Source organism: Bradyrhizobium sp. DOA9 (assembly GCF_000617845.2).
Classification (GTDB): domain Bacteria; phylum Pseudomonadota; class Alphaproteobacteria; order Rhizobiales; family Xanthobacteraceae; genus Bradyrhizobium.
This window is the reverse complement of record NZ_DF820425.1, coordinates 1,639,625-1,697,295: the sequence shown is the minus strand read 5'-3', so window position 1 is coordinate 1,697,295 and position 57,671 is coordinate 1,639,625. Positions and strand designations below refer to the sequence as shown.

The following is a 57,671-nucleotide window of genomic DNA, read 5'->3' as shown; positions in this document are numbered from 1 at the left end:
ATCGCCGACGGCAACCGGACGGCCATGCACATCCTGTACTGCCGGCACAATGTGCGGGTGTACCGCTTCATCCTGCGCATCGTGCGCGATGCCACCACGGCGGAAGATCTGGTCAGCCAGGTGTTTCTGGACGTGTGGCGGACCGCAGGCCAGTTCCAGGGCCGCTCGCAAGTGTCCACCTGGCTGCTCTCGATCGCCCGCTTCAAGGCGCTGACCGCGATGCGCCAGCGCCGCTTCGAGGACATCGATCAGGAGGACGTGCGTCAGATTCCGGACGATTGCGACACGCCGGAGACCTCGCTCGACCGCAGCGACACCAGCGCCATCCTGCGGGCCTGCGTGCAGAAGCTGTCGCCGGCGCACCGCGAGATCATCAACCTCGTCTACTACCACGAGAAGTCGGTGGAGGAGGTCGGCAAGATCATCGGCATCCCCCAGAGCACGGTGAAGACGCGGATGTTCTATGCCCGCAAGCAACTCGCCGATTTGCTTAAGGGCGCCGGCGTCGACCGTTTCGCAGCGTAAGGACAGTGATTTCAACGGGATAGGCCCTCAGCATTGGCTCTGTCCCAAGACACGGAAGCGTTACCGCCGATGAAACAATTGAAACAAACGACAACATCAGGCGGAAAAACTTCCCCTCTATAAAGCTCTCATACGGTTTCGTTAAACCTCCCAAGACCTCTAGCGACCCGGACGATGCCCCGTCCGGGTCGCTTTGTATTTGGGGGACCATGAGGCCTCCGTACCGTCATGGCCGGGCTTGTCCAGGCTTGTCCCGGCCATCCACGCCTTGCGTCGCGGCGCTAAGAACGTGGATGCCCGGGACAAGCCCGGGCATGACGACTTTGAAGGAATTGCCCCCGTCACGAAGCCGTGACGCGTCGTAACGAACGCCGCATCTATTCCGAACAGCCCTCGTGACCGCCCTCACGAGTGCCACGATGCTCGACCTGCTCTTCGCTCTCCTCGCCGGCATCCTCACCATCGCCGCGCCCTGTACGCTGCCGATGCTGCCGATTCTGCTCGGCGCCTCGATCGGGCGCGAGGGGCATCTGCGCCCCGCGATGATCGCGCTCGGTTTCGTCGTCTCGTTCTCTGCGGTCGCGCTGGCGCTCGGCGCGATCACGAAGGCCTTCGATTTCGATCCGAACGTGCTGCGCGAGGCGGCTGCGGTCCTGCTGCTCGGCTTCGGCCTGCTGATGCTGTGGCCGGCGCCGTTCGAATGGCTGTCGATCCGGCTCAACTTCTGGCTCGGTCTCGGCAACACCGGCGCCGCGCAGCGCGAGGGCGCAATCGGTGGGCTGATCCTCGGCACCACCTTGGGCCTGGTCTGGACGCCCTGCGCAGGGCCGGTGCTCGGCTCGATCCTGACGCTGGTGGCGACCTCGAAGAGTCTTGGTTGGGCCGGCACGCTGCTGGTCGCCTATGCCATTGGCGCGGCGATCCCGATGCTGGGAATAGCCTATGGCGGACAGGCCGCGACCACGCGCGTGCGCAGTCTCGCGCGCATCTCGCCACGCCTCCAGCAGGGCTTCGGCTTGGTCGTGATCGGCTTCGCGGCCGCCGCCTATTTCCAATACGACACGCTGATCGTGGCGTGGCTCACCGGCTTCTACCCCACCGGCCAGATCGGCCTGTGATCACCCTCATCTTTACTGGAGGACTCGCCCATGACTCTCAAGCTGCTCGCAATGTCTGCTGCACTGATCGGCATCACAGTGACCGGCGCCGTCATCCCCGGCATCTGCGACGAGGCCGCACGCGCCGCGCCTGTCGTCACCGCCGCCGCGAACCAGCAGGCCGCGCCCGACTTCACCGGCATCACCAACTGGTTCAACTCGAAGCCGCTTCAGATCGCCGATCTCCGCGGCAAGGTCGTGCTGGTCAATTTCTGGACCTATGGCTGCGTCAACTGCGTCAACACGCTGCCGCACGTCACCGGCCTCTACGCCAAGTACCGGGATCGGGGCCTCGTCGTGGTCGGCGTGCACACGCCGGAATTCCCGTTCGAGCGCTCGGCCGCCAACGTGCAGGCCGCGCTGAAGCGCCATGGCATCACCTATCCGGTGGCGCAGGACAATGAGTCCAAGACCTGGAGCGCCTATCGCAATCAATATTGGCCGGCGCAATACATCGTCAACCAGAGCGGCAAGATCGTATTCCAGCACGCCGGCGAAGGCCGCTATGACGAGATCGATCGCACGGTGGCCAGGCTGCTGAACGCGAGCAGCTGACGCCGCACGGCCATCGCGCGACGGGCTGCAATTGCCGCCCTTGTTGCTTGACTCCACGGCGCCGTCCGTGGAGTTTCGCAACCGACGCAATCAGCCGCCCGCGATGGACGCGACCACCAGCACCGACATCCGCCTTCGTGAAGGTTCCTCGATCGCGCAGCGGCTGGTCGTGGCCGGCTCTGCGGCTGCCGTCGCGCTCTGCTTCACGCCGGGACTGTTCACGCAGGACGTCCTGGAAATCGCGATTTCGACGGTGGCGCTGCTGGTGGGAGCCGGATTCGTCGTCGGCATCATGATGGCGCCGGCGGTGGTGTGGATCATCACGCCGGACCAGATCCTGATCGGCCGGCAGCGGCCGTTCGGAAAACTCAAGACGCGCCTCGTCGGCAAGGACGAGATCACGGCGCTGCAGGTCCCCGGCAGCAAGAGGGTGAAGGCCCGCTTCCAGCTCGTCTTCACGCTGGCCTCGGGCGAGCGCCTGACCTCGCCGCCGATACCCGACGTCACCCATGTCCGTGACACCGTGGCGTGGATCGCGGCGCATTTCGACGTTCCCAACGTGGAGGCACCGAGCAACCCGCTCGATGCCAGCAATCCCGAGATGCATCTCGGCGAGCCGCTCGAGGCATTTGCTGCACGCGAGATCCGCATCGTCGCACTGATCGCGGTGGCTCTGTCCGCGGCCCCCTATGCCTACAGACTGTGGCGCGGCCTCTCACCGAGCCATGTCGATATCCTGCTGCTGCCGCTGGGCGCGATCGCCGCGTTCGCGGTCTATCGCTATGCGAACCTCTTGACCGGCGCGTTCTGGCTGATCGGGCCGAACGATATTCGCGTCGAGCGTCTATGGGGCGACGGCAGCCTGCGGGCCGACCATATCGCCGGGCCCGACGTGAAAACGATCACGGTCGAGCGCCGCGGCCGTTCCGAGGACGAGCATTGCATCGTGGTGATCCGGCTGCATTCGGGGCGACGGTTTCGCAGCCCCCGCATCGGCTCGCGGGTCGAGGCCCGCGCCGTGGGAGCCGAGATCGTGCGGCGGCTCGGGATCGCGGCGGAGAGCAACAAGATTTAGCCGGCGCAAATTGTCGGCCTCGATCTCACCGCACATTCGGTCTGCGCCTCTTCCGCTTGCGGGAGAGGTCGCCGCGTAGCGGCGGGTGAGGGTTCTCTCCTCTGGGGGAATCCCATCGCGGAGACACCCTCTCCCCAGCCCTCCCCCGCAAGCGGGGGAGGGAGCAGACCGCCAGTTCGGCGGCACCTATGCTTTTCGCGCCAACCCACCCTGTTCATGGTGTTGATCCACGTCAAAAAACCAAAGCATTCTCGTGACATGCCAGGACGGCACGCCATCAACTTGCCATGAACTTGCCCCTCAGGTTTGATGGTTCCGAATGATTTGCGCTGTGGCAGCGGGGAGAGCTTGAAATGACGGATTTTCGTCGCCTGACCGGGATTTTCGTGGCTGCGATGGGACTGGTCCTGTCGACGCCGCACGCCTTCGCCCAGCAGCCGGACCGCGGCGACGAGCCGGGCCTGATCGCCGATGATGGATACCAGCTCGAGCCGGAATGGCAGAAGCAGGTGGTCTACTTCCGCACCACCGAGCCGCCGGGCACGATCATCGTATCGACCGCCGAACGTCACCTCTATTTGGTCCAGCCCGGCGGGCGCGCCATCCGCTACGGCATCGGCGTCGGCCGCGACGGATTCCAGTGGCAGGGGCTGGTGACCATCACCAACAAGAAGGAGTGGCCCGACTGGACGCCGCCGCCGGAGATGATCCAGCGCCAGCCCTATCTGCCGCGCTTCATGGCCGGCGGCCCGGGCAATCCGCTCGGCGCCCGCGCCATGTATCTCGGCACCACGGTCTACCGCATCCACGGCACCAACCGACCCGACACGATCGGCACCAAGGTGTCGTCGGGCTGCTTCCGCCTGGTCAACGCCGACGTCGCCGACCTCTACGATCGCGTCCCTCTCGGCACCAAGGTCGTCATTCGGCAGAAGCCCGAGCTGTAACGGCCATAGCTTCGAGCATGATCCCTCGGGATCATGCTCCGTCCCCTCCTCCCATTCCCTTTCCGATACTTTCGAGAGAGCAACATGATGCGCACTTTTCGTGGCGGCCTGCTGATCGGGCTCGCGGTCGCCGTGCTGGTCGCCGTCCTGGCCATCATCTATGAATTCTACGACACCCGCACCTTGAAGCGCACGGTTCGCCGCGGCGAGGTGCTGTGCGGCGTCAACAAGGGCCTGCCGGGCTTCTCGTATTCGGAAGACAACAAGAACTGGACCGGCTTCGACGTCGATTTCTGCCGCGCGGTGGCTGCTGCGATCTTCAACGACCCGAGCAAGGCGAAGTTCATTCCGCTCGACGCCAACGAGCGTTTCAAGGAGCTGCAGAGCCGCAAGGTGGACATCCTCTCGCGCAACACGACGTGGAGCATGGCGCGCGAGCTCGACTACGATTTGTATTTTCCGGCCGTGGCCTATTACGACGGCGTCGGCTTCATGGTGCCGCGCACCCGCAACAAGGAGACATCGCTGGACCTGACAGGCAGCAAGGTCTGCGTGCAGAGCGGAACCACGACGACACTCAACGTCGCCGATTACTTCCGCGTCAACAACATGAAGTATGAAGAGATGAAGTTCGACAACCTCGCCGAGGTGGTGAAGGCCTACGACACCGGCAAGTGCGACACGTTCTCCGCGGACGTTTCCCAGCTCTATGCCCTGCGGCTGAATCTGACGAAGCCCGGCGACCACATGATCCTGCCGGACATGATCTCCAAGGAGCCGCTCGCCCCCGTGGTGCGCCAGCGCGACGACGACTGGATGATGATCGTGAAGTGGACGCTCTATGCCATGATCAACGCCGAGGAGCTCGGCGTGACCTCGGAGAACATCGACGAGGCCCTGAAATCGAAGAAGCCGGACGTGATGCGCCTCGTCGGCACCGAAGGCCGCTACGGCGAGCAGCTCGGCCTCACCAAGGACTGGGCCGCGCGCATCATCCGCCACGTCGGCAATTACGGCGAGATGTACGATCGCAACATCGGCGAGAAGTCGAAGCTGAAGATCCCGCGCGGCATGAACCAGCTGTGGAACGCGGGGGGCGTGCAATACGCACCGCCGATGCGGTAAGGGGTGTCTCCTCGCGGTAGCTCGCCACCCTCTCAATCGTCATGCCCGGGCTTGTCCCGGGCATCCACGTTTCCGAGGCACCAACGAACGTGGATGGCCGGGACAAGCCCGGCCATGACGGTTCGCGTGATTGCCCCCGCCCTCAATACCCCCGTGCCCTGGCCAGCTGCTCGGTGTGGTAGTTGGCATCGCCGAACAGCTCCTCGCAGACACGCGCGCGCTTCATGAAGAAGCCGATGTCGAACTGGTCGGTCATGCCCATGCCGCCGTGCATCTGCACGCCTTCCTGCACCGCGCGCGTGGCGGTGGTGCCGGCGCGGGCTTTTGCGACAGCGACGGCTGAAGCGGCCTTGGCAACGTCGGCGTCCAGTGCCTGCAGCGCCTTCATGGTGGCGGCGCGGGTGATCTCGATGTCGATATAGAGCTCGGCGGCGCGATGCTGCAGCGCCTGGAATTCGCCGATCAGCTTGCCGAATTGCTTGCGGCTCTTCAGATATTCGACGGTGCGGCCAAACACCTCGTCGCTGAGGCCGACCATTTCGGCGGCGACCGCGCCGCGGCCGATATCGAGCACGCCGTCGAGCAGACCGGCCGCCTGGTCGACCTCGCCGAGCACGCTGTCGGCGGTGACCTCGACATTGGCGAATTCGATCCGCGCCGCATTGTGCGCATCGACCATGATGGTGCGCTCGATCGCAACGCCCTTGGCCTTGGGGTCGACCAGGAACAGCGTCAGGCCGTCGCGCTCGCCGGCGGCGCCCGCGGTGCGTGCAGCGACGATCAGGAGATCGGCGACATGGCCGTCGACCACCAGCGCCTTGGCGCCCGAGAGCTTGAAGCCGTTGCCGGCGCGCACGGCCCTTAAGCCGGTCTGCAGCGGACGATGCTTGGCGCCCTCGTCGATCGCGAGCGTCGCCAGCAGCGAGCCGTTCGCGATCTTCGACAGATACTCCGGTTTCTGCGCGGCAGTGCCGCCGCGGCTCAGCACTGATGCCGCCATCACTGAGGTCGCGAGGAAGGGCGACGGCATCAAGGTGCGGCCGATCTCCTCCATGATAATTCCGGCTTCGACGTAGCCGAGTCCGCTGCCGCCGAACTCTTCCGGCACCAGCAAGCCGGCAAACCCCATCTCGGCGAAGGCATGCCAGAGCTCCCTGGAGAATCCGGTCGGGTCCTTGCTGTCGCGCAGGTGCCGCAGGTGCGACACCGGCGCCTTGTCGCTGATCAGCCCGCGCGCGGAGTCGCGGAGCATGGATTGTTCTTCGGTGAGGACGAGGGCCATGTGCAAAGTCTCTGGTATCGCGTGAAATGCAGATTGTTGCTGTCATTCCGGGGCCACGCGAAGCGTGAATCCGGAATCTCGAGGTTCCGGGTTCGCGCTACCGCGTGCCCCGGAGCGACGGCGAGTTACGCCCCCGGCAGGTCCAGGATGCGCTTGGCGACGATGCCCAGCATGACCTCGCTGGTGCCGCCCTCGATCGAGTTGGCCTTGGTGCGCAGCCAGGCGCGCGCGCGGGCGCCCTGCCTGGAGCGTTCGCTCTCCCATTCCAGCGCATCGACGCCGCCGGCCGACATCAGGATCTCGTGGCGGCGCTTGTTGAGCTCGGTGCCGTAATATTTCATGGCCGATGAGAACGCCGGATGCGCCTGCCCGGCCTTGGCGAGATCGATCGCGCGCTCGGCGCAGGCAGCCAGCGCGGCTTCATCGACGTCGAACGTCGCGATCTTGCCGCGCAGCATCGCATCGTCGAGCCTGCCTTGCCCGTCGGTGCCGACGGAATCGGCCGCGATCTGGCCGAGCGGCCGGCCGACGCCGCGCTCGCCCATCCCCGAGATCATCGCGCGCTCGTGCTGGAGCAGATATTTCGCGACGTCCCAGCCGCGATTGATGGTGCCGACGACGTGCGACTTCGGCACCCGGACATTGTCGAAGAAGGTCTCGCAGAACGGCGAGTAGCCGGAGATCAGAAGGATCGGCTTGGTCGAGACGCCCTTCGAGGTCATGTCGAACAGGATGAAGCTGATGCCGTCATGCTTCTTCGCGGCGGGATCGGTCCGCACCAGGCAGAAGATCCAGTCGGCGTAATTGGCGTAACTCGTCCAGATCTTCTGTCCGTTGATGATGAAGTCGTCGCCATCGGTCTCGGCGCGGGTCTGCAGCGAAGCGAGGTCGGAGCCCGCATTCGGCTCGGAATAACCCTGGCACCAGCGGATCTCGCCCGCGGCGATTTTTGGTAGATGCTCTTTTTTCTGCGCCTCATTGCCGTACTTCAAGAGCGCCGGCCCGAGCATCCAGATGCCGAAGCTCGACAGCGGCGGCCGCGCGCCGATCCGCGCCATCTCCGCGCGCAGCACCTTGTGCTCGGCAGCGCTGAGGCCGCCGCCGCCATATTCCTTCGGCCAATCCGGCACGGTCCAGCCCTTGTCGCGCATGCGCTCGAACCAGATGCGCTGCGGCTCGGACGAGAATTTCGCGTTGCGTCCGCCCCAGAACACGTCGGCATCCGACGTTGCGGGCTTGCGCATCTCCGGCGGGCAATTGGCTTCCAGCCAGGCGCGGGTCTCGTCGCGGAATGTCGAGAGGTCGGCGGATTCAGAATCGCTCATGATCGTTTCCATCACCCAGAATTCGAATTGTTGTCGCCGAGTCTGGGCCAAGCCCCCGCGGAATTCAACCACTTATCGGTTATAGTGCTCGCCACGGCGAGCCTTGAAAACAAAGAGGAAACGACAATGCGCCTAAAGCTTCTTTCGCCTGGCGAAATGAACGAGAGCCAGCGGCAGACCTATGACGAGTCGATCGCCGGCAAGCGCGGCAAGCCGCCGGCGCCGATGATGGCCTGGCTGGACAGCCCCGAGATGGCGCGCCATGCGACGCGGCTCGGCGAGGTGCTGCGCTTCGACACCATCTTCCCGGCCAAGCTCTCGGAGATCGCGATCCTGGTGACGGCGCGGCACTGGACCGCGCATTACGAATGGTATGCGCACAAGCGCCTGGCGCTCGCCGGCGGCATGAGACCTGAGATCATCGCGGCGATCCGCGACCGCCGCACGCCCGATTTCGACGATCCCAAGGGCAAGATGATCTACGATCTCGCCAAATCGCTGCACGAGGGCCACGGCGTCGAGAAGGGCCTCTACGACGAGGCCGTGAAGCTGCTCGGCGAACGCGGCGTCGTCGAGGTGATCGGGCTGTGCGGCTATTACACGCTGGTGTCGATGACGCTGAACACGTTCGCGTTCGAGCTGCCTGAGGGTGAAGTGTCGGAGCTTAGCTAGAGCGAGTGCAGTCGGTGTTCACCTCTCCCCAGCGGGGAGAGGTGGACCTCCGCCCGGCGCTGACACCGAAACCATTGATTGATCCCAGTTGGTTTCCCGTTCGGAAACGATGGGTTTCGCGTTTGGCCGTAGCACTGGCTCGAAGCCGGCCTTACGTGCATGTTTCCAACGGAGCATTCACATGTCGCAAAGCCCCGCCATTCCTGCCGGCACCCGGATCGGCCATGTCCATCTCAAGGTCGCCGATCTCGATCGCGCGCTCGGTTTCTATTGCGGCGTGCTCGGCTTCGAGCTGATGCAGCGGATGGGCTCCGGCGCAGCCTTCATCTCGGCCGGCAGCTATCATCACCACATCGGGCTCAACACCTGGGAGAGCAAGGGCGGCTCGCCGCCGCCGCCAGGCACGACCGGGCTCTATCACACCGCGATCCTGTTTCCGACGCGCCAGGCGCTCGCGGATGCGCTGCATCGGGTGCTCACGGCCGGCATTGCGCTCGATGGCGCCAGCGACCACGGCGTCAGCGAGGCGCTCTACCTGCACGATCCCGACCAGAACGGCGTGGAGCTGTATTGGGACAAGCCGCGGGAGCAATGGCCGTTCGGACCCGATGGGAAGCTCGCGATGTTCACCAAGCGGCTGGATGTCGAAGCGCTGTTGAGCCAGCGGCAGGAGTGAGATGGGCACCGCGCGAGGAGCGCCGCTGCCCAACCCGCATGCGCCGGGCGATCAGCGCCCGGCGTCCATGTCGCCCGCCTCGCGCTGGCCGCTGAGCCAGAGCGCGAGCAGGGTCCAGAACGCGCCCGACAGCAGATACGCACCCGAGGCGATGACGCCGAGATTGGTGGCGAGCAGCAGCGCGACCAGCGGAGCGAAGCCGGCGCCGAACAGCCAGGCCATGTCGGAGGTCAGCGCCGAGGCCGTGTAACGGTAGGCCTGCCGGAAGTTCGAGGCGATCGCACCCGAGGACTGGCCGAACGACAGGCCGAGCAGGATGAAGCCGATCACCATGTAGATGGTCTCGCCGAACGCGCCGGCGTCGAGCAGCTGCGGTGCGAAGCCGCTATAGACCGCGATCGCGATGGCCGATCCCATCAGGAGCGATTTGCGGCCGACGCGGTCGGCGATGATGCCGGAGGCCACGATCGCGGCGACGCCGAACACCGCGGCGACGATCTCGATGATCAGGAAGCGCACCGGGCTCTCGCGGGTGAACAGGAACACCCAGGACAGCGGAAACACCGTGACCATGTGGAACAGCGCAAAGCTCGCCAGCGGCGCGAATGCGCCGAGCATGATGTTCTGGCCTTCGCGCGCGACGGTCTCGGAAATCCGCGCCGGCTGGAGTTCGCGGGTCTCGAACAGCGTCGCGTATTCTTCCGTGGTGACCATGCGCAGGCGCGCGAACAGCGCGACGACGTTGATGGCAAAGGCGACGAAGAACGGATAGCGCCAGCCCCAATCGAAGAAATCATCGGCCGAGAGCAGGCCGGCGAAATAGGCGAACAGCGCGCTCGCCACGATCAGACCGAGCGGGGCGCCGAGCTGCGGCACCATCGCGTACCAGCCGCGCTGGGAGGCCGGCGCATTCAGCGCCAGCAGCGAAGCCATGCCGTCCCACGCGCCGCCCCAGGCCAGGCCTTGCGCGATGCGCGCCAGCGCCAGCAGCCAGATCGCCGCGACGCCGATCTCCTGATAGCCGGGCAGGAACGCGAGCGCCACGGTGGCGGTGCCGAGCAGGAACAGCGCCGAGATCAGCTTGGCCGTCTTGCCGTATTCGCGGTCGATCGTCATGAAAATGACGGTGCCGATCGGACGGGCCATGAAGGCCAGCGCGAAGATCATGAAGGAATAGAGGGTGCCGGTCAGCTCGCTTGCGAACGGGAAGACCAGGCGAGGGAACACGATCACCGAGGCGATCGCGAAGACGAAGAAGTCGAAGAATTCCGAGGTGCGGCCGATGATGACGCCGATGGCGATCTCGCCGGGACTGGCCTGGTCGTGGCCGTGTTCGCCCGAGTGGAGGTCTGCCATTGCGGGGGTCTGTGCCGTCGCCATGCGTGCGCCCTTAACGTCCTGAAAACCAAAGCCGACCGCCCGGCGGGGCGCCAGGCAATCCGGCCCTGTCTGACCCAAACTCCCGCACTGCAACATTGGACAAATTGTCCAATGTCCGGATTGTTGCGCCGCAGCTACCCGTTGGCCGGCATAAGGAAACTCATTCTCATAAGGCTCGGCCCGTGTCTCGTCTCAAGATCCTGGCGCTACTACCTCTGGCTGCCGCGCTCAGCGGCTGCGACTACGTCGTGCTGGCGCCAGCCGGCGATATCGCTGCCCAACAGCGCGACCTCGTCATCATCTCCACCGTCCTGATGCTCCTGATCGTCCTCCCCGTGATGGCGCTGACGGTGCTGTTCGCCTGGCGCTACCGCCAGTCCAACACCTCAGCCCGCTACGAGCCGGAATGGGATCACTCGACCAAGCTCGAGCTGGTGATCTGGTCGGCGCCGCTTCTGATCATCGTTTGCCTGGGCGCGCTGACCTGGATGGGCACGCATCTGCTCGACCCCTACCGCACCCTCGGCCGCATTCATGCCGAGCGCGCGGTGGACAAGTCCAAGGCCCCGCTCGAGATCGACGTCGTCGCGCTCGACTGGAAATGGCTCTTCATCTACCCGGATTACGGCATCGCCACCGTCAACGAGCTCGCAGCTCCGGTCGATCGCCCGATCACCTTCCGCATCACCGCGTCCTCGGTGATGAACTCGTTCTACATCCCCGCGCTCGCCGGCCAGATCTACGCGATGCCCGGCATGGAGACCAAGCTCCACGCCGTCGTCAACCACGCCGGGACCTACAAGGGCTTCTCGGCGAACTACAGCGGCGCCGGCTTCTCGGGCATGCACTTCAATTTCCAAGGCCTCGACGACAAGGGCTTTGACGCCTGGATCGCGCAGGCAAAATCCGCCAGCGGCTCGCTCGGCCGCACTGAGTATCTCCAGCTGGAGAAGCCCAGCCAGAACGAGCCGGTGCGGCGCTGGGGCACCGTCGATGCCGATCTCTACCGCCTGATCCTCAACATGTGCGTCGAGACCGGCAAGATGTGCCAGAGCGAGATGATGGCGATCGACGCCAAGGGCGGCGCCGGCCATCAGGGTCTCAACAACACGCTGCCGCTCACCTACGACAAGTATGCCCGCCGCGGCACGGTGCTCGGACCCGAGCCGAGCTTCGTCGCCGGCACCTGCACGCCGGATGCGCCGCAGGGCAAGACCACCGCGTCCATCACAGCCCCCGTCGACACCGCGCCGCTCCTGGGTGCCGGCCTGAAGCGGCCGTCGTTCACGCCGCTGAAGTCCTCGTCCTTCTTCCTCGGACAGCGTCCGAAGTCTGACTCCTAAAGAGAGTTCGCATGTCTCCTGATCTTCTCAAGCTCATCTTCGGCCGGCTCGGCCTCGAATCGCTGCCGCTGCACGAGCCGATCGTGGTCGGCACTTTCGTGGTGGTCGCGCTCGGCGGCGCCGCGCTGCTCGGCGGCCTCACCTATTTCCGTCTCTGGGGCTATCTCTGGCGCGAATGGTTCACCACGGTGGACCACAAGCGTATCGGCATCATGTACATGATCCTCGGCATCGTGATGCTGCTGCGGGGCTTTGCCGACGCGCTGATGATGCGCGGCCAGCAGATGCTCGCCTTTGGCGGCTCCGAAGGCTATCTCAACGCACATCATTACGACCAGGTCTTCACCGCCCACGGCGTGATCATGATCTTCTTCGTGGCGATGCCGCTGGTCACCGGCCTGATGAACTATGTCGTGCCGCTGCAGATCGGCGCGCGCGACGTCTCGTTCCCGTTCCTGAACAATTTCAGCTTCTGGATGACGGTCGGCGGCGCGGTGTTGGTGATGGCTTCGCTGTTCATCGGCGAATTCGCCCGCACCGGCTGGCTGGCCTATCCGCCGCTGTCGAACATCGGCTACAGTCCCGACGTCGGTGTCGATTACTACATCTGGGCGCTGCAGGTCGCCGGCGTCGGCACGACGTTGTCGGGCATCAACCTGATCTGCACCATCGTCAAGCTGCGCTGCCCCGGCATGACCATGATGAAGATGCCGGTGTTCACCTGGACCTCGCTCTGCACCAACGTGCTGATCGTCGCCTCCTTCCCCGTTCTCACCGTGGTGCTCGCGCTGCTGTCGCTCGACCGCTATGTCGGCACCAACTTCTTCACCAACGATTTCGGCGGCAGCCCGATGATGTACGTGAACCTGATCTGGATCTGGGGCCACCCCGAGGTCTACATCCTGGTTCTCCCGGCGTTCGGCATCTTCTCCGAGGTGACCTCGACCTTCTCGGGCAAGCGGCTGTTCGGCTACACCTCGATGGTCTACGCCACCGTCGTCATCACCATCCTGTCCTACCTGGTGTGGCTGCACCACTTCTTCACGATGGGCTCGGGCGCCAGCGTCAACTCGTTCTTCGGCATCACCACGATGATCATCTCGATCCCGACGGGCGCGAAGATGTTCAACTGGCTGTTCACGATGTATCGCGGCCGCATCCGCTACGAGCTGCCGATGATGTGGACCATCGCCTTCATGCTGACTTTCGTGATCGGCGGCATGACCGGCGTGCTGCTGGCGGTGCCGCCGGCCGACTTCGTGCTGCACAACAGCCTGTTCCTGATCGCCCACTTCCACAACGTGATCATCGGCGGCGTGGTGTTCGGCGCGTTCGCGGGCATCAACTACTGGTTCCCGAAGGCGTTCGGCTTCAAGCTCGATCCGTTCTGGGGCAAGATGTCGTTCTGGTTCTGGGTCACCGGCTTCTACCTGGCCTTCATGCCGCTCTACGTGCTCGGCCTGATGGGCGTGACCCGCCGCCTGCGCGTGTTCGAGGATCTCTCGCTTCAGATCTGGTTCGTCATCGCCGCGATCGGTGCCGTGTTCGTCTTCATCGGCATCCTCTCGATGCTGATGCAGTTCGCGGTCTCTTTGCTCAAGCGCGAGCAGCTCAAGGACGTCACCGGCGATCCCTGGGACGCGCGCACGCTGGAATGGGCGACCTCCTCGCCGCCGCCGGACTACAACTTCGCCTTCACCCCGGTCGTTCACGACAACGACGCGTGGTGGGACATGAAGCGGCGCGGCTACCAGCGTCCGCTCACCGGGTTCAGGCCGATCCACATGCCCAGCAGCACCGGCACCGGAATCATCCTCGCCGGCCTCGCCACCGCGATGGGATTCGGCCTGATCTGGTACATGTGGTGGCTCGCGGCGTTGAGCTTCATCGCGATGCTCGCCGTCGGGATCGGCCACACCTTCAACTATCACCGCGACTTCGACATTCCGGCTGACGACATCATCCGGACCGAGGACGCGCGCACCAAGCTGCTCGCCGGAGCCAAGTAAATGACTGTCGCTGTTCATCCCTCGCAGACCGGCGAGCCGGTCTTCTACCTCGCCGACGAGCATCCGCATCCGGAAGGCTGGAGCACCTCGCTCGGCTTCTGGATCTACCTGATGAGCGACTGCCTCATCTTCGCGATCCTGTTCGCCACCTACGGCGTGCTCGGCGGCAACTATGCCGCCGGCCCCGCGCCGAAGGACCTGTTCGACCTCAACCTGGTCGCGGTGAACACGTCCATGCTGCTGCTGTCGTCGATCACCTACGGCTTTGCCATGCTGACGATGCAGCAGAACAAGGTCGCGCAGACGCAAATCTGGCTGGCGATCACCGGCCTGTTCGGAGCCGCGTTCATCGGCATCGAGCTGTTCGAGTTCGCCCACATGATCCACGAGGGTGCGACGCCGCAGCGCAGCGCCTTCCTCTCCGCCTTCTTCACCCTGGTTGGCACCCACGGCCTGCACGTCAGCTGCGGCCTGATCTGGCTGGTGACGCTGATGGTGCAGGTCGGAAAGTTCGGCCTGATCGAGGCCAACCGCCGCCGCCTGATGTGCCTGTCGATGTTCTGGCACTTCCTCGACGTGGTCTGGATCGGCGTCTTCACCTTCGTCTATCTCCTGGGAGTTCTGCGATGAGCACCGATACCCACGCAGCCGGCGCGCACGACCATCACCACGAGGGCGGCCACGCCCACAGCACGTTCTCGGGCTACATGCTCGGCTTCGTGCTCTCGGTCGTGCTCACCGCGATCCCGTTCTGGCTGGTGATGAGCGGCGCGCTGCCGAGCAAGCAGATCACCGCGCTGGTGATCATGGCCTTCGCCATCGTGCAGATCGTCGTGCACATGGTCTACTTCCTGCACATGAACACGACGTCCGAGAACGGCTGGACCATGATGGCGCTGATCTTCACCATCGTGATGGTGGTGATCGCCCTGTCGGGTTCGCTGTGGGTGATGAGCCACCTCAACAGCAACATGATGCCAATGCACCAGATGGGCGGCATGAAGTGAGCGACACCGGGACCGTGACGGCCGAGGACGGCGATGCGCGTGGCAAGGCTGCGCGCATCCCGTCCCCGTGGCTCACGGTCCTCTCGCTCGTTGCTTTTGCGGTTCTGATCGCGCTCGGCGTCTGGCAGATCGAGCGCCGCGCCTGGAAGCTGGCGCTGATCGATCGGGTCGAGCAGCGCGTCCACGCGCCGGCGCAGCCGATCCCCCCGCCCACTTCGTGGCCCGCCGTCAGCGCCGCAAGCGACGAATACAGGCACGTCAGCCTGAGCGGACGCTTCCTGCATGACAGCGAGACGCTGGTTCAGGCCGTCACCGAGGAAGGGCCGGGCTATTGGGTGCTGACGCCGCTTCAGCGCGACGACGGCACGCTGGTGCTGATCAACCGCGGCTTCGTGCCGTCCGAGCGGCGCGACGCATCGACGCGCCGGAACGGCAATCCGCAGCGACGGGTGGAGATCACCGGCCTGCTGCGCATCACCGAGCCGAGGGGCGGTTTCTTGCGGACCAACGTGCCCCAGCACAACCGCTGGTACTCGCGGGACGTCGCCGCCATTGCGGCGGCGCGCGGCCTCGGCGAGGTCGCACCCTTCTTCGTGGACGCCGACGCCGGATCACAAATCGCCGGCGGCCCAATCGGCGGATTGACCGTGATCCGCTTTCCCAATAACCACCTGATCTACGCGCTGACGTGGTTTGCCCTGGCTTTCATGCTGGCCGGCAGGCTTTTCGTCACATTCGGCGGCGGGCTGTTCCGCCGCAAGCGCTTCGTCCACGACAAGGCCGGCGGCAAGGATGCCGTCGCCCGCAGGACGGGATCAGATGCTGGAACGATCGTCGAGCCGACCTGACGACGGGAAAACGCTTTCCCAGATGCTTGGGCGTGACGGGCAGGCCGTCACGCTGCAATCGCAGGCCGACGCGCGCAGCGAGCTGATCGGCACCACGCCGACCGACGACGAGACCAACCGCAAGAACATGGCGTTGCTGATCCAGCTGCGCTGGACCGCGGTGGTCGGCCAGATCGTGACCATCGGGGCCGTGCATTTCGGCCTCGGCATCCCCCTGCCGCTGGAACGGATGGGCGCGGTGATCGGCGCGCTGGTGCTGCTCAACGTCTCCAGCCTGGTCTGGGTGCGCCATCGCGCCGCGATCTCCAGCAACGAGCTCCTGGTCGCCTTGATGCTGGACGTCGCCGCGCTGACCGCGCAGCTCTATCTCTCCGGCGGCGCCACCAATCCCTTCACCTCGCTGTTCCTGCTGCAGGTGACGCTCGGCGCGGTGCTGCTCGATGCCCGCTCGACCTGGTCGCTGGTGGCGCTGACCTGCGCGAGCTTCGTCTGGCTGACATTGGCCTACCGGCCGCTCGATCTGCCGCCGAATCCGTTGAGCGAGACCTATACGCTCACGGTGCTCGGCATGCTCCTGGGCTTCGCGCTCAACGCCGTGCTGCTCGTCGTGTTCGTCACCCGCATCAACCGGAATTTGCGCGAGCGCGACGCGCATCTGGCGGCGCTGCGCCAGCATGCCGCCGAGCAGGACCATATCGTGCGCATGGGCCTGCTGGCCTCCGGCGCGGCGCATGAGCTCGGCACGCCGCTCGCCTCGCTCTCGGTGATCCTCAGCGACTGGCGCCGCATGCCGGACCTCGCCTCCGATCAGGAGCTCGCCGAGGACCTCGCCGAAATGGAGACGTCGCTGCAGCGCTGCAAGTCGATCGTGACGGGCATCCTGGTGTCGGCAGGCGAAGCGCGCGGTGAAGGCTCCTCGCCGACGACGGTGACGGCCTTCGTCACCGCGCTGGTCGAGGAATGGCGCAATGCGCGCTCGGCCCGCACGCTCTATTTCGTCAATACCTTCGGCGAGGACGTCGCGATCGTCTCCGACGTCGCGCTGAAGCAGGTGATCTTCAACGTGCTCGACAACGCCTATGAGGTCTCGCGCGAGTGGGTCGAGCTCGTCGCCGAGCGCGAGGGCGACAATCTCGTGCTGTCGATCTCCGACCGCGGCCCGGGCTTTGCGCCGGAGATGCTGGCGCAGCTGGGGAAGCCCTACCAGTCGAGCAAGGGCCGCGCCGGCGGCGGGCTCGGCCTGTTCCTGGTGGTGAACGTCGTGCGCAAATTGGGGGGCACCGTGACCGCCGAGAACCACAGGAAGCGCGGCGCCACGGTGCGCCTCACGCTGCCGCTCGCAACCTTGGCGATCGGAGGGAATTTTGACGCCTGACCGTTCGCTCATCGTCGTCGAGGACGATGCGGGCTTTGCCCGCACGCTGAAGCGCTCGTTCGAGCGCCGCGGCTACGAGGTCGTGCTCGCCGCCTCGATCGAGGAGGTGCGCCAGGTGCTGGAGGAACGCTCCTTCGGTCACGCCGTGGTCGACCTCAAGCTCGGCGGCGCCTCGGGGCTCGCCTGCGTCGAGCTCCTGCACACGCATGATCCCGACATGCTGATCGTGGTGCTGACCGGCTTTGCCAGCATCTCCACCGCCGTCGAGGCGATCAAGCTCGGGGCCTGCCACTATCTGGCAAAGCCGTCGAACACCGACGACATCGAGGCCGCCTTCCACAAGGCCGAAGGCAACGCCGAGGTCGCGCTCGATACGCGGCCGACCTCGATCAAGACGCTGGAATGGGAGCGCATCCACCAGACCCTGATCGAGACCGAGTTCAACATCTCGGAAGCGGCCCGCCGGCTCGGCATGCACCGGCGGACGCTGGCGCGGAAGCTCGAGAAGCGCCCGGTGAAGTAGGAGCGCTATCGCATTCGAGAGCATTGCCTTAAGGCCATCCTTCGAGACGCCCGCTTAGGCGGGCTCCTCAGGATGAGGACGGAGTTGCGTGGCTGCAGGTTCAACGATCACTGATGCTGATGAGCCTCATCCTCAGGAGGCACGTCAGTGCCGTCTCGAAGGACGAGGCGTGCGCACCGGCCGCTACTTGCCGAACCGCGCAATCACCTCAGCCAGCGCGACGTGGCCTTTGCACGATCCCGTTCCCGGATCGGAGCCGCCGTCCTCCAGAGCGGCGGCGTAGAGGACCGCGGGATCGGCTTCGAGGCGAGCCCGCAGTGCTGCCAGCTTCGGCCAGCGGCTGCTCTCCGCAACGGCGTGGAAGTCGAGCCAGCGCGCGACGCCGACAAGCACGGCGTCGGCGAGGGTCGGCCGGTCGCCGAGCAGGAATTGCCGCGCTTCGATCATCGCTTCGAGCTTGTCATGACGCTCGATGACCCTTGCTGTGCCAAAGGCGCGCAGGGCCGACTTCGTCGCCGGCTCCATGGCGTCGGCTTCCAATGCGGCCCACAGCGGCGCGAAGGCGGCGGTGAAACCGGTATTCACGAACGCCATGAGCTGATGCATGCGATCGGCTTGCCGCGAAGAGGGATCGAAGCTGATGCGCCGTTCGACGTCCCTGGCCTCTAACCAGGCTGCGATCGCCATCGTTTCCGTCAGCACCTCGCCCTGCCCGGTGATGAACACCGGCGTCTCATGTCGCGGATTGATACGGGCGTATGACGGGTTTCGCATCTCGCCCATCATGGCGACCCGACACAACCGATATGGCTTGCCCAGCCATTCGAGAGCCGCGACGAGCCCCATGGAGCTTCCCTTCGGGAAGCCGTAGAGTAGAATTGGGTCCATGATCCATTCTCCGTGATTTCTGATGATCACGCTGCGCAGCGGTGACGCGACCCTAGTCGCTCGCCGCATCAAGCAAATTACGAACTTTTTTGTAACCTGGAGGCATCGATGAAGGATCTCGTGTCGAGATGTCCCATCGAGGAAGTGATGCAGATTCTGAGCGGTCGCTGGCCGACGCTGCTGATCTACTATTTGAAGCAGGGTACCAAGCGCTTCAGCGATCTGCGCCGGGACAATCCGACCATCTCGCACAGAATGCTCGCACTCGAGCTTCGCAAGCTGGAGGACGCCGGCATCGTAAGCCGCACCGAATTCGGCGGATATCCGCTGCGCGTAGAGTACGATCTGACCTCCGCCGGTCATGCCCTCGTGCCGTTGATCGACGCCATGGGGAATTGGTGGACGTCGGTTGCAGCCGCGGCTGACGGAGGAGGTCGCCGAGATGAAGTCGGCGTCTCGGCAAGGACGCAGCGGACTTGAAGCAGCTTAAGCCCTATTGAGGAGACTGCCGTGACAATGCTCGTCGAGCGCTTCAACCTGCCGGCTGCGCTGTCGCCGGCGCCGAACAAGCGCGATGCCGAAACAGTTCAGTTCGCACAGGCCGCGCTGACGTCTGCCAAGCGGGAGGGCCTGCAACTCGCGGTGCGGGCGCGCTATGTCGCCCTCGCCGTCATTGCCTGCCTGCTGCTGATGATCAACCCGGCCTGGGAGCAGCTCTACTACGTGGCGCTGCTCGGCTTGTTCGCACTGATCGGCTGGGCCCAGGTCAGGGTTGGGCGGGTGGGCGTGTCACGGCCGGAATTGGCCCTCCTGTTTTGCGACCTGGCGCTGCTGACATACGTCGTCGTGGTTCCAAATCCGTTCGGAGCCTCGCATTGGCCGGTCGCGATGCAGTACCATTTCGGCAACTTCATCTATTTCTTCGTGCTGCTCGCAGGCGCCACGCTGGCCTATACCTGGCGGACCGTCATTGCGGTCGGGCTATGGACGGCTGGGCTCTGGATCGTCGGCATGGCCTGGGTCTGGTGGCAACCCGATCGCGATCCTGCGCTGACGGCCCGAATCGCGGCCGCAACCGGCAGCGATCAGCGCTTGTTTGCGATGATCTCGCCCAGCGAAATCGTATTCCACGTTCGCATCCAGGAGATCGTCGTATTCATGATCGTGGCCATGACCTTGGCGCTCGCGGTCCGCCGCAGCAACGATCTCCTGGTCCGGCATGCCGCAGTGGAGCGCGAGCGCGGCAACCTCGCACGCTACTTCTCGCCCAATGTCGTGGCGGAATTGTCGAAGCAGGACGAGCCGCTGAAGCAGGTGCGCACGCAACACGTCGCGGTGCTGTTCGTCGACATCGTCGGCTTCACGGCGTTTGCCGATGCGCGCTCGCCGCAGGAGGTGGTGCGAACGCTGCGCGAATTCCACGGATTGATGGAGCAGGAGGTTTTCCGCCATAGCGGCACGCTCGACAAATATCTCGGTGACGGATTGATGGCGACGTTCGGCACGCCGTTCGCGGGCGCGCACGACGCCGGCAACGCGCTGCGATGTGCGCAGGCGATGATCACCTCTGCGGACGGCTGGAACGATCGGCGGGCAGCGTCAGGCGAGCCACCGCTTCATGTGAGCTTCGGCTTGCATTATGGGCCGGTGGTGCTCGGCGACATCGGACAGACCTGCCTGGAATTTGCCGTGATCGGCGCGACCGTCAACGTGGCCAGCCGTCTCGAAGCCTTGACCCGCACCTTCGATTGCGCGTTGGTGGCAAGTGACGACCTCGTCAGCCAGGCGAAGGCCGAGCTCGGCGACGGCGCCGCAACGTTTCAGTCATTGCAAGCGCGAGAGCCGCGGGCGGTCCGCGGCATTCAGCAGCCGATCTCGATCTGGACCCAGCCGCGCGGCGCGTAGCGTCGCATCGCCCGCTGCGTCAGGAGGCCAAGCAAAAAGCCCGGCCGTTCGGCCGGGCTTTTGATGGCTTGCGAGGAACGAAGCTGTTTACGCGGCCTCGTCGGCGACGGTGCTGTCGTCGCCGTCGGTATCGTCGGTATCGCCCTCGGCATCCGTATCGGCCTCGCCCTCGGCGGCTTCCGCCTTGGCATTGCGGCGCGGGCTCTTGGCGAGCTGGGCCTCGATCTCCTTGACCGCTTCGGTCTCGGTCGAGTGCTGCACCACCGCGATCTCGCGGGAGAGACGGTCGAGCGCCGCTTCATAGAGCTGGCGTTCCGAGTAGGACTGCTCGGGCTGCGATTCCGAGCGATAGAGGTCGCGCACGACTTCCGCGATCGCGACGATATCGCCCGAATTGATCTTCGCTTCGTATTCCTGGGCACGGCGCGACCACATGGTGCGCTTGACGCGGGCGCGGCCCTTGAGCGTCTCCAGCGCCTTCTTGACCAGCACCGGATCGGACAGCTTGCGCATGCCGACATTGGCGACCTTGGCGGTCGGCACGCGTAGCGTCATCTTGTCCTTGATGAAGTTGATGACGAACAGCTCGAGCTTCGCACCGGCGATCTCCTGCTCCTCGATGGCCAGGATCTGGCCGACGCCGTGAGCGGGATAGACCACGAATTCATTGGCCTTGAAGCCCTGACGCTGGGTCACGACCTTCTTTTCCTCGACCTTCGGCGCAGCCGCGGGCTTGGCGGCCGGCTTGGCGGCGACGGGGGCCTTGGCGGGCGCAGCAGCAACGGGAGCCTTCGGCGCGGCGGGCTTGGCAGCGGGGGCCTTGGCCGTCACAGGCTTGGCAGTCACAGGCTTGGCGGCAACAGGCTTGGCAGCGGTCGCTTTCGCGGCCGGTTTGGCAGTCTTGTTAGGCATTGCGCTTCTTTTGTTCTTCGAGGACTTTGCAGCCGGCGCCTTCGTCGCGGTCCGACCCTTGGATGCGCTACGGCTGGCCGCGGCGACTTTTTTGGCCTCCTTATGGGAAGCCCTCGCTGAAGTACTCTTTTTACGCGTTTTCTGTGACACAGCCTGCGCGCGGAAACTGCCACGCCCCTGTTCGACATTTGGTTTCACGGGAACCCAGAGGGGCCAACGGGGCTGACGGGGTTCGGCTTAATGTGCCCAATATAGCACATTTCCCGCAAAAATCAATGATTTAGGGGTCTTCAGGGCTGGTTTTCGGCGGCAGCGCCGCTATTAGGGTTAAGTTTGGGCGCGATTTAGTCCCCAGAGCCCGGGTTCGGAGAAAAATATTTCTCGAACTTGCCGTCCATGCCGTCGAATTCCTTGGCGTCGGCAGGTGATTCTTTCTTCTGGGTGATGTTCGGCCAGCTCTTGGCGTAATCGGCGTTGACCTGGAGCCACTTCTCCAGCCCCGGTTCCGTGTCCGGCTTGATGGCGTCGGCGGGGCATTCCGGCTCGCACACGCCGCAATCGATGCACTCGTCGGGATGGATGACGAGCATGTTGTCGCCTTCGTAGAAGCAATCGACCGGGCAGACCTCGACGCAGTCGGTGTACTTGCACTTGATGCAGTTTTCAGTGACGACGTAAGTCATCCAACGCTCCGAAAAGCTCTTTTAAAAGTCGCGGCTTGCCTAGCGCGGATGGCCCGGCGCCGCAAGGTCGGGAAGGCCCGAACATGACGGCTTTGTGTGTTTGATCGATCAAGAAATGAATACAAAGCGCAATTAATTGCGCGACCCGAGCTCCTCGTAGAGCACGCGCGCCGAGGCGGCATCACCACGGCGCTCGTTGAAGGCGGTGACCTTCAGCACGCGCACGGTGCGATCGAGGGCCACCGTAATCACGTCACCGATCTTGATCGCATGGCCGGGTGATTTCTCACGCGTACCGTTGATGCGGACGTGGCCGGACTCAACCAGCTCAGCCGCGGAGGTGCGCGCCTTGACCACCCGCGCGTGCCACAGCCATTTGTCGATGCGCTGCCGCTCGGTCGTGGGGTTACTCCTTGCGCCCCGAGAGCTGCTCTTTCAGGGCAGCGAGCTTGGCGAAGGGGGAGTTCGGATCGGCCGGACGATCGCGCTCGCGCGGGTTCGCGCTCGAGGCGTAGGGACGAAGTGACGGACCACCCTGGCGGTCGCGACCCTTGTCGCGGTCACGGCCACGATTGTCGCGGCCCTTGTCGCGATCGCCGCCGAACTTCTTGTTGTCGCGGTTGCGATCGCGATCCTTGTCGCGGTCTCCCTTGCCCTGGAAGCTGCGATTGCGGTCGTCGCGGCGCTCACCGCCCTCGCCGCCTTCACGCGGCTTGCGGAAGTCGCGGCCGCCATCGCGGCGATGACCGCCGCCATGACGCTGGCCCGGCTTCGCGCCGTCGGCGGCTTCGCCGGGCGCGGCGCTCGCTGCATCGGCTGCAGCGGCAGCCTCAGCGCCGGCCTGCGGACGACGCTGGTTGTTGTGACGCTGATGGCGATGGCGCTCGTGGCGCGGCTTGCGATCCTCGTGACGGCCGGCGGGACGCCAGACCTCGATCAGATCGGGCGCGGCGGGGGCTTCGACAGGCGCAGCAGCATCCGGTGAAGCAGCGGCTTCGACTGCGGCGGTCTCGGCCGGGGCCGCATCAAGCGGTGCCGGAGTCTCTTCTGCGGGCGGCGCGATGCCGGGGGCGTCCTCGGGCGTGACGGGCGCTTCTGGAGACGCTTCCAGCGCACGCTCCTCGTGAGCCTCCGCAGGAGCGGGCTCGTCGTGCGGCTCCATGCCGGGCGCGTCTTCGACCGTGACGGATTCGGCCGTAGCCTCGGCGGCCGGCAGGCCGGCAACGGCCTCCGTCGCAGTCTCAGGTGGGGTCTCCACGCGGCCTTCAACGGGCGGCGTCTCGGCGGCGACGGTCTCGGTGACGACCTGATCGGTCGCAACAGGCTCGGTCACGACAGGCTCGGTCACGACAGGTTTGGGCGGCAGCGGCGGGCGCTTCTCCATGCGATAGCCGAGCGCGCGCAGCACGGAGGCGAAATCTTCGCCGGCCGATCCCGTGAGCGAGGTCATCGCCTGCGTGACCACGAAGCTGCGGCCGTCGAACGCACCGGCGGGCTTTTCACCCGGCGAGTTCTCGCGCCAGGCCAGCGCCGGGCGGATCAAATCGGCGAGGCGTTCCAGGATGTCGACGCGCACGGCGCGCTCGCCGGCCTGCTTGTAGCCGAGCACGCGATAGGCATCGCGCGGCAGTGCCTTGTCGACCGGGAACGAGGTGCGCCCCGAGGAGGCCAGATGCTGCGCGCCCGAGAGCGCGGACAGATCGACATTGTCCTGCTTCAGCGCCCAGAGCAGCGCGGCGAGCGCACGTGCGGCGGGCTTGAGCAGACCGGGAAAATAGAGGTGATAGGCGCCGAAGCGGACGCCGTATTTGCGCAACACGGCGCGCGAGGGCTGATCGAGATCCTTCAGCTCGCTGGCGATCTTCGGCCGCTCGAGCACGCCGAGCGCTTCGACCAGCTGATAGGCGATGCCGCGGGCGATGCCGGTGACGTCCTCGGCCTTCGACAGCTCGAACATCGGCCCGAGCAGCTTTTCGATGTGCGTCTTGAGCCAGAGCTCGAGCCGCGCCTGCACCTTGTCGCGGGGGGCGCCGGTCAGGCGCTCGTCCGAGATGATGCGGATGCGCGGATGCAGCGCGTCGTCTGCGGCGGCGAGCCGCGCCACGGCATCGCCGGTCCAGCGGATGATGCCTTCGGACGTCAGCACGAACTGCTCGTCCGGCGCATTGCCGAGCTTTTCGGCGCGTGCGTTGATCTCGCCGGCGAGCACCGCTTGCGCTGCAGCCTGCAAGGCTTTCGCATCGGAGCCGGCTTCCGCCGTGTCCGGTGCAAAGGTGAAGCCATCGAGGCGGCCGATGACATGGCCTTCGACGATGACTTCGCCGGTCTTGCCGATTTCAGTATTCAAGCTCGTGTTCTCCCGCAGGCGGCGCATCAATACACTGGTCCGGCGATCAACGAAACGCTCAGTCAAGCGTTCATGGAGCGCATCCGATAATTTATTTTCGACCTCCCGCGCGATCCCCTGCCAGCGTTCCGGGTCTTTCAGCCAGTCCGGGCGGTTGGCGACGAAGGTCCAGGTGCGGATCTGGGCGATTCGGGCCGACAGCGTGTCGATATCGCCGTCGATGCGGTCGGCCTGGGTGACCTGGGACTCGAACCAGGAATCGGGAATGCAGCCCTTGCGCATCAGGAAGCCGTACAGCGTCGTCACCAGCTCGGCATGGGCGGCCGGCGACAGCTTCCTGTAGTCCGGGACCTGGCAGGCTTCCCAGAGCCGCTCCACGGCGGCCTTGCCATGCGCGATATCGCGCACCTCGCCGTCGCGGGCGGCGTGATCGAGCACGCGCATGTCCTCGGCGATCGGCGCGCGCGTCAGCGTCTCGTGGCCGGGGGCGAGGTTCAGCGAGACCTGGAGCGCGCCGAGCGAGGCGAAATCCAGCTTGGAATTGCGCCATTGCAGCACCTTCACGGCATCGAAGGTGTGGTTCTGCAGCGCGTTGACGAGCTCGGGCTCGAACGGCGCGCAGCGGCCCGTGGTGCCGAAGGTGCCGTTGCGGGTGGCACGGCCGGCGCGGCCCGCGATTTGCGCGAATTCGGACGGCGTGAGGCGGCGGAATTGGTAGCCGTCGAACTTGCGGTCGGAGGCGAAGGCGACGTGGTCGACGTCGAGATTGAGGCCCATGCCGACGGCGTCGGTGGCGACGAGATAATCGACGTCGCCGTTCTGGAACATCGCCACTTGCGCGTTGCGTGTGCGGGGCGAGAGCGAGCCCAGCACCACGGCGGCGCCGCCGTGCTGGCGGCGGATCAGCTCGGCGATGGCGTAGACTTCATCGGCGGAGAACGCGACGATGGCGGTGCGGCGCGGCTGGCGCGTGATCTTGCGGTCGCCGGCGAATTCGAGCTGCGACAATCTGGGCCGCGTGATCATGGAGACGCCCGGCAACAGGCGCTCGATGATCGGGCGCATGGTGGCTGCGCCCAAGAGCAGCGTCTCGTCGCGGCCGCGGCGGTTGAGGATGCGATCGGTGAAGACGTGGCCGCGCTCGAGATCGGCGGCGATCTGGACCTCGTCGACGGCGAGGAAGGAGACGTCGAGATCCCGCGGCATCGCCTCGACGGTGGAGACCCAATAGCGCGGGTTCTTCGGCTTGATCTTCTCCTCGCCGGTGACCAGTGCGACGCTGGCCTCGCCGGATCGAGCGGCGATCTTGTTGTAGACCTCGCGCGCGAGCAGGCGCAGCGGCAGGCCGATCAGCCCTGAGGGATGCGCCAGCATCCGCTCGATGGCGAGATGGGTCTTGCCGGTGTTGGTCGGACCGAGCACCGCAGTGACGCCCGCGCCGGGTGCGCGCTCGGAGGCGAAGGGGGAGGAGGAAAAAGCCATGTCTGAGGGATAGGTAATGGCGATTTGGGCGAATGTCAGTGCTGTATGGGGCGGGGCTCAGAGGCCGCGGCGTACTGGATGCCCCGGTCAAGCCGGGGCATGACAGCGGAGGGTGTGGCACGCCCTCCCCGAATCCCGCGCAACTGTCTCACTTTGCGACGCTTTTCCCGTTCGCTTTAAGCTTCGGAACGACTCTAGAACGAATCGCGGCCGAATCGCTGACTCCCCGTTGAGTCCCGTTCCGTTCACGCAACATGTCGCGGGACTCGTGTTGGTTGCGCACTAGATGGAGTTTTGCGGGGGCGCACAAGCGAGCGGGGTGGTTAAAGCTGGGGACGGCGGGGAGTCGAATCAGAATCGGGGCGGAGTCAAATGGATTCCCGTCTTCGTCATGCGCGGGCTTGACCCGCGCATCCATCGAACGACGAGCATCTCTCGAAGGGATGGATGGCCGGGTCAAGCCCGGCCATGACGGCATTCCGAACTCATTGTTGCGAAAACAACCCCATGCATAGTAGGTAAGTGGTTGATATTGCTGGGGTACCCTAAACCCTCCCCTGGAGGGGGAGGGTCGGCTCACATGGAGCGCAGCGGAATGTGAGACGGGGTGGGGTGATCTCTCCACTCGGGCACGTCCCCGTGTTGAGAGATCCACCCCACCCCGCTCGCGCTAACGCGCGATCGACCCTCCCCCTCCAGGGGAGGGTAAGAGCGCAGGGGAGGGCTTTAGAGCGCTACTGCGTCTTCGCGACGCGTGGCGGCTGGGGGGCGGTGATGAAGCTGGTGGCTTCCAGCATGGCCGGGCCCAGGGGCGTCGGCACTTTCAGCCAGAACGGGACCAGGATGCGCGTGCCGGCGATCGGGGCGAACGCGATCTCCATGTTGCGCTGGGCGGCGAGGTATTTGATCACGGGGCGGTCGGGGATGTAGCCGGCGATCGGCACGAAATAGATCGAGCAGACTACGACCGGGCCCTTGTACCCCTTCTCCGCCTTCACGGTCTCCATGCGCTTGAAATCGAGCTTGAGCTCGTAGCGCATGCGGCCGTCGAACACGGGTGCGGCGTTGTGGCAGGCCTCGGGCGACACGGGGTCGCCGGTGCCGGGCACGCGCAGCAGCGAAGCCGTCATCGGGTCCCACACGCCGCGGCGATGCGCCTCGGTGACGACGATGCGGTCCGGGTCGACCGGCGGCTCCGGCAGAATCGCAAAATCCTTCACATTGCCCTTGTCGAGGGTGATGCGGATCTCTTCGGTCTTCTTCTGGGTGGTGGTGGAGGCCTGGTAGCCGGTCGCAACCAGCGCGCCGTTGACGACACGCCCTTGGCTGGCACCGGTGCCGGACCCGCCCGTGAACGACTTCAAGAGCCCCGAGGTGCCGCCGGAGGCCGCCGCCGCGAACACGTCGTCCTGGATATCGATGTTCCAGGCGCCCTTGCCGACGGGAATTCCTGCCAGCGAGGCCTCATATTGCGCTTCGAGCTTGCCTTGCGCGGCGGCCGGCGCCACGCCGGAGGCAACAGTCAGCATCACCGCCAGGCCGCAAAGCGCCATCAGCCGGCCGGCCGGATGAGGCCGGGCTGAGCGCAGGTCTTGCGCGAAATGAAGCGTTGTCGGCACGAAATGATCCAATCGGGGCGCGATGCGCTCTTACTTAAGCCAAATAGCACGGCAAACAATGTGTCGGGGCATCAGCCCCGGGAACTCCACCGGACTCTTCGACGGCGAATACGCCGTTTATGTGATGGTAAGGCGCTTTAAACACTGCCGTTTTGGTGATCGGCCCGTGTCCCGCCCCGGGCTCCGATACCTCTCCCATCGGGAGAGGTCGCGCCGCAGGCGCGGGTGAGGGGCTCAGGTCCCACGATGGTGCAAAACCCCTCACCCGGCGCTATGCGCCGACCTCTCCCTATGGGAGAGGTGTGGCACCACCCGCGGACCACTATCCCGCCCCAAAACCTTGACGCAGGGCCCCTTCCCCCCTATACGTCCGCCCGCTCCCTGCAAGGACGAAAGAATTTGCCCCCGTGGCGCCGAAATGGCGGCCGCACTCGTTGGGGGTTCGAACACTAAGGATTTCTACCATGTCTCGCCGCTGCGAACTGACGGCCAAGGGCCCCCTCGTCGGCCACAAGGTCAGCCACTCCAACATCAAGACCAAGCGCCGCTTCCTGCCGAACCTCGTCAACGTGACGTTCATCTCGGAAGCCCTGGGCCGCAACGTGCGCCTGCGCGTCTCCACCAACGCGATCAAGAGCGTCGACCACAATGGCGGCCTCGACGCCTACCTCCTCAAGGCCAACACCGACGCGCTCTCCCCGCGCGCCGTCGAACTGAAGCGCGCCATCCAGAAGAAGGTCGGCGAAGCGCAGCCGGCGAAGCAGGCGAGCTGAGAAGATTACCGTTAGGGCGGGGGCTAGGTTGCGTCGCGTGGCGTAGGCTTAGCCGAGTAAGAGTTTGCGTAGCGGCCGGATCGGGAGATCCGGCCGTTTTTGTTTGCCGAAGCGAAGCCGTCGCCACCGGTCTTAGATCGCCAATGCCTCGCAACCAAAGCGTCAATGCACGCAGGAGTAGCAGGCCGTGCTCATCAATGCTATTAGCCTCGCTCTGTGCATTTGGTACCGGCACTCTCCTCTGTTTTGATTGGGCATGCATGGCAACACGCCTTTCAACCGCGTCCCTAGAAAGAGCAATCGAGCATATCTCGACTTTCGGCGACACCGACGTATTTCCGCATCCCATCGAGGCTGCGTTCCTCATCGAAAGGAAAAAAGAGATTGCAGCCGAGCTAAGCGTGCTCGACCTTGAGACTTTCGAGCCAGCTCAGGCAATCGAAACAATCGCACCCAAGAGCCGATGGGGATTTCGAATTGTCCATCAACTGCCATTATTAGAGACCCTGCTCTATACAGCGGCTGCAATCGAGATTGGGGCCGACGTCGAAAACATTAAGCGGCCGATCAACGAATTCGGCCCATTTGGATATCGGTTCGACAACACTAAGACAGAAGCCTCTCTGTTCGTATCGAACCGTTCATACAAAGATTGGCTACAATGGCAACGAGAGCAGATACAGCAAAACACCTATACGCACGTAGTCGCGACCGACATTGCTGACTTCTATCAGCGAATCTACTTCCACCGCATCGAGAACATTCTGGATGTTGCAACGGACCGTAAGGGAGTTAAGTCATTCATAGAGAAATTGATAAAGAGGATCAGAGGCAAGCAATCGTATGGAATTCCCGTCGGCGGCAGCGCTTCGAGGATCATCGCAGAGGCAATCCTGAGTGACGCAGATAGCGCCTTGGCGGATGAGGGATTGATCTTCACGCGCTTTGTCGACGATTATCGTATCTTTCTCACGTCCGACCAGACGCCATATGTGGCTCTTGCTTTCCTTGCAGAACATCTCGCGACAACTGAGGGGCTTTCGCTCAACAATCAGAAGACGAAAGTATGGGACGCCAAAGAATTTGAAAATGCCTTAAGTGACCAACAGGACGACGTTTTTGACAAAGCCGGGCAAGAAGCAATAGAATCTCTAACTCATTCGATATATTTCGACGAAGAACCCGACGAGGCGGAAATTGAATCGATTAGAGCACTGAACTTAGTTCAGATGCTTGAGGATGAACTAGACCAAGACTATTGGGATTTCGGCAAAATCAGACTCATCTTTCTTGGACTTCGTCTCACTAAGAACGCGGATGCGCTCGACCTAGTTCTTAAGCGCTTTGATGATCTGCTACCGTTCGTAAAGGAATTTGTACTGCTGGTTGATGCACTCGACAGCGCCGGCGTCGAGCTGAATGAAGAAATACAGAGCAGAGTAATTCAGCTGTTAGAGGCTGGCGCTGCCGGTTCTGTGCCTACAATCCAAGTGTGGCTACTGGAGCTCTTCGTACGGGGATGCTTTGAGATCGACCACAAAACTCTAACTAAAGTTGTTGCCTCGAACACTCTCAGTCAGCGACAGAGCTTCCTCATCAGAGGGCTCAACGGAGACGTAAACTTCTTTCGTAGAAACAAAACTCGGTTTGAGGAGCTGAATGTCTTTGAGAAAGGCCATTTCATGCTCGGAGCGACCTGCCTACCGCGCGATGAATTTACTAACTGGATTAGCGCTGTGAAGCCCAATCTACATCGCCCTCTTGATGCAAGGTTTTGCGATTGGGCGAAAAGCAAGCGCGGAAAGCTGCCGGAAATTGTGAGTGCCCGCATTCGGCAGTGACCCGATGACTTTCGTCCAATTGCTTCTTACGTTTTGAATCCGCCGGCCAGACCGTTGCGAGATCAACTTCCGGGGGAGGGGGGACTCATGGAGACTAGCTCGCCAGTTCAAGGCGTCCTTTTCGATGACAGATTCTTGGATAAGTACGCCGGTTCGATAATATCAGACCCTGCGATTGCCATCGTTGAACTCGTCGCCAACGCATGGGATGCTTATGCCACTCGGGTGGACATCGTATGGCCGCAGCGGACCAAAGGGATCGCCTTCTCAATCAAGGACAACGGGAAAGGAATGACGCCGTTACAATTCAACCGCCGCTGGAAGACGCTGGACTACAACCGCCTAACGGAGGAAGGCAACAAATCATCGCCGCCTGAGGAGTTGAAAGATGCCTTGCACCGCAACCCCTACGGCCGCAATGGCAAAGGCCGCCACGCCGCCTTTCACTTCTCGGATCCCTACCGCGTTCGCACATGGCGCGACGGCGTTGAGACCACCTATGAGGTTCGTCGCGGTACAGGTACGCCGTTTCACGTGACAGAGCTATCGTCGCGGTCGGCTGTCTCTGGTCATGGCACCGAAATTGTTGCAACAGCATCCGAGGGCACCTCGATGACCGCCGACGAAGCGCGGGAGGTGATCGGGTTGCGCTTCCTTGCCGATCCAAATTTTGTAGTCTCAATCGACGGCACCCTAGTCACATTTGAGGACGTGCCGACGCAAAGCATTCAAAAAATACACGTCGATGTCGCCGAATTCGGCAAAGTCGATCTCATCATTATCGACACGCAAAAATCCGATAAGACGACAAAGCAGCATGGTATAGCTTGGCGCGTGAATTCTCGTTTGGTTGGGAATCAAGGCTGGCTCGGGTTCGACCATGAACGTATTCTAGACGGTCGAACTACAGAGGCTAAGCGCTTCCAGTTTATCGTCTCAGCTGACATCTTGGAGAATGCGGTATTGCCTGACTGGAGCGGATTTGTTGCCAATGATGAAGCTTGGCAGGCAACCCGTACAGCTGTCCATGCGAAGATCAACGAACACTTGCTCAGCCTCTCAGCTGAACGCCGCCGCGAAGCTAAGCGGACTGTGAGAGAAACTCTCGACCGAACGGTTCGCCAGCTTCCTCCAGTCGGTCGCGATCGTTGGAATCAGTTCGTGGATGAGGTTATAGACGCATGTCCAACCATATCCACCGAGGAGGTTAGTCAGATAGCAAATATCTTGGCCAACCTTGAATTAAGCACCTCAAAGTATGGCTTGTTGAAAAAGCTTCACGACTTGAAAGCCGGCGACTTCGATGCTCTCTACGAATTGCTGGACCGCTGGACTGTCCGGTTAGCTAAAGACGCCTTGGACGAAATTCAGACCAGACTAAAACTGGTCCAAGACTTAGACGAAAAGCTTCGTGACGAAGCCATGGACGAGGTTGGCGATCTTCAACCGCTTTTCGAGCGTTCCCTTTGGGTATTCGGTCCCGAATTCGAAAGCCTTGAATTCACTAGCAACAAAGGAATGACACAGGTCATTCAATCAATTTTTGGTGCCAACATTCCAGGCAGCCGACTGCGACCCGATTTCGTCATGCTGCCTGATGGGAGTGTCGGATTGTACGGTCGCGATTCACACGACCTAGGCCATGATGTAGACGGCGTGTCACGCCTCGTAGTCGCTGAAATCAAGAAGCCAAACGTGATCATCGGCTCGGAACAGAAAGGGCAAGCTTGGAAGTACGTTAAGGAGCTGCTGGAACGTGGGCTGCTGAGTAATGCCGCGACGGTAACTTGCTACGTTCTGGGCTCTAAAGTCGATGCCACGGAGAATGAACCTCGTACCGAACGCAATGGCCGAGTTACTATCATTCCGATGACGTACAACGTGTTCGTGCGCAGGGCTGAAAAGCGTATGCTAGGTTTAAGAGACAAGCTGAAGGATGCGCCGTTCCTGAAGGAACGCGGCTTCGATGGGGACGGATTTATTCGGTCGCTCAGCGAACCCGCCGCAGACCTTCTCTCGCTCTGAATTCTACAAGCAGGCGGTACGCAGCTTAGCCGGCCGTGAAGAAGTGTCCTTTAGCTTCGCTCTTCAGCTGCACCATCCGGAACCCGCTCCACCTATTCCCGAAATCAATGCTCCGCAACACAATGCCGGCTGCGCGACCGCATCGAGGCCGGCGCCGCTGCAATTATCATGCGTGCGAATTCAAGGCACCCCGCCCCGCATTGCCAAGCATCGTCCCGCGGGCGGCGGGTGAGGGTTCTTTCCGGCCCGTTGCTGAGACACCCTCTCCCGAACCCTCTCCCGCGGGCGGGAGTGGGAGCGCACCGCCGCCGCGGTTAGCACCGCCGTCTCGTCCTCCTTCGCGGAATCCGCTATACTCGCCCCGGTAGCATCCCCCGGAGGCGCATCCCATGGATCACGCACCCAATTCCGACCACACCCCCGCCGGCAAGAACCTCGTCATCTGCTGTGACGGCACCGGCAACGAGATCTCGGAGAACATCTCCAACGTCCTGAAGCTCTATCGCTGCCTGCGCAAGACGGACAAGACGCAGCCAAGGCAGATGGTGTTTTACGATCCCGGGGTCGGCACCATGACGGAGCCGTCGACCTGGGGGCGCTGGAAGGCCAACATCAAGCTGGTGTGGGGGCTCGCCACCGGCTACGGGCTCGATGACAACGTGCTGTCGTCCTATTGCTTCCTGGTCGAGCATTACGCGCCCGGCGACAGGATCTATTTGTTCGGCTTTTCGCGCGGGGCCTACACGGTGCGCGTGCTGGCGGGGCTGATCCACAAGGTCGGGCTGATCTCGCCGGAGCAGGCGAACCTCGCCGGCTCGGGCCTCATCGCCTACAAGCAATATTCCGGCAGCGGGCGCGGCAACGACGTCGAGGATCTCAAGGACATCGTGTTCGACGAGAGCGGGCCGCTGCCGAAGGACGAGTTCGACCTCGCCGCGCAGTTCGCGCGCATCACCTCGACGCGCTGGCCGACCATCCATTTCGTCGGTGTCTGGGACACGGTGGCGAGCGTGATCGTGCCGCGTGCCGACCGCTTCTACTGGCCGAGCCTGGAGGAGCTCGCCTTCACGCTGCGCGATCCCAGCATCAGGATCTTCCGGCAGGCGATCGCGATCGACGAGCGGCGGCGCATGTTCCGCCTGAAGAAGTACGCGGAGCCGCAGGAATTCTGGAGCAACCGTTACGTGCCCGACGAGAAGAAGGTGCCGCAGGACATCATGCAGGTGTGGTTCGCCGGCGTGCATTGCGACGTCGGCGGCGGCTATCCGGAAGCCGAGAGCGGCGAGTCCAAATATCCGCTGCTGTGGATGATCGACGAGGCCGAGAAGGCCGGGCTGAAGTTCAACCCGCGCACGGTGAACCAGCTCGCCTGGGGCATTCAGCGCAGGAACTCACCGTTCAAATATGTCGAGCCTGCTTTTACGGGCAAGAGCGGCATGCTGCACGATTCCATGACGGCGATCTGGCGCGTGCTGGAGTTCTTGCCGAAGCGCGCGAAGTACCGGGAATGGCCGGAGCGGAAGGTTTATTTCGGCTTCTACATCCCCGACGCCGAGCCGCGCCTGATTCCCGAAGGCGCGCATGTGCATGAGAGCGTGCTGAAGCGCATGGCGGTGGAGCCGGACTACCGGCCGGTGAACCTGCCGAAGGATTATGTGACCGTGCCGATGCCGGTGCCGCCGGGGGTGGACCTGGCGGCGGGGGCGGAGGTGGAGGGGGTGCTGCCACCCTCCCCTGGAGGGGGAGGGTCGGATCACATGGAGCGCAGCGACATGTGAGCCGGGGTGGGGTGACGGTCTCTCAGCGTCCGACACTGCCCGCGTTGAGAGATCACCCCACCCCGCTCGCGCTGCGCGCGATCGACCCTCCCCCTCAAGGGGAGGGTGGCAGCCCGCTACCGCTGCTTTTGCCATTCGTTGACACATTTCCTTAAAATTCTCGGGCGCGGCTTAGGGGGATCGCATCAACTCTTTTCCATGATCGAAGGCAGATCACCCGCCGCGAGACCCAGCGGAGTTGGAGGAGACGTGCCAATGCATCCGCGAAAGTTCGTCCGCGTGAAGCCCGCAGGCCTGGTGTCGCGACAGGCCAAGATCATCACCGACCCGCGCGCGCCGGTGATCCCCTGCACGCTGATCGACTATTCGCCCGGCGGGGCCTGCGTCGATCTCGGCGGCCAGGTGGCGATTCCCGATCGCTTCGAGCTGCTGCACGTCAACACCAAGAAGCGCTGCCGCATCGCCTGGAAGCGCGGCTCGCGCGTGGGCGTGGTGTTTTGAGGGCTTGCTTCGCCTCTCCCGCTTGCGGGAGAGGCCGACGCGCTCGCAGAGCGCGGCGGGTGAGGGCTCTTTCCGCGAAGGGACCGCCTCCGCATCTCGACAATCCCGCCGCGGAGAGAGCCCTCTCCCCAACCCTCTCCCGCAAGCGGGAGAGGGAGCGCAATCCCGACGCCGAAGCATTGGTCACACCATCTGCAACCGCCCCACCCCTGCGCTGCAAAACCGCCAGCGTCTTCGCGCATGACGGCTCCGGCCAGCTCGGCTAGATTGCCTCCCCAACAACAACAACGATTTGTCCGGGGAGGACAGGCGTGCACCAGGGACGTGTCGTTTTCGGCGCGATCGAGGAGGTCGTGTTCGGCCATCCTGCGGCCGGCGCCATCGTCGCGCAGATGGACCGGCTGGGAACACGCCGCGCCTTCCTGATGGTGTCGGGGACGCTGAACCGGCAGACCGACGAAATCACCAAAATCCGCGACGCGCTCGGCTCCCGCTGCGCCGGGCTGTTCGACGCCATGCCGGCCCATACGCCGCGCGAGGCGGTGATCGCGGCGACGCAAGCGGCGCGTGCGGCGGAGGCCGACCTGATCGTCACGATCGGCGGCGGGTCCATCACCGACGGCGCCAAGGCGGTGCAGCTCTGCCTTGCCAACGGCATCGACGATATCGCCGGCATCGACCGCATCCGCGTGCACAAGGGCACAGCGCCCGAGATGACAGCGCCGACCGTGCGGCAGGTCAGCGTGCCCACCACGATCGCCGGCGGCGAGTTCTCGTCGATCGCGGGCGTCACCGACCGCGCGAGCCACGTGAAGCAGATGCTGCGGCATCCGCTCACTGTCCCGCGCGCGACCATCCTCGATCCTGCCATCACCGTGCACACGCCGGAATGGCTGTTTCTCTCCACCGGTATCCGCGCCATCGACCATTGCGTCGAGGCGATCTGCTCGCGCGAGACGCATCCTTATGCCGATGCGCAGGCGGTGAAGGGCCTTGCCATGCTCGCCGACGCGCTGCCGCGGGTGAAGGCCGACCCTTTGGATCTCGATGCGCGGATGGACGCGCAGATCGGCACCTGGCTGTCGATGGGCGCGCTCGCCGCCGGCGTGCCCATGGGCGCGAGCCACGGCATCGGCTACGTGCTGGGCGGGGCCTTCGACGTGCCGCACGGCTACACCTCCTGCGTGATGCTGCCGGCGGTGATGCGCTGGAACGCGCGCGACAATGAAGAGCGGCAGATGATCGTCGCCGCCGCCATGGGCTATCCCGGCCGCGACGCGGCGGACGTGCTCGATGCCTTCATCCGCTCGCTCGGCATGCCGCGCAGCCTCGGCGATGTGCGCATCGCGCCGGAGCATTTCGACGCGATCGCGGAAGCCGCGATGCGGACCAACTGGATTCCGCGCAACCCGCGCAAGATCGAGGGCCCCGCCGACGTGCGCGAGATCCTGCTGCTTGCCGCCTGATCGAATTCCGGAGGATCGATGTACACAGGTCACCACGCCCGCCTGCGCCCGCTGCAGCCCGCCTTCATCATGGCGGGAAGCGGCGAGGCCGTCACCTATCGCGAGCTGGAGGCGCGCAGCAACCGCCTGGCGCATCTGCTCCGCAAGCACGGCTTGAAGCGGCTCGACCATTACTCGATCTTCATGGAGAACAATGCGCGCTATCTCGAAGCCTGCGGCGCGGGCGAGCGCTCGGGTCTCTACTACACCTGCATCAACTCCTTCCTGACGCCGGGCGAGCTCGCCTATCTCCTCGTCAACAGCCAGTCGAAGATCTTGATCACCTCGACGGCCAAGCTCGCCATCGCGCGCGAGGCGATCAAGGCCTGCCCCGACATCAAGCTCTGCATCGTCGCCGACGGCCCCACCGAGAGCGAGCGCATCGTTGGCCTTGCGGAGGTGACCGCCGGCCTGCCGGCAACGCCGATCGAAGATGAATGGCTCGGCACCGCCATGCTCTATTCCTCCGGCACGACGGGACGGCCGAAGGGCATCTTGCGCCCGCTGCCGGAGGAGAAGCCGAAGCACAATCTGCCGCTGTTCGATTTCCTCACCAAGCTCTGGCACTACCGCGAGGGCATGGTCTATCTGTCGCCGGCGCCGCTCTATCATTCGGCGCCGCAGGCCGCCGTGAACCTCACGATCCGCATGGGCGGCACCGTGATCATCATGGAGAGCTTCGATCCCGAGCGTTACCTGCAACTGGTCCAGCAATGGGGCATCACCCACACGCAGCTGGTGCCGACGATGTTCTCGCGCATGCTGAAATTGCCGGAGGAGGTGCGCGCCCGCTACGACCTGTCCTCGCTCGAGATCGCGATCCACGCCGCCGCGCCCTGCCCGCCCCAGGTCAAGGACGAGATGATCAGATGGTGGGGACCGATCATCCACGAATATTACGGCGCGACCGAAGGCCTCGGCTTCACCGCCTGCAACAGCGAGGAATGGCTTAAGCATCGCGGCACCGTCGGCAAGGTGCTGCTGGGCGATCTGCATATTCTCGACGAGAATATGCGGGAATGCCCGACCGGCACGCCCGGCCAGGTCTGGTTCAAGACGGCAACGCCGTTCGAATATTTCAACGACCCGGAGAAGACCAGGGAGGCGCGCTCTGCCGACGGCAGCATGAGCACGGTCGGCGATGTCGGCTATGTCGATGCCGACCGCTTCCTCTATTTGACAGATCGCGCCACCTTCATGATCATCTCCGGCGGGGTGAACATCTATCCGCAGGAATGCGAGAACCTGCTGATCACCCATCCCAAGGTCGCCGACGCCGCCGTGTTCGGCGTGCCCAATGCCGATCTCGGCGAAGAGGTGAAGGCGGTGGTGCAGCCGATGCCGGGCGTGATGCCGGGGCCTGCCCTCGCCGAGGAGCTGATCGCGTTCTGCGCCACATCGCTGTCGCGGCAGAAGGTGCCGCGCTCGGTCGATTTCGAGAAGGAATTGCCGCGGCTGCCGACCGGCAAGCTCTACAAGCGGCTGCTGCGGGACCGCTACTGGGGGAACAAGGCTTCGCGGATCGTGTGAGGGCGCTTCCCGCGCGCGAGCCCTTCGCACTGCACTCTCACATCGTGCGAGAAGCAAGTGCGGCCTTCCGTCATCCGAAGTGTCGAGGCGGCCTGTGGCCTTAGCGGTTGCCTCCGCCCGCTTGCGTGCTATCGTCCGGACAAACAGGCCGCAAAGGCGGAAGGTCCAGGGAGGATGAGCATGCGGAGCGTGTGGGCGCTCGCCGCAATGGCGGCGCTATCTGTGCTGACGGCCTCGACCGTCACACTCGCCGGCGAGCCCAAGCAGGGCGGCATCTTGCGGATGTATCACCGCGACAGTCCGGCCAACGCCTCGATCCTCGAAGGCGCGACCTATTCGATCAACATTCCCTTCATGGGAGTGTTCAACAATCTCCTCGTCTACGATCAGCACATCGCGCAGAACACCCCCGATACTTTGCGGCCGGACCTCGCCGAAAGCTGGTCGTGGAGCAGCGACAACAAGAAGCTGACGTTCAAGCTGCGCCAGGGCGTGAAATGGCACGACGGCAAGCCGTTCACCTCGGCCGACGTCAAATGCAGCTTCGATCTGCTGATGGGCAAGTCGCAGCAGAAGCTGCGGCAGAATCCGCGCAAGGCCTGGTACAGCGAGGTCAACGAGGTCACGACCAACGGCGAGTTCGAGGTTACCTTCGACCTGAAGCGGCCGCAGCCCTCGCTGCTGGCGATGCTCGCCTCCGGCTACACGCCGGTCTATCCCTGTCACGTCTCGCCGGGGGACATGCGCACCCATCCGATCGGGACCGGACCGTTCAAGTTCGTCGAGTTCAAGGCCAACGAGTCCATCAAGCTGACGCGCAATCCGGACTATTGGAAGAAGGGCCTGCCCTATCTCGACGGCATCGAGTACACCATCATCACCAACCGCTCGACCGCGATCCTGGCCTTCGTCGCCGGCAAGTTCGACATGACCTTTCCGACGCACATCACGATCCCGCTCTTGAAGGACATCAAGACGCAGGCGCCGAACGCGACTTGCGTCGTCGAGCCGACCAACGTCTCGACCAACATCATCGTCAATTCGACCTCCGCGCCGTTCGACAACATCGACATCCGCCGGGCGATGGCGCTCGCGCTCGACCGCAAGGCGTTCATCGACATCCTGTTCGAAGGCCAGGGCGACATCGGCGGCACCATGCTGCCGCCGCCGCAGGGCATCTGGGGCATGCCGAAGGAGAAGCTGGAGACCATTCCGGGCTATGGCCGCGACATCAACGCCAACCGCGAGGAAGCCAGGAAGCTGATGCAGAAGGCGGGCTACGGTCCGGACAAGCGCCTCGCCGTGAAAGTCTCGACCCGCAACATCGCCGAATATCGCGACCCCGCCGTGATCCTGATCGACCAGCTCAAGAGCATCTATATCGACGGCGAGCTCGATGTCGTCGAAACCGCGAACTGGTTCCCGAAGGTCGCGCGCAAGGATTACATGCTCGGCCTCAACCTGACCGGCAATGCCGTCGACGATCCCGACCAGTCGTTCTACGAGAACTATGCCTGCGGCTCGGAACGGAACTACACCAATTACTGCAACAAGGAGATCGAGAAGCTGTTCGACGTGCAGTCGCAGGAGACCGACCTCGGCAAGCGCAGGCCGCTGGTCTGGGACATCGACAAGAAGCTGCAGGAGGACGTCGCCCGCCCGATCATCTTCCATGCCCGGGCCGGCACCTGCTGGCATCCCCACGTCAAGGGCGTCACGATCATGTCGAACAGCTCCTATAACGGCTTCCGCTACGAGGATGTGTGGCTCGACAAGTAACGCGCGGGCCTATTGTTTGCGCATGATCTTTCCGGAAAACCGCTTCGCACTTTTCCGGATCATGCTTTAGCGCGGAGGGCGATGCATGTTTGCCTATCTGGTGCGGCGCCTGTTCCTGATGCTCGTGACCCTGTTCGGGATCTCGGTCGTCATCTTCTTCCTGCTGCGCATCGTGCCGGGCAACATCGTCGACATCCTGTTCGCCGCCGCCGGCTACGTCGATCCTGCCGACAAGGCCAATCTGGAGAAGGAGCTCGGCATCGACCGTCCCTTGATCGTGCAATATTGGCACTGGATCAGCGGCTTCCTGCGCGGCGATTTCGGCTTCTCCTATGTCTCGGAAAAGCCGGCGCTGCAGGAAATCCTGCCGCGGATTCCGATCACGGCAAAGCTCGCCGGACTCGCCCTGCTGTTCTCGGCCTCGATCGGCATTCCGCTCGGCGTCATCAGCGCGGTGAAGCAGGGCACCAAGCTCGACTACGCGCTTCGCGTCGTCAGCCTCAGCGGATTGTCGCTGCCCTCGTTCTGGCTCGGCCTTCTGATCCTCACCGCGTCGGTGGCGATGTTCGGCCAGATGCCGATCTTCAATCCCAATCCGAAGACGTGGCTCGAGGCGTTCGCGACCTATGCCGTGCCGGCTGCCGCCGTCGGCTTCCGCAGCGCGGCGCTGACCATGCGCATCACGCGCTCCTCGATGCTGGAGGTGCTGCGGCAGGACTACATCCGCACCGCCCGCGCCAAGGGCGCCTCTGACGCGGCGGTGAACTACCACCACGCGCTGAAGAACGCGATCCTGCCGGTCATCACCGTGATCGGCATCGAGGCGGCGTTCCTGATCGGCGGCCTGATCGTCACCGAGACCGTGTTCAACATCCCCGGCGTCGCGCGCTTCCTGGTCGAGGCGATCCGCTGGCGCGACTATCCGATCGTGCAGAACCTCGTGATGTTCATCGCGGTCGTGGTGGTGTTCGCCAATTTCACCGTCGACATGCTCTACGCGGTGTTCGATCCGCGGATCAGGTACACGGATTAGGGGCATGGGGTTGGAACAATCTGACGCGACGGCGGTGCTCCACCTCTCCCGTAGGGAGAGGTCGGATTGCATCGCAAGATGCAATTCGGGTGAGGGGTTACACTTCGTCCTGGGACCTGAGCCCCCTCACCCGGCGCTACGCGCCGACCTCTCCCCGGTGGGGAGAGGTGCACCTGCCTGCGGAGCCGCCGATGGCCGCGATTGACTTCGAGGTTGAGCTGAGGCGGGCCGGGGCACATGCGACCGGGGGGTGGCGGCGCGTGCTGTTCATGGCGCAGCGGCACGTGCTCGGCGCGGCCGGGCTCGTCATCATGACGCTGTTCGTGCTGACGGCGATCTTCGCCGACGTCATCGCGCGCTATGATCCGCTGACGGTCGATTCCGCCCGCGCGCTGGCGCGCCCGAGCCTGGCGCACTGGATGGGCACCGATTCCTTCGGCCGCGACGTGTTCAGCCGCATCATCCATGGCGCGCGGATCTCGCTCGCGGTCGGCATCGGCTCGACCGTGCTCGGCGGCAGCATCGGCGTGATCGTCGGCCTCACCTCCGGCTATCTCTCGGGCTGGGTCGATCTGGTGTTCCAGCGCGTCTCCGACGTGCTGCAGGCGCTGCCGCTCTTGGTGCTGGCGCTGGTGATGACGGCCGCGCTCGGTCCGTCGCTGCCGAACGTGATCATCGCCATCGCCATTCCGCTGATCCCGACGGTGGCGCGCGTCATCCGCGCCAATACGCTGGCGCTGCGCGAGCAGCCGTTCGTCGAGGCCGCCAAGTCGATCGGCATGAGCGAGATGCGGATCGCGCTGCGCCACGTGCTGCCGAACACGCTGGCGCCGCTGATCGTGCTGGCGACCGCCCAGCTCGGCTCGACCATCCTGACCGAGGCCTCGCTCTCCTTCCTCGGCCTCGGCATTCCCGAGCCCTACCCGTCATGGGGGCGCATGCTGTCCGAATCCGCCGCCGAATATGTCCGCACCGCGCCTTGGCTGGTGATCTTCCCCGGGATAGCGATCAGCCTCGCCGTGTTCGGCGCCAATCTGTTCGGCGACGCCTTGCGTGACATCCTGGATCCGAGGCAGCGCGGCTGATGGCGGACAAGACCGATCTCGTGCTCGACGTGAAGAACCTGAAGACGGTGTTCTTCACCAATTCCGGCCTGTTCAAGGCGGTCGACGACCTCTCCTTCAGCGTGAGGCGCGGCGAAACGCTGGCGATCGTCGGCGAATCCGGCTGCGGCAAGAGCGTGACCGCGCTGTCGCTGATGCGCCTCGTGCCCGATCCGCCGGGCCGTATCGTCGGCGGCTCCGTCTCGCTGGAAGGCACCGAGCTGCTGGCGCTGGATGAGACAGAGATGCGCAGCGTCCGGGGCAACCGCATCTCCATGATCTTCCAGGAGCCGATGACCTCGCTCAATCCGGTGATGCGGATCGGCGACCAGATCGTCGAGGCGGTGCGGCTGCACCGGAACATCTCGTCGAAACAAGCGCAAGATATCGCCGTCGAGATGCTGCGGCTGGTGCGCATCCCCGAGCCGGCGCGGCGGGCGCGCGAATATCCGCACCAGCTCTCCGGCGGCATGCGCCAGCGCGCGATGATCGCGATGGCGTTGGCGTGCCGACCGGCGCTCCTGATCGCGGACGAGCCGACCACCGCGCTCGACGTCACCATCCAGGCGCAGATCCTGGCGCTGATCCTCGACCTCCAGAAAGAGCTCGGCACCGGGCTGGTGCTGATCACGCATGATCTCGGCGTGGTCGCGCAGACCGCGCAACGCGTGATCGTGATGTATGCGGGGCGGAAGGTCGAGGAAGCCGGCGTCGAGGCGCTGTTCGCCGCGCCGAAGCATCCCTATACGCGCGGGCTGATGGCCTCGATCCCGACTGTTCCGGCCTCCGGCGTGCCCGCGCCGGCGCGGCTGAACGAAATCCCCGGCACGGTGCCGTCGCTGGTGCGGCTGCCGCAAGGCTGCGCCTTCGCGCCGCGCTGCAAGCTCGCCATCAAGCGTTGCGAGGCCGAATATCCGCCGCTGGCGGATTGGGGCGGCGGCCATCTCGCCGCCTGCTGGCGCGCCGAAGAAGTGGCGGAGGTGGCATGACCGAGGCGCTGCTCGAAGTCACCGACCTCAAGAAGCATTATCCCGTGCGCGCCGGGGTGCTGCGAAGACAGGTCGGCACCGTGCACGCGGTCGACGGCGTCTCGTTCGCGCTTGGCACCGGCGAGACGCTCGGCCTCGTCGGCGAATCCGGCTGCGGCAAATCCACGGTGGCGCGCAGCGTGCTGCGGCTGGTCGAGCCGACCTCGGGGCAGATCCGCCTCGACGGCGAGGACATCACGCATCTGTCGAAGACCGCGCTGCGGCCGCATCGCCGCTCGATGCAGATCGTGTTCCAGGACCCTTTCGCCTCGCTCAATCCGCGCATGACCGCAGGCGACATCGTCGGCGAGCCGCTCGCCGTGCATGGGCTTGCGACCGGCAAGGCGCTGGAGGCGCGGGTCGCAAGGCTGTTCGAGCAGGTGGGTTTGCGGCCCGACCAGATGCGCAATTTTCCGCATCAATTCTCCGGCGGCCAGCGCCAGCGCATCTGCATCGCCCGCGCGCTGGCGCTGGGGCCGCGTCTGATCGTCTGCGACGAGCCGGTCTCCGCGCTCGACGTCTCGATCCAGGCGCAGGTGATCAATTTGTTGATCGACCTGCAGCGGCAGCACGGCTTCTCCTATCTCTTCATCGCGCACGACCTTGCGGTGGTTGCCCATATCAGCCACCGCGTCGCCGTGATGTATCTCGGCCGCATCGTCGAGATCGCCGACAAGGACGAGCTGTTCCGCAATCCCCGGCATCCCTACACCCAAGCCCTGCTCGCCTCGGTGCCGATCGCCAATCCGCTGGCGAAGAAGCTCGCACCGCTGGTCGACGGCGACGTGCCGAGCCCGGTCAACCCGCCGTCAGGCTGCGCATTCCACACCCGCTGCCGGTTTGCGATGGATCGGTGCAAGACCGAGCGCCCGGCGCTGCTGGATGCCGGCGACGGGCATCAGGTGGCGTGCCTGCTCAATGACGGCACGGGGCGAGGCCACTAGGGCGTGTCCTCATAAAAGCAATGTCAGTTTTTGAGAAGGGCGCGGAGGTCTTCTGCTGCGCGAAGCGTTAGCGCTTTTGACCCGAAGCCGACAAGGGAGCCGTCCTACCGGCGCGTGATGGGATCTCGCGTATCTCCAAGGCCCTTCGTCGCCCGGAGAACCCGCGCGGCAAATGGTGAAATCAAACCAACGACGCGCCATCATTTGCGCGGCGCGCGGGGCAGACCACGTCGGAGCAAACTGAAATCAGTGAAAATGTTTGGCTGTTGCCCAGATGACATTTCAAGCTTCTGCGCGGCTTGGTTAGATGAACCATGGATATTCTCGCGCCGGTTGCGCATTAATCGCAGGAGATCGATATGAGGACACTGGTTTTCGCGACTTCACTTCTCGCCTTCGGCCAGATCACGGCTCAGGCTGCCGATCTGACGCCAGTCCGTATGCCGACGAAAATACCGGCCCAACAGGTCGGCAACTGGACAGGCTTCTATATTGGCGGCAATGTTGGCTATGGCTGGGGCAACTACGGAGCCTCAAATAGCACCGGGACATTCGTGAACACGAATGGCGGTTCGGCCCCCTTCGGCTTCAACGCTGTATCCGGCAACGGCAACGGGGTCACCGCCGGCATTCAAACCGGCTACGCTTGGCAGATCCAGCAGACAGTGCTCGGCGTCGAAGCTGATTGGCAGTATATCAATTCGAAGGTCAGCACCGGCAACTCGGCTATTCCCGTTCTTGCCGCCGTCGGCGGCAACTTCAGCGGCGGCGCTTCCGTCAGCACCGATTGGTATGCGACCTTCCGTGGCCGAGTGGGTTATGCGTTCGGGCCGGCATTACTTTACGCGACTGGCGGCATTGCGTTGGCTGAGACCAAGTTGAGCGAGAATGCTACGGGCAGTATTCCCACCAGCCTGTTCCCGCTGACCTATGGACCGCTCGGTTCTATGAACGTTTCTAACAGCGCCGTGCTGGTAGGCTACGCGATTGGCGGCGGTATCGAATATGCCTTGGGAGCGGGCTGGTCCGTCAAGGGCGAGTATCTGCACATGGGCTTCGGCACCAACGGCTACAACTTAACTGGCTCGCTTCAATCGCCGGCCGGATTGACCGGTGTCATCGCCACCCATGTCGATATCAAGCCAACCTTCGACATCGCTCGGGTCGGCATGAACTATCGCTTTTGATCGGCAGGTTTTGGCGAAGTAAGGGATGGAGGCTTCGAGTCTTCAGGGAGATGTCTTGCTGAGCGGAATTGCCCCGGGGCGAACGAGACGACGAAAATTCCTTAGGTGCCGATAGGTCCGCTGCTGGCCCCATCGGCGACATTGGGAGATTGCTGCTTCTTCGCCAGTGTCGGGGCTTGAGCAGACGTCAGGCCGCGGCGAACCGCTTAATGAATAGACCGCCTGGATCCCAGCGTCCGGATCACCGGCCACGCCGCCAGCGCCGCAGCCAGATGCTTGAGCGTGTGGCCCGAAACCATGTGGCCGGTGGCTTCGAACACGGTCACGTCGCCTAGCTCGAAAAGCTTGGCGAGCACATAAAAGACGATCACGCCGCCGAGCGGCACGCCAAGTGCGCCGGGCCGCGGGCGTGTCAACGCAAGGCCCACGGCCAGCGCCATGCCGCCGAACTGCACCGCCACCCAAGGCGTGAGATTCTCGCGTGCCACCCAGGCGGCCAACAGGCCAGCAACCATCGTCAGCACCAGCACCGTTTCGCCTGCGCGCGTGCTGATGCGCTCGCTGGCCGCGATGCCCAGAAATCCTGCGAACGCCACCGCCATGCCGAGACGATCGGCGATGAGCCGTTGCGGCACGTCGGGGTCGAGATGATAGAAGCCCGAGCCGAGGCAAGTGAGGATCAGGCCGACGAAGAACCAGCTCGCACCCACCGGCGCATCGTGGCGGGCGCGCAACCGCTCCGAGCCCCAGACGCCCATGGCGAGAAAGGCGAGATTGCTCAGCACGTCGCCGGCGTTGGGCACGCCGAGCCAGGTGCGGCTATCGACGAAATGCGGGATGTGCCAGGCGACGGCGGGTATCGCGGGGGCCAGAAGCGCGGTGAGCGTCAGGACGAGGAGGGCACCGATAAGGTATTTCTCGCGTGTTCGGAGGCGGTCGAACTCGGGTCGGCGCGACATCGGTGGAAGCAACACATTGGCTGATTGAGCTTGGTCACGCGCACGCAACATATTGAGTCCTCTTATTGAACATTGTTCAATATTTGTATCACGAGAATGAACAACGTTCAACAAAAATGCTCCCGGCTTGCGGTAGGGGACGCATCGGATTGAAATCGTTGCCCTTATTCGAAGACACACCCTTCGACGTCATTGCGAGCGCAGCGAAGTAATCCAGACTGTCTCCACGGAGGCAGTCTGGATTGCTTCGTCGCTTCGCTCCTCGCAATGACCGAGAGAGTCTATCCCGTCCCGATCTCCGCCACGATCCGGCCCGTCGTCACCTGCTCGCCTTCGGCGACGCCGATCGCGGCGACCATGCCGTCGATGCCGGCCTTGTGGACATGCTCCATCTTCATCGCCTCCAGCGTCAGCACCGGCTGGCCGGCGGTGACGCGGTCGCCGGGCTTCACCAGCACGGCGACGACGCGGCCGTTCATGGCTGCCCGGACCTTGCCGTCGCCGCCATTGCTTGCAGCCGCCTTCGGCGCGGCGAGGGTGAGGTCGGTGACACCTAGCGGGATGCCGCGGTGCTGGAGGTAGAGCCGATCGCCATCGCGCAGGAATTTTGCGCTCTCCATCACGCCGGCGTGGCGGAAGCGGATGGCGTCGGGATCGAGCTGGTCGATCTCGAACTTGTGCTGGCGGCCGTCGCTGGCAACGGTGTAGCTGCCGTCGCGCTCGCGCGTGACGTCGAGCTCGTGCGTCTGGCCGGCGATCTCGATTTTCGCAGGAAGCGCGAACGTTGCCGATAAACTCCGCCCGCCCTGCCACGACGGCGCATGCGGGTTTGTGACGTAGAGCAGCAGGCCCGCCAGCGTCGTATCGAATGCGGCGTCTGCCCGCGGCGCCAGCAATTCGTCGCGATGGGCACCGATGAACGCCGTCGTCGCTTCACCTTTGGCAAAGCCGGGATGGCGCAGGCAGGACAACAGGAAGGCCTGGTTGGTCGTCACGCCAAAGGCTGTGAGCTGCTCGAGGCCGACGATCAGCCGCCCCCTCGCCTCCTCGCGCGTAGTGCCATGGCTGATCACCTTGGCGATCATCGAATCGTAGAACGCGGGGATCTCCGAGCCCGATTGCAGCGCATGCTCGACGCGGATGCCGTCAGGCACCTGCCAGCGCGCCATGCGGCCGGACTGCGGCATGAAATTCTGCGCGGCGTCTTCCGAGCACAGCCGTACCTCGATGGCGTGGCCGGAGAATTTGACGTCCTGCTGCTTGATCGGCAGCGGCTCGCCGCGGGCGACGCGCAGCTGCAGCTCGACCAGATCGAGCCCGGTGATCGCCTCGGTGACGGGATGTTCGACCTGCAGGCGGGTGTTCATTTCCATGAAGTAGAACGCGCCGCTGGCATCGAGCAGGAATTCCAGCGTGCCGGCGCCCTCATAACGCAGCGCTTTCACTGCGGCGACGGCGACCTCGCCCATCCTGGCGCGCAGCTCCGGCGTGACCGCCGGCGACGGCGCTTCCTCGATCAGCTTCTGGTGCCGCCGCTGCACCGAGCAATCGCGCTCGCCGAGATGAATGGCGTTGCCGTGACTGTCGCCGAACACCTGGATCTCGATGTGCCGGGGATTCTGGATGGCGCGTTCCAGGATCACCGTGGGATCGCCGAACGCGGCCTTCGCCTCCGACCGCGCGCTGCGCAGCGCATCACCGAAGGATGCAGCATCGGTGACGAGCCGCATGCCGCGGCCGCCGCCGCCGGCGACGGCCTTGATCATCACGGGAAAGCCGATCGCTTTGGCCTCCGCGAGCATGACCTCGTCGCCCTGGTCTGCGCCCTGGTAGCCGGGCACGATGGGCACGCCTGCCTTTGTCATGATCTCCTTGGCGCCGGCCTTGTTGCCCATCGCCGTGATCGCCTGCGGCGACGGGCCGATGAAGACGAGGCCGGCCTCCTTGCAGGCCCGCGCAAACCCCTCGTTCTCCGCGAGGAAGCCATAGCCGGGGTGAACGGCATCCGCGCCGCTGGCCTTGGCCGCGGCGATGATCGCGGGAATGTCGAGATAGGATTGCGCCGGCAAGGCTTCGCCGATGCGCACGGCCTGGTCGGCCTCGCGCACATGGAGCGCATCGCGATCCGCATCCGAATAGACTGCGACGACGCCGAGGCCGAGCTTTCGCGCGCTGCGCATCACGCGCAGCGCGATCTCGCCGCGATTGGCGACCAGGACCTTGAAGAACGGCCGGTGCTGCACTGATCCGTTCCTCATGGGCGGGCCACCGAAAACTGCATGCGCTGGGGCGTGCGCGCATCGCCCTCGCGGCAGATCGCGAGCACCTCGGACAGCACTGCGCGGGTGTCGCGCGGATCGATCACGCCATCGTCGAGCACGCGGGCGCTGGTGGAGAACACATCCATCTGGCCGTCGAACACGCCGATGATTTGCGCCTTCATCGCGTCCAGCTTGTCCTTCTCGATCGGCTTGCCGCGCCTGATGGCAGCGGCCTCGGTCACGATCGCCATGGTCTCGGCGGCCTGCTCGCCGCCCATCACCGCGGTCTTGGCGTTTGGCCAGGAGAAGCAGAAGCGCGGATGGAAGCCGCGGCCGCACATGCCGTAATTGCCTGCCCCGAACGAGGCGCCGCAATAGATGGTGATCTGCGGCACCGTCGCCGAGGTCACCGCCTGGATCATCTTGGAGCCGTGCTTGATCATGCCGGCCTCCTCATAGGCCTTGCCGACCATGTAGCCCGTGGTGTTGTTGAGATAGAGCAGCGGCGTGCGGGTCTGGCAGCAGGCCTGGATGAAATGCGTCGCCTTGTTGGCGCCGGCGGGGTCGAGCGGGCCGTTATTGGTGATGATGCCGATGGCCTGGCCCTCGATGCGGGCATGGCCGCAGACGGTGGCCGGGCCGTAATTCGGCGCCATCTCGGTGAAATCGGAATCGTCGACGATGCGCGCGATCACCTGTTTCATGTCCACCGGGCGCTTGTGGTCCATCGGCATGATGCCGAGCAGCTCGTCCTGGTCATAGCGCGGCGGCTTGAATTGCACTGAGGCTTTGCCCGGCCGCTCCCATTGCAGCGCGGCCATGATCTCGCGCGCGATGCGCAATGCGTCGCGATCGTCCTCGGCGAGATAGTCGCCGAGGCCGGACACTTGCGTGTGCATCTCGGCGCCGCCGAGCTCTTCCTCGGTCGCGATCTCGCCGGTCGCGGCTTTCAGCAGCGGGGGTCCGGCGAGGAAGGCGCGGGTGCGGCCGCGCACCATGACGATGTAGTCGGAGAGCCCGGTCTGATAGGCGCCGCCGGCGGTGGAGGAGCCGTGCGTGACCGTGACGACCGGCAGTCCCGCAGCGGAGAGCCGCGCCAGGTTGCGGAAGATGTTGCCGCCGCGGACGAAATCCTCGACGCGGTAGCGCAAGAGATTGGCGCCGGCACTTTCGACCAGTTGCACATAAGGCAGCTTGTTCTCCAGCGCGAGCTCCTGCACCCGCAGCGTCTTGTCGAGGCCGTAGGGCTGCAGCGCGCCGGCATCGATGCCGGAATCGCTGGCGCTGACCATGCAGCGGATGCCCGAGACGAAGCCGATGCCGGCGATGACGCCGCCGCCCGGCACGCTCTTAGCTGCATCCGGCACGTCGAACATGTAGCCGGCCAGCGTCGACAGCTCGATGAAGGGCGCGCCGGGATCGAGCACCAGGGCAACACGTTCTCGCGGCAGCAGTTGGCCGCGCTTGTGGAAGCGGTCCTTGGCCGCGGCCGACGCCGCGCGCGTGCGCTCTTCGAGCGCGCGCATGCGGTCGATCAGGCCGAGCATGCCGTCGCGGTTGGCCTGGTAGACGGCGCTGCCGGGGGGAATGGTGTTTTCGATGGTCGACATCATTCAATCCTGCTCGTCATTGCGAGGAGCACTTGCGACGAAGCAATCCAGACTGCATCCGTGGAAAGACTCTGGATTGCTTCGCTTCCGCCTTCGCTCTTCGAGCTTCGGCGGACAAGTCGCTCGCTGTGACGGCTACGTTCAGCGATTCGTCCCAAAGATCTTCCGCGCCTCGGCGGGGCTGGCGATCTCGCGGCCGGCGCGCCTTGCGCAGGCAGCGATCGCTTCGATGAGCTGGCCGTTCGACGTCACCTTCTTGCCGTCGGCGAGATAGAATGTGTCCTCGAGGCCGGTGCGCAAGTGACCGCCGAGCTCGGCGCAGCGCTGGTGCAGCGGCCAGATCTCCTCGCGGCCGATGGCGGTGACCTGCCAATGCGCCTCGGGGCGCTTCAGCTTCAGCAGAATGGGCAGCAGCTCGGGATCGGCGGGCATGCCGGAGGCGACGCCCATGACGAAGTTATATTCGAGCGGGCCTTTGTACATGCCGACCTGGGTGTACATGCCGACGCAGCGGACGATGCCGACGTCGAAGCATTCGAACTCGGGGATGGTGCCGACCGCGTTCATGACGTCGAGATAGTCCTTCACCTTCTCGACCGCATTGTCGAACATCATCGGCGGCCAGGCCCAGCTGTTGTCGGCCTTTACCTTCAGGTAATTCAGCGAGCCGGCGTTGCAGGCGGCGATCTCCGGCCTAGTCTCGCGGATGCAGTCGAGCGCGCCCGAATAGTTCGGCCCCGACACGCCCGAGGTGTGGTTGATGATCACGCCCGGGCAGGCCTCGCGGATCGCCTGCTGAATCTCCTTGCTGACCGCGACCTCCCAGGACGGCAGATGTCCCTTGCCCGGCGCCTGCTGGCGCAGATGGATGTGCATGATGGACGCGCCGGCCTCGAACGCGGCCCTCGCCTCGCGCGCCATCTGCTCGGGCGTGACAGGCACGTTGTGCTGCCTGGGGTCGGTGAGCACGCCGTTCAGCGCGCAGGTGATGACGGCCTTGTCGCTCATGCGTTCAATGTCTCGCACGTTGAGAATTCAACGCTTGCGATCATGTGACGCGGGGGGATGCGGCTTCTTGCGCGGAGAAGCTGGGAAAAGGCGAGCTTTCGTAGGGTGGGCAAAGGCGCTCTAGCGCCGTGCCCACCACTCTCGGTGTTTGGCAAAGATGGTGGGCACGCTTCGCTTTGCCCACCCTACGGCAGCGGAGCTAGCTCGCCTCCGCCATCCGCACCGTCTCGGTGCTGCGATAGATCGCAAGGTCGCGCGAGCCGACGAAGATCGCGCGCGGCTTCAATCCGTAGAAGCGGCGGATCGAGTGGCTGAAATGCGTGGAATCGGGATAGCCGATGTCCTGCGCGAGATGGGCGAGGTTGAGGTCCTGGTTGGCGAAGTGCAGCAGATGCCGCGCGCGCTTCCAGGCGCGGAAGGAGCGGAACGAGATGCCGGTCTCCTCCTTGAACAGATGCAGGAAGCGTGACGCCGAGAGGCCGGCTTCAGCGGCGCAGGTATCCGCCGTCACCGGCTCGCCGGAGAAGCGCTCGATGCGGGCCACCGCGCGCATCACGCGCGGATCGAGCACGCGGCGCGGCAGCGCCTCGCCGAAGCACATCTCGTCGAACTCGGCGGTGGTGATGTCGCCATAGCGGCGCTGGCGCAAAAGTGCGTAGGCGGCGAGGATCTTGCGGGCATAGGCGGCCTGGTCGGGTCCGGTCAGGCGCGCGGCCAAGGCTTCGATCACGCCATCCGGCACGGTTTCCGGCTCCAGCGTCACGGCGATCGCGGTGCGGTAGTCGCTGGCGATGGAATGCCGCTGGTTCGGCAGGGTGACGAACAGCTCGCCGGTGGCGAGAACGTCGTCGATCGTCAGGTGCAGATTGCCCTTCACGGCGACATAGATCTGGCAGCAACCGGGGGTCCGCTTGCGGGGCCGGCCGAGCAGGCCTGCATAAAACACCCGCTCCGGCGTGATCAGCATCAGATGGTCGGATTCGCGACCGGCATATTCCATTGGGTTCCTCCTCGCGCGGCTCTCTGGCCGCTGCGGACGGAGGCACCTTAGCCGAAATTTGGGCGCTGTCACGAGAGGGTAGCGCTGTCAAAAGACATAGTGCGCGCGCAGCGCCCGGAACTTACGCCCTCACCCTTGGAGCGACATTCTGCTCTTCCCCGGCCTTTTGCTCCGCAGCAACCGCCCGCCTGAAGCCCTCGCGCTGCTGCAGGCGCGCCCAATAGGCTGCGACGTTTGGCCCGAAATCCTTGGCAAGCCCGATATTGCTCGCGAGCCGAAGCGCGTAACCGATGACGACGTCGGCGGCGGTGAAACGGCCCGCGCACAATGTTTCGGCATTCGCCGTCGCTGCCTCAACGGCGCGCAGTCTCCCCAGAAACCATTTCGCGTAGTCGGTGGCGACCTGCGGGTTGCGGCGCTCCTCCGGCTCGAGCTGGGTGTATCTCAGCACCAGCGTTTGCGGGAAGGTTAACGTGGCGTCGCTGAAGTACATCCAGTTCAGGAACGCGCCATAAGCGGGATCCTCGGGGCCGACCATCAACGGCGTCGGGCCGTATTTGACGCCGAGGTAATGGCAGATGCCGGAGGATTCCGTCATCCTGGTTTCGCCGTCGATCATGAAGGGAATGGTGCCGAGCGGATTGAGCGCGAGATAATCCTTGGCGAAGACGCGCGGCGGGAACGGCAGCATCTTCAAGTCATAGGGCAGTCCCATCTCCTCCAGCATCCAGAGCGGACGGAACGAGCGCGCGGCGTCGCAATGATAGAGCGTGATCATGATGCATTCCCTTTGCTGCCCGGCAGCGTGCCCATCATCTTGCACAAGACCATCAGCATGACCTCGTCGGCGCCGCCGCCGATCGAGGTCAGGCGGCTGTCGCGATAGGCGCGGCTGACCGGCGTCTCGTTGGTAAAGCCCATTCCGCCCCAATATTGCAAGCAGGCGTCGGTGAGCTCGCGCCCCAACCGGCCGGCCTTCAGCTTGGCCATGGTCGCAAGCCGCGTCACATCCTCGCCGGCGACCAGCTGCTCGCCGGCGCGATAGATCAGCGCGCGCAACAGCTCGACCTCGGTCTGCATCTCCGCCAGCTTGAAGTGCACGACTTGGTTGTCGAGGATCGACTTGCCGAACGCTTTGCGGTTGCGCGTGTATTCGATGGTCTGCGCGATGATGTATTCGTGCGCCTTGAGACAGGCGGCCGCACCCCACAAGCGCTCCTCCTGGAACTGGATCATCTGGTAGGTGAAACCCTGGCCCTCCTCGCCGATCCGGTTGCGCTTGGGCACGCGGACATTGTCGAAGAAGATCTGCGCGGTGTCGGAGGAGCGCATGCCCATCTTGTCGAGCTTGCGGGCGACGGTGACGCCCTTGCTCTTCATGGGCACGCAGATCAGCGACTTGTTGCGGTGAACGGGACCGTCGCCGGTGTTGGCGAGCAGGCAAATCCAGTCGGCCTGGGTGCCGTTGGTGATCCACATCTTGCCGCCATTGATGACGTAATCGTCGCCGTCGGAGCGCGCACTCGTCTTGATCGAGGCGACATCCGAGCCTGCGCCCGGCTCGGAGACGCCGATGCAGGCGACGTAGTCACCGGAGATCGAGGGGCTAAGGAATTCGCGCCGGACCTCGTCCGAGCCGAAGCGGGCCAATGCCGGCGTTGCCATGTCGGTCTGCACCCCGATCGCCATCGGCACGCCGCCGCAAGTGATGGCGCCCAGCTCTTCGGCCATCATCAGCGCGTAGGAATAATCGAGGCCCGAGCCGCCGAATTCGACCGGCTTGTTCAGGCCGAGGAAGCCCAGGCTGCCCATCTTCTTGAACAGCTCGTGCGCCGGGAAGATGTCGGCCTTCTCCCATTCATCGACGTGAGGATTGATCTCGCCCGCGATGAATTTTTGTAGGGAGCGGCGGATGTCGTCGTGGTCGGCGGTGAATAGCATTTTGTCCTCTCGTCATTCCGGGGCGCGCGGAGCGCGAGCCCGGAATCCATTCCTCTGCGAAGTCTGGAGCCCGATGGATTCCGGGCTCGACGCTCCGCGTCGCCCCGGAATGACGGTATCCATCACAACCCCATCTGCCGCGACGCCAGATCCTTCATGATCTCCTCGGTGCCGCCGCCGATGGCGTTGACCTTGACCTCGCGGTAGATGCGCTCGGCCTTGATGCCGCGCATGAAACCGGCGCCGCCGAAGATCTGCACGGCCTCGGAGGCGCAGAACGCCATGGTCTGCGTCGCCTGGTTCTTCATCATGCAGATTTCGGCGACAGGACTTTCGCCCTGCTCGAGCCGCCAGGCCAGCATCTCCAGCATCGCTTGCGAGGCCGCCACCTTCTGCGCCATGTCGACGATCTTGTGGCGGATGACCTGATGCTGGGCGAGCGGCTTGCCGAAGGTCTTGCGCTCCCTGGCATAGGCAATGGCCTCGTCGAGGCAGACCCGCGCGAACGCGGTGCAGCTCGCGGCCATGCCCATCCGCTCGCTGTTGAAGTTCTGCATGATGATCTTGAAGCCCTGGCCCTCCTCGCCGATCAGGTTCTCGGCGGGCACGCGGCATGCGTCGAAATGCAGCGTCGCGGTATCGGAAGCCCACCAGCCCATCTTCTTCAGCTTGGTCCTGGACAGGCCGGGCGTGTCGCCCTCGATCAGGAGCAGGCTGACGCCGCCGGCGCCCTCGCCGCCGGTCCGCACCGCAACGGTCAGATAATCGGCGCGCATGCCCGACGTGATGAAGGTCTTCTCGCCGCTGACGACGTAGTGATCGCCGTCGCGCCGCGCGCGGGTGCGCAGATTTGCGACATCCGAGCCGCCGCCCGGCTCGGTGATCGCCAGCGCGGAGATCTTCTCGCCGGCCAGCACCTGCGGCAGCACCCGCGCCTTCACCTCGGGACGCGCCGCGCGCGCGATCGGCGGCGAGCCGATGGTATGGCTCATCAGGCTGGCGCTGACGCCGCCCGCGCCGGCGCGCGCAAGCTCCTGGCTCGCCACGATCTTCATGAACTGGTCGGCGGCGATGCCGCCATAGTCTTCCGGGAAGCCGAGTCCCAGCAGGCCGATTCCCGCCGCCTTGCGATAGAGCTCGCGCGGGAATTCGCCGGCTTCGTCCCAGTCATGGGCGAAGGGCGCGATCTCCTTGTCGACGAAGCGCCGCATCACGTCGCGGAACGCGTCGTGCTCGGCGGTATAGAACGGGCTCTTCATCGTAAGACTTGCCTCGAGGCGGATTCGTCCCGACCAGCATGGCTGGAAGAATTGCCATTCACTTGCGCGGAGTGGCTGATCGCCGCGGACGCTTCGAGCGAGGCAGCACGAGCGTGACCGTCTTATCCTGGGTCACAACGTCAGAAACAGCGCAAACGGCTCTTCCACCGTCCGGCGCAAGTGCTTTCGATACAAGGCGTGGTTGGGATCCTCGGGCGCAACCCGGCCCAAGGAAGGTTTTGGAATATTCCTGAGCGGCACATAGGCGATCGGCGCGGCGATCGGCGTGAGCTGAGAGCCGGGGCCGGCGCGCAGCGTCGAGATGATGCCGTACATCTCACCGGATACCGTCGGCCGCGACACCGTGATCACGCGGTGCTGGCCGTGCTTGATGATGACGAGGTAGATGAAGCCGGACTGATGCGGAACGGCGACCTCGCCGGTATGCTCGTAGGCGGCATCGGTCCGCTCGCCCTCGCGAAAGACAAGCGACGAGACTTTCGGCTCCCAGGCGATCTCGGTGCGATAGGCGAAGATCGCGTCCTTGTCGCCGAACGACGGCCGCAGGGTGATGTAGACGTCCTCGAGCCAGGTCACCGCGCGATGGGCATAGGAGCCGAGGCTGTCGGGCGCGACGTCGTTTGCGGCCGGAGGCGTCGCCACGACGACACTCTTGCGCAAGGAGACGCCGAGCGCCTGCTCCAGCCGGACCGTCGTCGCCAGCGTGAAAGGCCGGCGGCCGCCGAGCACCTTTTCCAGCGTCGACAGGCTGAGCTTGGCCTGCTCGGCCAGCGTCTGCCGGGAGATCCGGCGCCTGGCGAGCTCCTCGCGAATGGTCTCGGCGATCTCGCGGCTCTGCTCGTCCGAAAGCTGCTTGTCGGTGAGTTTGTCCTGCGTCTGCATCGTCAGCCCTGCTCCAGGCCGGTCACTCTAGCAGGGCGGACAAACCAGCACAAAACCGCACATGACCGCCGCGGCTCAAGCGAGCCGGGGCCGGCCGCGGCGGAACATTGCCGATCATTCTGCTCGCGAAACGGCGCCCCGCAGGCGGATGCTGGGGACCAGCAAACATGCTTCGGGAGCAAGCCAAATGGACGCCTACGACACGGCCGATAGCGACGACCACAAGCTGTTGAGCCGCCTCATCAAGGTCGGACTGTTCCTTCTCGCACAGGGCATCGCGGTGATGCTGGTCGCCTTCCTGGCCCTGCTGGTGAGTTTCGGGGCGAGCTGGTCGGCAACGACCGAACAGGCCGGCCTGCTCCAGCCCGGCGAGGCACGGTCGGGCAGCCTGCTGCTGAAGCAGGACGACGCCACCACGGAGGCGATCCGCCTCGGGACCGATATCGACATCACGGTGTCGGGCCCGACCTTGCGCGCCCGCGTCACGCAAGCATTCCGCAACCCGAGCAAGGATTGGGTCGAGGCCACCTACGTCTATCCGCTCGCGGCCGGCGGCGCCGTCGACACGCTGAAGATGGTGGTCGGCGACCGCGTCATCATCGGCGACATCAAGGAGCGGCAGCAGGCGCGCGTGATCTACGAGGAGGCGCGCCGCGCCGGCCAGAAGGCCGCGCTCACGGAGCAGGAACGGCCGAACATCTTCACCAACTCGGTCGCCAATATCGGCCCCGGCGAAACCGTGCTGGTGCAGATCGAGTACCAGGAGCCGGTGCATCAAGCCGGCAATGAATATTCGTTGCGCCTGCCGCTGGTGGTCGCCCCGCGCTACAATCCGGCGCCGATCGTCCAGAGCGTCGACTTCCGCAAGGATGGCTCGGGCTGGGGCGCGGCGACGTCGGACCCGGTGCCGGATCGTGACCGCATCTCGCCGCCTGTGCTGGACCCGGCCCGGAATGCGCCGGTCAATCCGACCAGTATCACGGTCCGCCTGCAGGCCGGCTTCGCGCTCGGCGAGGTCAAGAGCCACCATCACACCGTCAGGACGGAAAGCCCGGACAACATGACGCGCGTGGTGACGCTCGCCGAAGGCGTCGTGCCCGCGGACCGTGACTTCGAGCTGACCTGGAAGCCGGCTGCGGAGAAAGCCCCAGCGGTCGGCCTGTTCCGCGAGCATGTCGGCGATGCCGATTATTTGCTCGCCTTCGTCACCCCGCCGAGCGCCGAGCAAGGGGCGCAGAAGCCGCTGCCGCGCGAGGTCGTGTTCGTGATCGACAATTCCGGCTCGATGGGCGGCACCTCCATCGTGCAGGCCAAGGCGAGCCTGCTCTACGCCCTCGGCCGCCTGCAGCCGAATGATCGCTTCAACGTGATCCGCTTCGACGACACCATGGACATGCTGTTTCCGGCCGCCGTGCCGGCCGATGCCGCGCATGTCGGCGAGGCGACTTCGTTCGTCGGGGCCTTGCAGGCGCGCGGGGGCACCGAGATGGTGCCGGCGATGCGTGCGGCGCTGACCGACAAGCTCGGCGACACCGGCATGGTCCGCCAAATCGTGTTCCTGACCGACGGCGCGATCGGCAACGAGCAGCAATTGTTCGATGCGATCACGACGATGCGCGGCCGCTCGCGCGTCTTCATGGTCGGCATCGGATCGGCGCCCAACACCTATCTGATGACCCGCGCCGCCGAGCTCGGCCGCGGCGCCTTCACCCATATCGGCTCCGTCGAGCAGGTGGAGGAGCGCATGCGCGGCCTGTTCGCCAGGCTGGAAAATCCGGCCGTGACCGGCCTCACCGCAAGGTTTTCCGAAGCCAATGCCGACGTCACCCCGGCGATCATTCCCGACGTCTATCGCGATGAGCCCCTGGTGCTGGCGGCCAGGCTCGACAAGCTTGCAGGCTCACTCGAGATCAAGGGCCGCGTCGGCGACCGCCCGTGGTCGATGACGCTGCCGCTGCAAAATGCCGCCGAAGGCAAGGGCCTGTCAAAGCTCTGGGCCCGGCGCAAGATTGCCGATGCGGAGGTGGCGCGCACCCTGCGCGA

General features: G+C 64.4%; 49 protein-coding genes (2 of these 49 running past the window's edge). 31 read left to right on the top strand and 18 right to left on the bottom strand.

Translation table 11 applies throughout. From position 1 onward, the window contains the following. The 6 genes from BDOA9_RS07800 to BDOA9_RS07775 form a co-directional block, all read left to right on the top strand. On the top strand, positions 1–525 hold the 3' portion of the coding sequence (locus BDOA9_RS07800; protein ID WP_025033383.1) for a sigma-70 family RNA polymerase sigma factor. It extends 87 nt beyond the left edge of the window; the window shows 525 of its 612 coding nt (coding positions 88–612); its start codon lies off the left edge, out of view; the stop codon is at positions 523–525. A 419-nt stretch (positions 526–944) separates the two neighbouring features. Next, the gene (locus tag BDOA9_RS07795; RefSeq protein WP_025033382.1) at positions 945–1,643 is read left to right on the top strand and encodes a cytochrome c biogenesis CcdA family protein; all 699 of its coding nucleotides are present in this window, start codon (positions 945–947) and stop codon (positions 1,641–1,643) included. 30 nt (positions 1,644–1,673) lie between these two features. Then, complete coding sequence (locus BDOA9_RS07790; protein WP_025033381.1) at positions 1,674–2,237, top strand: thioredoxin family protein; 564 nt, start codon at positions 1,674–1,676, stop codon at positions 2,235–2,237. 103 nt (positions 2,238–2,340) lie between these two features. Beyond that, the gene (locus BDOA9_RS07785) at positions 2,341–3,312 is read left to right on the top strand and encodes a hypothetical protein (protein ID WP_042335603.1); all 972 of its coding nucleotides are present in this window, start codon (positions 2,341–2,343) and stop codon (positions 3,310–3,312) included. A 353-nt stretch (positions 3,313–3,665) separates the two neighbouring features. After that, a complete protein-coding gene (locus tag BDOA9_RS07780; RefSeq protein ID WP_025033379.1) occupies positions 3,666–4,259 on the top strand; it encodes a L,D-transpeptidase in 594 nt (197 codons plus the stop codon). Positions 4,260–4,346: 87 nt separating this feature from the next. Beyond that, positions 4,347–5,384: an amino acid ABC transporter substrate-binding protein gene (locus BDOA9_RS07775; RefSeq protein WP_025033378.1), complete on the top strand. Its 1,038-nt coding sequence runs from the start codon at positions 4,347–4,349 to the stop codon at positions 5,382–5,384. 142 nt (positions 5,385–5,526) lie between these two features. Here the strand turns inward: BDOA9_RS07775 and BDOA9_RS07770 are convergent, their stop codons facing one another. Both BDOA9_RS07770 and BDOA9_RS07765 read right to left on the bottom strand, forming a co-directional pair. After that, on the bottom strand, positions 5,527–6,666 hold the full coding sequence (locus BDOA9_RS07770; RefSeq protein ID WP_025033377.1) for an acyl-CoA dehydrogenase family protein: 1,140 nt from the start codon (positions 6,664–6,666) through the stop codon (positions 5,527–5,529). A gap of 125 nt (positions 6,667–6,791) precedes the next feature. Beyond that, entirely contained in the window at positions 6,792–7,991 is a 1,200-nt protein-coding gene (locus BDOA9_RS07765; protein ID WP_025033376.1) for an acyl-CoA dehydrogenase family protein, read from the bottom strand. A 126-nt stretch (positions 7,992–8,117) separates the two neighbouring features. Between BDOA9_RS07765 and BDOA9_RS07760 the strand changes: the two genes are divergently transcribed. Both BDOA9_RS07760 and BDOA9_RS07755 read left to right on the top strand, forming a co-directional pair. Further along, positions 8,118–8,663: a carboxymuconolactone decarboxylase family protein gene (locus tag BDOA9_RS07760; RefSeq protein WP_025033375.1), complete on the top strand. Its 546-nt coding sequence runs from the start codon at positions 8,118–8,120 to the stop codon at positions 8,661–8,663. A gap of 181 nt (positions 8,664–8,844) precedes the next feature. Next, positions 8,845–9,339 (top strand): VOC family protein, encoded by a 495-nt coding sequence (locus BDOA9_RS07755; RefSeq protein WP_025033374.1) that lies wholly within the window; start codon positions 8,845–8,847, stop codon positions 9,337–9,339. 51 nt (positions 9,340–9,390) lie between these two features. Here the strand turns inward: BDOA9_RS07755 and BDOA9_RS07750 are convergent, their stop codons facing one another. Continuing rightward, entirely contained in the window at positions 9,391–10,719 is a 1,329-nt protein-coding gene (locus tag BDOA9_RS07750; protein WP_025033373.1) for an MFS transporter, read from the bottom strand. A gap of 182 nt (positions 10,720–10,901) precedes the next feature. On the opposite strand from BDOA9_RS07750, the gene cyoA reads away from it, so the two are divergent. Genes cyoA through BDOA9_RS07715 form a run of 7 tightly spaced genes read left to right on the top strand, consistent with a single transcriptional unit; the run spans position 10,902 to position 17,824 of the window. After that, complete coding sequence (gene cyoA, locus BDOA9_RS07745) at positions 10,902–12,062, top strand: ubiquinol oxidase subunit II (RefSeq protein ID WP_025033372.1); 1,161 nt, start codon at positions 10,902–10,904, stop codon at positions 12,060–12,062. A gap of 11 nt (positions 12,063–12,073) precedes the next feature. After that, positions 12,074–14,071 (top strand): cytochrome o ubiquinol oxidase subunit I, encoded by a 1,998-nt coding sequence (cyoB, locus tag BDOA9_RS07740; protein WP_025033371.1) that lies wholly within the window; start codon positions 12,074–12,076, stop codon positions 14,069–14,071. Beyond that, entirely contained in the window at positions 14,072–14,701 is a 630-nt protein-coding gene (gene cyoC, locus BDOA9_RS07735; protein ID WP_025033370.1) for a cytochrome o ubiquinol oxidase subunit III, read from the top strand. Next, positions 14,698–15,078, top strand: a complete 381-nt coding sequence (cyoD, locus tag BDOA9_RS07730) for a cytochrome o ubiquinol oxidase subunit IV (protein ID WP_025033369.1) — start codon at positions 14,698–14,700, stop codon at positions 15,076–15,078. The genes cyoC and cyoD overlap by 4 nt, the downstream gene beginning before the upstream one ends. Then, positions 15,075–15,926 (top strand): SURF1 family protein, encoded by an 852-nt coding sequence (locus BDOA9_RS07725; protein WP_025033368.1) that lies wholly within the window; start codon positions 15,075–15,077, stop codon positions 15,924–15,926. Before cyoD ends, BDOA9_RS07725 begins: the two co-directional genes overlap by 4 nt. Then, complete coding sequence (locus BDOA9_RS07720) at positions 15,898–17,301, top strand: ATP-binding protein (RefSeq protein WP_025033367.1); 1,404 nt, start codon at positions 15,898–15,900, stop codon at positions 17,299–17,301. The genes BDOA9_RS07725 and BDOA9_RS07720 overlap by 29 nt, the downstream gene beginning before the upstream one ends. Next, on the top strand, positions 17,291–17,824 hold the full coding sequence (locus tag BDOA9_RS07715) for a response regulator transcription factor (protein WP_025033366.1): 534 nt from the start codon (positions 17,291–17,293) through the stop codon (positions 17,822–17,824). The genes BDOA9_RS07720 and BDOA9_RS07715 overlap by 11 nt, the downstream gene beginning before the upstream one ends. 183 nt (positions 17,825–18,007) lie before the next feature. Here the strand turns inward: BDOA9_RS07715 and BDOA9_RS07710 are convergent, their stop codons facing one another. Then, positions 18,008–18,712: a glutathione S-transferase family protein gene (locus BDOA9_RS07710; RefSeq protein WP_025033365.1), complete on the bottom strand. Its 705-nt coding sequence runs from the start codon at positions 18,710–18,712 to the stop codon at positions 18,008–18,010. A 108-nt stretch (positions 18,713–18,820) separates the two neighbouring features. On the opposite strand from BDOA9_RS07710, the gene BDOA9_RS07705 reads away from it, so the two are divergent. Then, positions 18,821–19,192 (top strand): winged helix-turn-helix transcriptional regulator, encoded by a 372-nt coding sequence (locus tag BDOA9_RS07705; protein ID WP_025033364.1) that lies wholly within the window; start codon positions 18,821–18,823, stop codon positions 19,190–19,192. A 36-nt stretch (positions 19,193–19,228) separates the two neighbouring features. Further along, positions 19,229–20,617 (top strand): adenylate/guanylate cyclase domain-containing protein, encoded by a 1,389-nt coding sequence (locus tag BDOA9_RS07700; RefSeq protein ID WP_025033363.1) that lies wholly within the window; start codon positions 19,229–19,231, stop codon positions 20,615–20,617. A gap of 87 nt (positions 20,618–20,704) precedes the next feature. On the opposite strand, the gene BDOA9_RS07695 is transcribed toward BDOA9_RS07700, so the two are convergent. The 5 genes from BDOA9_RS07695 to BDOA9_RS07675 all read right to left on the bottom strand — a co-directional run bounded on the left by BDOA9_RS07695 (position 20,705) and on the right by BDOA9_RS07675 (position 27,594). Further along, positions 20,705–21,529: a CarD family transcriptional regulator gene (locus BDOA9_RS07695; protein ID WP_082847802.1), complete on the bottom strand. Its 825-nt coding sequence runs from the start codon at positions 21,527–21,529 to the stop codon at positions 20,705–20,707. Between the two features lie 344 nt (positions 21,530–21,873). Then, complete coding sequence (fdxA, locus tag BDOA9_RS07690) at positions 21,874–22,212, bottom strand: ferredoxin FdxA (RefSeq protein ID WP_025033361.1); 339 nt, start codon at positions 22,210–22,212, stop codon at positions 21,874–21,876. Positions 22,213–22,344: 132 nt separating this feature from the next. Further along, complete coding sequence (locus BDOA9_RS07685; RefSeq protein ID WP_082847801.1) at positions 22,345–22,596, bottom strand: RNA-binding S4 domain-containing protein; 252 nt, start codon at positions 22,594–22,596, stop codon at positions 22,345–22,347. Between the two features lie 22 nt (positions 22,597–22,618). Continuing rightward, positions 22,619–26,041, bottom strand: a complete 3,423-nt coding sequence (locus tag BDOA9_RS07680) for a helicase-related protein (RefSeq protein ID WP_025033359.1) — start codon at positions 26,039–26,041, stop codon at positions 22,619–22,621. A 734-nt stretch (positions 26,042–26,775) separates the two neighbouring features. Beyond that, positions 26,776–27,594: a DUF3108 domain-containing protein gene (locus BDOA9_RS07675; protein ID WP_192859648.1), complete on the bottom strand. Its 819-nt coding sequence runs from the start codon at positions 27,592–27,594 to the stop codon at positions 26,776–26,778. Positions 27,595–28,124: 530 nt separating this feature from the next. Here BDOA9_RS07675 and rpmB point away from each other — a divergent pair. The 13 genes from rpmB (at position 28,125) to BDOA9_RS07610 (ending at position 44,687) form a co-directional block, all read left to right on the top strand. After that, a complete protein-coding gene (gene rpmB / locus BDOA9_RS07670; RefSeq protein WP_025033357.1) occupies positions 28,125–28,433 on the top strand; it encodes a 50S ribosomal protein L28 in 309 nt (102 codons plus the stop codon). 260 nt (positions 28,434–28,693) lie between these two features. After that, the gene (locus BDOA9_RS07665) at positions 28,694–30,274 is read left to right on the top strand and encodes an RNA-directed DNA polymerase (protein ID WP_025033356.1); all 1,581 of its coding nucleotides are present in this window, start codon (positions 28,694–28,696) and stop codon (positions 30,272–30,274) included. Positions 30,275–30,409: 135 nt separating this feature from the next. Then, positions 30,410–32,299 carry an ATP-binding protein gene (locus BDOA9_RS07660; protein ID WP_244521457.1) on the top strand — a complete coding sequence of 630 codons (1,890 nt, stop codon included), beginning with the start codon at positions 30,410–30,412 and terminating at the stop codon, positions 32,297–32,299. A gap of 389 nt (positions 32,300–32,688) precedes the next feature. Next, entirely contained in the window at positions 32,689–34,077 is a 1,389-nt protein-coding gene (locus tag BDOA9_RS07655) for a DUF2235 domain-containing protein (protein WP_025033354.1), read from the top strand. Between the two features lie 255 nt (positions 34,078–34,332). After that, on the top strand, positions 34,333–34,578 hold the full coding sequence (locus tag BDOA9_RS07650; RefSeq protein WP_025033353.1) for a PilZ domain-containing protein: 246 nt from the start codon (positions 34,333–34,335) through the stop codon (positions 34,576–34,578). A gap of 311 nt (positions 34,579–34,889) precedes the next feature. Beyond that, complete coding sequence (locus tag BDOA9_RS07645; protein ID WP_025033352.1) at positions 34,890–36,044, top strand: iron-containing alcohol dehydrogenase; 1,155 nt, start codon at positions 34,890–34,892, stop codon at positions 36,042–36,044. An 18-nt stretch (positions 36,045–36,062) separates the two neighbouring features. Further along, positions 36,063–37,613 (top strand): AMP-binding protein, encoded by a 1,551-nt coding sequence (locus BDOA9_RS07640; protein ID WP_025033351.1) that lies wholly within the window; start codon positions 36,063–36,065, stop codon positions 37,611–37,613. A gap of 180 nt (positions 37,614–37,793) precedes the next feature. After that, positions 37,794–39,392 (top strand): ABC transporter substrate-binding protein, encoded by a 1,599-nt coding sequence (locus BDOA9_RS07635; protein ID WP_025033350.1) that lies wholly within the window; start codon positions 37,794–37,796, stop codon positions 39,390–39,392. An 85-nt stretch (positions 39,393–39,477) separates the two neighbouring features. Next, positions 39,478–40,425 (top strand): ABC transporter permease, encoded by a 948-nt coding sequence (locus tag BDOA9_RS07630; protein WP_025033349.1) that lies wholly within the window; start codon positions 39,478–39,480, stop codon positions 40,423–40,425. A 191-nt stretch (positions 40,426–40,616) separates the two neighbouring features. After that, positions 40,617–41,510, top strand: coding sequence for an ABC transporter permease (locus tag BDOA9_RS07625; RefSeq protein WP_025033348.1), 894 nt, complete (start codon positions 40,617–40,619; stop codon positions 41,508–41,510). Continuing rightward, positions 41,510–42,517 (top strand): ABC transporter ATP-binding protein, encoded by a 1,008-nt coding sequence (locus BDOA9_RS07620; protein WP_025033347.1) that lies wholly within the window; start codon positions 41,510–41,512, stop codon positions 42,515–42,517. The genes BDOA9_RS07625 and BDOA9_RS07620 overlap by 1 nt, the downstream gene beginning before the upstream one ends. After that, complete coding sequence (locus BDOA9_RS07615) at positions 42,514–43,500, top strand: ABC transporter ATP-binding protein (protein ID WP_025033346.1); 987 nt, start codon at positions 42,514–42,516, stop codon at positions 43,498–43,500. Before BDOA9_RS07620 ends, BDOA9_RS07615 begins: the two co-directional genes overlap by 4 nt. A 359-nt stretch (positions 43,501–43,859) precedes the next feature. Further along, on the top strand, positions 43,860–44,687 hold the full coding sequence (locus BDOA9_RS07610) for an outer membrane protein (RefSeq protein WP_025033345.1): 828 nt from the start codon (positions 43,860–43,862) through the stop codon (positions 44,685–44,687). 206 nt (positions 44,688–44,893) lie between these two features. On the opposite strand, the gene BDOA9_RS07605 is transcribed toward BDOA9_RS07610, so the two are convergent. The 9 genes from BDOA9_RS07605 to BDOA9_RS07565 form a co-directional block, all read right to left on the bottom strand. Continuing rightward, positions 44,894–45,757, bottom strand: a complete 864-nt coding sequence (locus BDOA9_RS07605) for a hypothetical protein (protein ID WP_244521456.1) — start codon at positions 45,755–45,757, stop codon at positions 44,894–44,896. Between the two features lie 170 nt (positions 45,758–45,927). Next, positions 45,928–47,904 carry an acetyl-CoA carboxylase biotin carboxylase subunit gene (locus tag BDOA9_RS07600; RefSeq protein WP_025033343.1) on the bottom strand — a complete coding sequence of 659 codons (1,977 nt, stop codon included), beginning with the start codon at positions 47,902–47,904 and terminating at the stop codon, positions 45,928–45,930. Beyond that, positions 47,901–49,517 carry an acyl-CoA carboxylase subunit beta gene (locus BDOA9_RS07595; protein WP_025033342.1) on the bottom strand — a complete coding sequence of 539 codons (1,617 nt, stop codon included), beginning with the start codon at positions 49,515–49,517 and terminating at the stop codon, positions 47,901–47,903. The genes BDOA9_RS07600 and BDOA9_RS07595 overlap by 4 nt, the downstream gene beginning before the upstream one ends. A gap of 141 nt (positions 49,518–49,658) precedes the next feature. Then, complete coding sequence (locus tag BDOA9_RS07590; RefSeq protein ID WP_025033341.1) at positions 49,659–50,525, bottom strand: 3-keto-5-aminohexanoate cleavage protein; 867 nt, start codon at positions 50,523–50,525, stop codon at positions 49,659–49,661. A 199-nt stretch (positions 50,526–50,724) separates the two neighbouring features. Next, a complete protein-coding gene (locus BDOA9_RS07585; protein ID WP_025033340.1) occupies positions 50,725–51,525 on the bottom strand; it encodes a helix-turn-helix domain-containing protein in 801 nt (266 codons plus the stop codon). Between the two features lie 121 nt (positions 51,526–51,646). Beyond that, positions 51,647–52,303, bottom strand: a complete 657-nt coding sequence (locus BDOA9_RS07580; protein ID WP_025033339.1) for a glutathione S-transferase family protein — start codon at positions 52,301–52,303, stop codon at positions 51,647–51,649. Continuing rightward, a complete protein-coding gene (locus BDOA9_RS07575; RefSeq protein ID WP_025033338.1) occupies positions 52,300–53,466 on the bottom strand; it encodes an acyl-CoA dehydrogenase family protein in 1,167 nt (388 codons plus the stop codon). The genes BDOA9_RS07580 and BDOA9_RS07575 overlap by 4 nt, the downstream gene beginning before the upstream one ends. A 122-nt stretch (positions 53,467–53,588) precedes the next feature. After that, the gene (locus tag BDOA9_RS07570) at positions 53,589–54,725 is read right to left on the bottom strand and encodes an acyl-CoA dehydrogenase family protein (RefSeq protein ID WP_025033337.1); all 1,137 of its coding nucleotides are present in this window, start codon (positions 54,723–54,725) and stop codon (positions 53,589–53,591) included. A 132-nt stretch (positions 54,726–54,857) separates the two neighbouring features. Continuing rightward, complete coding sequence (locus tag BDOA9_RS07565; RefSeq protein ID WP_025033336.1) at positions 54,858–55,628, bottom strand: helix-turn-helix domain-containing protein; 771 nt, start codon at positions 55,626–55,628, stop codon at positions 54,858–54,860. 187 nt (positions 55,629–55,815) lie between these two features. Between BDOA9_RS07565 and BDOA9_RS07560 the strand changes: the two genes are divergently transcribed. Beyond that, positions 55,816–57,671 carry the 5' portion of a marine proteobacterial sortase target protein gene (locus tag BDOA9_RS07560; RefSeq protein WP_025033335.1) on the top strand. The gene runs 409 nt beyond the window's last position, so only the first 1,856 of its 2,265 coding nucleotides appear in the window; it begins with the start codon at positions 55,816–55,818; its stop codon lies off the right edge, out of view.

Excerpts from the sequence above, each read along its gene's own strand:
- BDOA9_RS07585 (WP_025033340.1), bottom strand. The coding sequence starts at position 51,525 with ATGGAATATGCCGGTCGCGAATCCGACCATCTGATGCTGATCACGCCG.
- BDOA9_RS07575 (WP_025033338.1), bottom strand. The coding sequence starts at position 53,466 with ATGCTATTCACCGCCGACCACGACGACATCCGCCGCTCCCTACAAAAA.
- BDOA9_RS07565 (WP_025033336.1), bottom strand. The coding sequence starts at position 55,628 with ATGCAGACGCAGGACAAACTCACCGACAAGCAGCTTTCGGACGAGCAG.
- BDOA9_RS07785 (WP_042335603.1), top strand. The coding sequence starts at position 2,341 with ATGGACGCGACCACCAGCACCGACATCCGCCTTCGTGAAGGTTCCTCG.
- BDOA9_RS07720 (WP_025033367.1), top strand. The coding sequence starts at position 15,898 with ATGCTGGAACGATCGTCGAGCCGACCTGACGACGGGAAAACGCTTTCC.
- BDOA9_RS07665 (WP_025033356.1), top strand. The coding sequence starts at position 28,694 with ATGGCAACACGCCTTTCAACCGCGTCCCTAGAAAGAGCAATCGAGCAT.
- BDOA9_RS07650 (WP_025033353.1), top strand. The coding sequence starts at position 34,333 with ATGCATCCGCGAAAGTTCGTCCGCGTGAAGCCCGCAGGCCTGGTGTCG.
- BDOA9_RS07580 (WP_025033339.1), bottom strand. The coding sequence starts at position 52,303 with ATGATCACGCTCTATCATTGCGACGCCGCGCGCTCGTTCCGTCCGCTC.
- BDOA9_RS07750 (WP_025033373.1), bottom strand. The coding sequence starts at position 10,719 with ATGGCGACGGCACAGACCCCCGCAATGGCAGACCTCCACTCGGGCGAA.
- BDOA9_RS07760 (WP_025033375.1), top strand. The coding sequence starts at position 8,118 with ATGCGCCTAAAGCTTCTTTCGCCTGGCGAAATGAACGAGAGCCAGCGG.
- BDOA9_RS07620 (WP_025033347.1), top strand. The coding sequence starts at position 41,510 with ATGGCGGACAAGACCGATCTCGTGCTCGACGTGAAGAACCTGAAGACG.
- BDOA9_RS07625 (WP_025033348.1), top strand. The coding sequence starts at position 40,617 with ATGGCCGCGATTGACTTCGAGGTTGAGCTGAGGCGGGCCGGGGCACAT.
- rpmB (WP_025033357.1), top strand. The coding sequence starts at position 28,125 with ATGTCTCGCCGCTGCGAACTGACGGCCAAGGGCCCCCTCGTCGGCCAC.
- BDOA9_RS07640 (WP_025033351.1), top strand. The coding sequence starts at position 36,063 with ATGTACACAGGTCACCACGCCCGCCTGCGCCCGCTGCAGCCCGCCTTC.
- BDOA9_RS07775 (WP_025033378.1), top strand. The coding sequence starts at position 4,347 with ATGCGCACTTTTCGTGGCGGCCTGCTGATCGGGCTCGCGGTCGCCGTG.
- BDOA9_RS07765 (WP_025033376.1), bottom strand. The coding sequence starts at position 7,991 with ATGAGCGATTCTGAATCCGCCGACCTCTCGACATTCCGCGACGAGACC.
- BDOA9_RS07600 (WP_025033343.1), bottom strand. The coding sequence starts at position 47,904 with ATGAGGAACGGATCAGTGCAGCACCGGCCGTTCTTCAAGGTCCTGGTC.
- fdxA (WP_025033361.1), bottom strand. The coding sequence starts at position 22,212 with ATGACTTACGTCGTCACTGAAAACTGCATCAAGTGCAAGTACACCGAC.
- BDOA9_RS07675 (WP_192859648.1), bottom strand. The coding sequence starts at position 27,594 with ATGGCGCTTTGCGGCCTGGCGGTGATGCTGACTGTTGCCTCCGGCGTG.
- BDOA9_RS07595 (WP_025033342.1), bottom strand. The coding sequence starts at position 49,517 with ATGTCGACCATCGAAAACACCATTCCCCCCGGCAGCGCCGTCTACCAG.
- BDOA9_RS07770 (WP_025033377.1), bottom strand. The coding sequence starts at position 6,666 with ATGGCCCTCGTCCTCACCGAAGAACAATCCATGCTCCGCGACTCCGCG.
- BDOA9_RS07655 (WP_025033354.1), top strand. The coding sequence starts at position 32,689 with ATGGATCACGCACCCAATTCCGACCACACCCCCGCCGGCAAGAACCTC.
- BDOA9_RS07590 (WP_025033341.1), bottom strand. The coding sequence starts at position 50,525 with ATGAGCGACAAGGCCGTCATCACCTGCGCGCTGAACGGCGTGCTCACC.
- BDOA9_RS07700 (WP_025033363.1), top strand. The coding sequence starts at position 19,229 with ATGCTCGTCGAGCGCTTCAACCTGCCGGCTGCGCTGTCGCCGGCGCCG.
- BDOA9_RS07780 (WP_025033379.1), top strand. The coding sequence starts at position 3,666 with ATGACGGATTTTCGTCGCCTGACCGGGATTTTCGTGGCTGCGATGGGA.
- BDOA9_RS07630 (WP_025033349.1), top strand. The coding sequence starts at position 39,478 with ATGTTTGCCTATCTGGTGCGGCGCCTGTTCCTGATGCTCGTGACCCTG.
- BDOA9_RS07790 (WP_025033381.1), top strand. The coding sequence starts at position 1,674 with ATGACTCTCAAGCTGCTCGCAATGTCTGCTGCACTGATCGGCATCACA.
- BDOA9_RS07570 (WP_025033337.1), bottom strand. The coding sequence starts at position 54,725 with ATGAAGAGCCCGTTCTATACCGCCGAGCACGACGCGTTCCGCGACGTG.
- cyoC (WP_025033370.1), top strand. The coding sequence starts at position 14,072 with ATGACTGTCGCTGTTCATCCCTCGCAGACCGGCGAGCCGGTCTTCTAC.
- BDOA9_RS07635 (WP_025033350.1), top strand. The coding sequence starts at position 37,794 with ATGCGGAGCGTGTGGGCGCTCGCCGCAATGGCGGCGCTATCTGTGCTG.
- BDOA9_RS07695 (WP_082847802.1), bottom strand. The coding sequence starts at position 21,529 with ATGCCTAACAAGACTGCCAAACCGGCCGCGAAAGCGACCGCTGCCAAG.
- cyoB (WP_025033371.1), top strand. The coding sequence starts at position 12,074 with ATGTCTCCTGATCTTCTCAAGCTCATCTTCGGCCGGCTCGGCCTCGAA.
- BDOA9_RS07705 (WP_025033364.1), top strand. The coding sequence starts at position 18,821 with ATGAAGGATCTCGTGTCGAGATGTCCCATCGAGGAAGTGATGCAGATT.
- cyoD (WP_025033369.1), top strand. The coding sequence starts at position 14,698 with ATGAGCACCGATACCCACGCAGCCGGCGCGCACGACCATCACCACGAG.
- BDOA9_RS07795 (WP_025033382.1), top strand. The coding sequence starts at position 945 with ATGCTCGACCTGCTCTTCGCTCTCCTCGCCGGCATCCTCACCATCGCC.
- BDOA9_RS07610 (WP_025033345.1), top strand. The coding sequence starts at position 43,860 with ATGAGGACACTGGTTTTCGCGACTTCACTTCTCGCCTTCGGCCAGATC.
- BDOA9_RS07755 (WP_025033374.1), top strand. The coding sequence starts at position 8,845 with ATGTCGCAAAGCCCCGCCATTCCTGCCGGCACCCGGATCGGCCATGTC.
- BDOA9_RS07680 (WP_025033359.1), bottom strand. The coding sequence starts at position 26,041 with ATGGCTTTTTCCTCCTCCCCCTTCGCCTCCGAGCGCGCACCCGGCGCG.
- BDOA9_RS07615 (WP_025033346.1), top strand. The coding sequence starts at position 42,514 with ATGACCGAGGCGCTGCTCGAAGTCACCGACCTCAAGAAGCATTATCCC.
- BDOA9_RS07710 (WP_025033365.1), bottom strand. The coding sequence starts at position 18,712 with ATGGACCCAATTCTACTCTACGGCTTCCCGAAGGGAAGCTCCATGGGG.